Source organism: Rhodococcus sp. B50, from assembly GCF_013602415.1.
In the GTDB taxonomy this organism is placed as follows: Bacteria; Actinomycetota; Actinomycetes; order Mycobacteriales; family Mycobacteriaceae; genus Rhodococcus.
On record NZ_WPAG02000002.1, the window covers coordinates 5,053,256 to 5,109,039 of the forward strand.

Genomic DNA, 55,784 nt, shown 5'->3' on the forward strand with positions numbered 1-55,784 from the left:
TCGAGACGTTCGGCGAGGCGTTTCTTCTGTTCGTCCAGCGAGACGAACATCGCCACCTTCACGATGGTCGTGCCCTCGCGGACGATCTCGCGTTCGAACCGGTTGATCTCGTCGTAGCGTCCGCGCCAGACGCTCTCCGGCACCAGCGATCTCACCCGGGCGACGAGCACGTCCTCGTAGTGCGAGCGGTCGAAGACGCCGAGTTGCCCGTTGCGGGGGAGGGCCTTCGAGATCCGCCACAGGAAGTGGTGCCGCTTCTCCTCCGCGGTCGGGACACCGAAGGCCGTATGGTCGACGCCCTGCGGGTCGACGTGACCGACGACGTGACGCACCATGCCGCCCTTCCCGGCGGTGTCCATGCCCTGCAGTATCAGCAGGATCGAGCGGGTGCCGCCGGTCCGGCCCTCCGCGAACAGCATCTCCTGCAGTCCGGAGAGAGCCGCACCGCGTTCGGCGAGCAGACGCTCGCCGAGAGCCTTGTCGCCGTCGAATCCAGGCGTGGCGTTCGTGTCGATCTCGGCGACGCGCGTGTCGGGCCCTGCCCGCAGTGCTTCGATGATCGAGGCGGGTCGGAAGACGTCGTCCTTCGGCATGCCGGAAAGCGTGTCACACATGCGGCTCTCAGACGGGATCCACGCCGTTCGCGTCGGTGACGGAATGGACGCCGTTCGCGTCGGTGACGGAATGGACGCCGTTCGCGTCGGTGACGGAATGGACGCCGTTCGCGTCGGTCGGGAGCGGGTACGGCGGGCGTGAGATGCCGTCGACCATGTGGCTGCCCCACAGGTCGATCTCCGAGATGCGGGCTGTCGCCGTCTCCGATGCGCCCGGAACCGCGATGATCACGGTGGTTCCCGGCGCGGGGGAGACGTCTGCGCCGAGGGTGTCCGTGAGCTTGCGGAGCCGGCCCCGCCATACGTGCCGGCCGAGCAGCGGGTCGAACCGGCCGGAGATCTCGACGTCGACGGAGGCCGTGCGGTCTCCCACGGTGACCTCGGCGGGACCGCGATATCCGGGATCGTCCTCGTCGTGCAGATCGTCCGAGTGGTCGCTCATGCCCGCACTATACGTGCAACTTCGAGTTACAGTAAAGGAGTCGATCAGGACGTGGGTGACGACTCCGGCAGGAGCGGGTGCGACTGCGACTTGAAACGCACCGGGGATCCGGCGACGCCGGCGATGCCGGTCATGCCGCCCCAGACCATCATCGTCAGGTAATCGATGAGGTCTTCGGTGGTCATCGACTTGTTCGAGATCCACCAGTGCGTCGCGAGCTGGATGCCGCCGACGATTCCGTACGCCCACGGCACGGCACCGCCCGAATCCATCTCGAGCAGTCGCAGTCGCTCGCCCAGCACGGTCGCGACGAGTTCGGCGATCATCCGTTCGGAGTCCGCCACCACGTCGCGTCCCGCCGACGCGCTGTTGCTCATCACGTACAGGTAGACCTCGGGATCGTCGGCGACGGTCTCGACGTACGCCGTGATCGCCTCCCGGGTGAGTTCGTACTCGTCGAGATCCTCCGCCACCGCCGCGTAGATCCGGGGGGCGAGAACCGTCTCGACGTACCGCAACATCGTGGCGGTCGTCAGGTCGCTCTTGTCGGTGAAGTACCGGTAGAGCACCGTCTTCGACACGCCGATCTCGGCGGCGATCTCATCCATGCCGATCTCGTGTCCGCGGGCGCGGATCGCGTTGATGGTGCCGTCCACGAGTTCTTCCCGGCGAGCGATCTTGTGCTCGTGCCAGCGCCGTTTGCGGCCGTCCTGCTTGACGGGCGGGGCGGCCTCGGTCGAGGTCGGGTTCGAAGTCGTCTGCGGTCTGCTGGACACTGTGTGGCACATCCGTTCGGTGTCGATCGTCGGCTCAGTCTACGATCCGGCCTTCCGTCCTTCAGAACTCGAGGCCGATCCGTCCGCCGAGTGTCGACTTTCGGCACAATCGATCGGGTGCAGCTCCTGACGACCGACGACGAGATCAAACGCCGAGACCTCCGCCGTATGAAGGCGGTCGCGACCGGTTTCCTCGTCGTTGCCGCGATCATCTATCTCTTCTGCCGGTGGCAGGAAACCCGCGGCGCCGGTGCGTGGGTGGGTTACGTGCGGGCCGCGTCCGAGGCCGGCATGGTCGGCGCGCTCGCCGATTGGTTCGCCGTGACCGCCTTGTTCCGGCACCCCTTGCGGATTCCCATCCCGCACACGGCGATCATCAAGCGGAAGAAGGACCAGCTCGGAGCCAACCTGAGCTCGTTCGTCGGCAGTAACTTCCTCGCACCCGAGGTGGTGTCCGCCAAGGTCGAGTCGGCGCAGATCCCGCTGCGGGTCGGTACCTGGCTCGCCGAACCCGACAACGCCGCCCGGGTGGCCAAGGAGACCTCGACGGTCCTGCGGGGGGTGGTCGGGATCCTGCGCGAGGACGACATCCAGCAGATCATCGACCACACCATCGTCAAGCGCATCGCCGAGCCGGAATGGGGACCGCCGATCGGGCGCGTCCTCACCGAGCTCCTCGCCGAGAACCGGCACCTCCCGCTCGTCGACATGCTCGCGGAACGAGCGCACCAGTGGGCGCTCGGGAGCCAGGAGACCATCGATCGCGTGATCAGCCGCGACTCGCCGTCCTGGTCGCCGAAGTTCGTCGACCTGTTGCTCGGCGAGAAGATCCACCGTGAACTCGTGGAATTCACGTGGAAGGTCCGTTCGAATCCCGACCACGAGGTGCGTCTCGCGGTCAACAAGTTCCTGGCCGACTACGCCCGCGACCTGCAGAGCGATCCTGTGACCATCGCCAAGGCAGAAAAGGTCAAGGCCGAGATCATGGGTCGGGACGAGATCACCGGGCTCGCGGCGGCGACCTGGCGGACGGCGAAGCGGATGATCCTGGACTCGGTAGACGACCCGAACAGCACCTTGCGCACGAAGATCGCGGAGAACGTGATGGCGTTCGGCATCCGGGTCCGCGAGGACGCCGAACTGCGAACCAAGATCGACGGCTGGCTGCTCGACGCGGTTCGCTTCGTCGCGGCCAACTACGCCGACGAGATCACCTCCGTGATCCGCGAGACCGTCGAACGCTGGGACGCGGAGGAGGCCAGCCGCAAGATCGAGCTCGCAGTGGGGCGCGACCTGCAGTTCATCCGCATCAACGGTACGGTGGTCGGCTCGCTCGCCGGACTCACGATCTACACGGTGTCCGAACTGCTGTTCGCGTGACAACCATCGCGTGCTAGCAGAGTGCTTGCTGTAGCTAGCACCTGGCGGTAGAGTGGATCTCGTGTCCACGGAACCAGATCCGATCGAGGGCTCGGACACGCCGGACGACAGTGCCGGGCCGGGGGATATCGCCGCACGGGTGGTCAACCATGCCGCCCAGGACATCGGTGCATTCATCCGGTCCCAGCGCGAGGCTGCTCAGGTCTCACTCCGGCAGTTGTCGCAAGTGGCCGGTGTCAGCAATCCGTACCTGAGTCAGATCGAACGCGGCCTGCGCAAGCCGTCCGCGGAAGTGCTCGCCCAGATCGCCAAGGGGTTGCGGCTCTCGGCAGAGGTTCTCTACGTACGAGCCGGGATCCTCGAGCATCGAGCGGCAAGCGCCGTGCGCGACGCGGTGCTCGTCGACACCGTTCTCACCGAACGGCAGAAGCAGGTCCTGCTCGACATCTACGACTCGTTCTGCCGGGAGAACCAGCAGGACGCCGGCGATGCCCGGCCCGACCATCCGACAGACTTCGACGAGGAGAAATCTCCATGACCGATCCCACCAGCATCCGAACCTCCCTCTACGCCGCGGTCGGTGCCGGCGACGCCGTCGTCCAGGCCGTCGCCGACCTCGTGGCCCAGGCGCGCCGTCGCGCGGAGACCAACCGCAACGAGGTGGCCGAGCGGGTCGAGACCGCGCGCGACCGCTTCGCGACCCTGCCTGCCGATCTCACCGAGACCGTCGAGTCCCTCCGTGAGCGTCTCGCCGAACTTCCGGCAGAGCTGCCCGAGGAGATCGCGGAACTGCGCGAGCGTTTCAGCGCCGAGGAGCTGCGCAAGGTGGCCGAGGCGTACCTGAAGGTCGCATCCGACCTCTACACCGCCCTCGCCGAGCGCGGCGAGGAGACCATCGAGCGCCTGCGTACCCAGCCGGCCCTCGAGGACGGCATCGGTCGCGCCGAAGCGGTGCTCGGCGACGCCGCCGATCTCACCGAGGAAGCCCTCGGAACGGTGGCCCGCCGGACCCGTGAGGTCGGCGAGCAGGCCGCGAAGCTCGCAGGTCGTGCGGCCGGTCGCATCTCGGAGGCGAGCGACGAGGTCGGCGAGGCCGTGTCGAGCGCCGGTGACAAGGCCGCCGAGCGCGTCGTCGAACTCGGTGAACGTGCCGAGGAGACGGGCTCCGAGACCGCGGGACGTGTCGAGTCGGCACGTGGCGAGGTCCGCGAGGCGGCCGACAAGGCTGCCGAGAAGGTCGAGTCGGTGGCCACGCCGGTCGAGCCGGTCGCGGTCGCCCCCGCCAAGGCTCCGGCCAAGACCCCGGCCAAGGCTCCCGCCAAGACGCCCGCGGCGAAGGCTCCGGCCAAGACCGCCGCCAAGGCTCCTGCCAAGACGCCGGCGGCGAAGGCTCCTGCCAAGAAGACTCCTGCCAAGAAGGCGGCGCCGCGCAAGACCAGCGGCTCCTGACCTGGGGTGATCGATCGGCCCCTGCGCGAACTCGCGCAGGGGCCGATTCTCGTAGACTGGTGAGGTGACGAATGTCGATTCTCTTGCCGGTCTGATCATCCTCGCGCTGCAGATCATCGCCATTGCGGGGGCGGGATTTGCGTTGTTCCACGTGGTGCGTCAGCCCGCCGAGGCGTTTCCGGCCGTCGACAAGCTGAGCAAGCCCATCTGGCTCGGCATCCTCGTGGCCGCATTGCTCGTCCTCGTCGTCTTCGGTGCGGTCGGCCTGCTCGGCATCATCGCCGTCGTGGCGGTGTGCGTGTACCTCGTGGACGTCCGTCCGCGCGTCGAGGAGGTTCAGCGTCCTCGGTGGTGACCGAGGAGGTTCGGCGTCCTCGGTGGTAGAGCGCATGCGCGTGCGTCTCGCTTGACAAGTGTGATCCAGATAATGACACTTCGGGTAACGGATAATTTCCGAGACGAGGTGGTCGGCGATGACGCTCCTGCGAAAGCACGACAACCTGCCGGGTGAGCATTTCGCGCACAACCGGCAGGAGACCGCGCAACGCCTGCTCGATTCGTCGGCACGGCTGTCCTACGAACCCGGCCTCGAGATCGACTGGGACGCGCCGCTCGTGGACGGCAAGTACGGCATGACGCCGGAGTGGTGCAGCCTGTACGGCACCGATCTGTGGGAACGCATGTCGGAAGACCAGCGCATCACTCTCACCGAGCACGAGGCCGCGAGCATCGCCGGCACCGGCATCTGGTTCGAGATGATCCTCATGCAGATGCTCGTGCGCGACCTCTACCGGCATGATCCGGCGACACCCTACGTGCAGTTCGGTCTCACCGAGATCGCCGACGAATGCCGGCACTCGATCATGTTCGCCCGGTCGGCGCAGCGGTACGGGATCCCTTCCTACCGGCCCAAACGCTGGATCCGTGAGACCGGGCGACTGTTCAAGGCGGTCGCGCGCGGAGCCCTCGCCTACGGCGGCACCCTGTTCGCCGAGGAGATCCTCGACATGATGCAGCGCGACTTCCTGCGCGACGAACGGGTGCAGCCGATCACCCGGACCGTGAGTCACATCCACGTCGTGGAGGAGTCGAGGCACATCCGCTACGCCCGCGAGGAGACCCGCAGGCGGTCGGCACGGCTCAGCCGCCTCGAACGGGCCTGGATCCGGATCCATCTCGGCGTGAGTGCCTACTTCGTCGTCACCAGCCTCGTGAACGATCAGGTGTACGCCGCAGCCGGACTGGACGTCGACGAAGCGAAGAAGGCCGCGCGGGAGAACCGGCACTATCACGACAGGCTCCGTCAGGGCACCCGCCGCACGATCGAATTCCTCGACGAGGTGGGGCTGATCGGCGGCCCGTCCACCCTGCTGCTGCGTCGCGCGCACGTTCTGTGACACCGCGCCGCTCCACCGAACCGACAGGAGATCTGCACCCGTGAGAAAGCCGTCCCCGACCGCGTCGATCGTCGCGGGATCGATCGTCCTTGCCGCCGCGGCCTCCACCGCCGTCGTCGTTCGCCGACGGCGCCGGACGGTCGTCCGTGCCGAGGAACTCGCGCCGCACGCCCTGCTGCGGGAGCCGGACATCGAACCCGAGGCGGTCGACGTGCGTACCGACGACGGTGCCCGCCTCAACGTGCTCGCGTACGGCGCTGCGGACGCCCCCGTGCTGGTGTTCTGCCACGGCTGGACCTGCAATGCCGCCTACTGGACCCCGCAGATCAACGCGTTCGCGGAGAACTACCGCGTCGTGGTGTACGACCAGCGCGGACACGGCGACAGCGAGGCCGGCGCGCGACCCCTCGGAGCCGACGTGCTCGCCGACGATCTCCAGGCGGTCCTCGATGCCGTCGTCCGGCCCGGATCGAAAGCCGTCCTCACCGGCCACAGCATGGGCGGCATGAGCATCATCGCGTGGGCCGAGAAGTATCCCGAGAACGTCGATCGCACGGTCGCGGGTGTGCTGCTCGCGAGCACCGGCACCGACCGGCTGGTCGCGGACTCGGCGATCGTGCCGCTGCCGGAGCGGTTCCCGCGCGTGCCGGTGCCCGTCGCGAGCCGGCTCATGGGCGCGACGGTGCCGTTGGCGTCGTCCTCCGTGACGACCCGGGCACTGCGGTACGTCGCCTTGTCGCCCGGCGCGAGCACTGCTGAGGTCGCCTTCTGCGAGCGGATCGTGCTCGGTTGCCCGCCGCGCACGCGGGGCGGCTGGGGCAGGGCTTTGAGCGCCATCGACCTCCGGGAAGGTCTGCAGAATCTCACCGTGCCGACGACGGTGCTCGTCGGCACGGCGGATCGCCTGACCCCACCCGTGCATGCTCGGCGTCTCGCCGAGGAACTCGAGCGCGCGGGCAATCTGGAACGTCTCGTGGTGCTCGACGGCATCGGGCACATGAGCTCGGTCGAAGCGATCGACAGATTCGACGAGGAACTCGCGCACCTCGTCGAGCGAGCGGGCGTACCCGTCGGCTGAGCCGATTCCCCGTTCGCCCGCGGGCTACCGGAAGACGACCGTCTTGCTGTCGTGCACCAGCACGCGATCCTCGAGATGCCAGCGCAGGCCGCGCGACAGGACCAGCTTCTCGACGTCTCGGCCCTGACGCACCATGTCGCTCACGCTGTCGCTGTGACTGACCCGGACGACGTCCTGCTCGATGATCGGGCCGGCGTCGAGCTCGGCGGTGACGTAGTGGCAGGTCGCGCCGATGAGTTTCACACCACGTGTGAACGCCTGGTGGTAGGGACGCGCGCCGATGAACGAGGGCAGGAAGCTGTGATGGATGTTGATCGCCCGGCCGGCCCAGTGCTCGCACAGCGCCTCCGGTAGCACCTGCATGAACCGGGCGAGGACCACTGCGTGCGGGTCGTATGCGTCGACGAGCTTGCGCACCTGTTCGAAGGCCGGGCCGCGCTCGGCGGGATCCTTCGGGAACGACACGTAGTGGAACTCGATGCCGTGCCGCTGCGCGACCGGTTCGAGATCGCGATGGTTGCCGATGACGGCGCACACCTCGGCGTCGAGTTCGCCTGCTGCGACCCGCCCGAGAATGTCGTGCAGGCAATGCGCTTCCTTGCTGACGAGCAGCACGATGCGCTTGCGCTTGCCGGTGTCGGAGAGCGTCCATTCGGTCTGCGGACCGATGTCGGCTGCGACGCCCGCGAACTTCTCGCGCAGTTCGTCGAGACCGAACGGAATCGACGACGCCCGGACGGCCTGCCGGGTGAAGAACCAGCCCGTGTCCTGGTCGGCGTGGTAGGCCGCTTCGACGATCGAACCCCCGACCTCCGCGAGAAAAGTCGAGATGCGGGCGACGATCCCGGTGGTGTCCGGGCAGCCCAGTGTCAGAACGTAACGTCGATCGTCGGCGGAGGAGGCGAGCGTCATGCCTCAGATTGTCTCAGGTGTCGCCGAGGGCACGTCCGCCGGTCGTCAGCCCGACACCGGAGGGCGCCGCACGGTGGCCGTCGCCACGAGGGTGGTGGCGTCGATCGTGTGCAGGCCGCGTGCCGTGACCTCGTCGGCGATCTGGTGCCGTACCGCCGCCACCTGCTCGGAGTCGAGCCCGGTCAGCGCCGCACGCAGGCCGGTGCCCGTCACGAGCGACCAGCACAGCTCGTCCGTCGCGGGAAGCAGATTGGACAGCGTGCGGACCTCCACGGAATCCGTCCCCGCCTCCGCCAGCCACGCCTCGAGAGTCCCCGGAGTGTCGATCCGGTGCAGGGGCATGCGATCGCGCAGAGCGCCGCGATCCCGCGGCTCGGGGGAGTGGCGGGCCGCGACGTCGAACACGATCGACGAGAACTCCTCCATCGCACCGCGTCGCCACACCGTCACACCGGCGCGTCCGCCCTGCCGCACGAGCGAGACGAGGCGCCAGAAGGTGCGATCCATGTCCGGGAGGAAGAACACCCCGTAGGAGACCGCCAGCACGTCGTAGCCGGGAACGGGTACGTCCGAAGGCGGTTCCCACAGCGAGGCGTCCGCGCACACGAATTCGATGTTCTTCAGGCCCCGGCGTTCCGCGGTCAGACGGCCGCGTTCGAGCATCTCGTCGGCGATGTCGACGCCGTGGACGAGTCCGTCGGGTCCGACGGCCGCGGCGGCGGGAAGCGCGGACGATCCCGTTCCGCAACACGCGTCGAGCACCGCCTCGCCCGGCGAGACACCCAACTGGAAGACCAGTGCCTGCCCGGCCGGTCCCCACACCGTCGGGGTGAGGTCGTCGAAATCACCACTCGCCGCGTCGAAGGTGCGGGCGGTCTCGGTGGAGTCGGTCCAGGGATTCTCGGGCTCGTCCCGTCGTTCGTCGTTCATCCCTGCTCCTCGAGATCGTAGAACGGTTCGGCATACCGGAAGGTGCCCCGAAGCGCGGGGTCGTGTGCCGTGAGCGCCCGGGCCTGGAAGTGGGAGTCCCATTCTTCGACGTCCGGGGAGATCCCGAGTTCGGCGGCGGGCACGAAGCCGAAACGGGGGTAGTAGTCGGGATGTCCGAGCAGGAGCACGAGCGACTCGTCCAGCGCGTCCGCCGCACCGAGCACGGCGTGCATGAGTGCGCCGCCCACACCGGAACGCTGCAGGTCGGGCCGGACACCGAGCGGACCCAGACCCAATGCAGGTGTGGTGCCGACGTGTCCTCGGGTGGCGACGACGTGCCCGACGATCGCCCCCGTGCCGTCCTCGGCGACGAGCGACAAGGGTGGCAGCCACGCATCGCTCGCGCGCAGTGACACGACGAGACCGGGCTCGACCGGCTCGTGGCCGGGCGCGGCGAACGGAGCGAACGCGGCCCGGTGCACGTCTGCGATCGCACGGACGTCGGCAGGAAGCTCTCGACGGATCAGCACGCGATCATTGTGGGTGGCCGAAGGACTCCCGCGCGAGTGGATTACCGAAGCCGGGATGCGGTGCCGGACGACATGCGGGTGCCGGACGGTCGGGCCTGCCGTGTGGGAAGCTGCACTCATGTCCGGAACCCCGCTGACCCGCGCGCAGGTCGCGTCGATGATCGACCACACCCTCCTCAAGCCCGAAGCGTCCTCGCAGGACGTGCGGGCCCTCGTCGACGAAGCCGTCGAGCTCGGCGTGTACGCGGTGTGCGTGTCGCCGTCGATGCTGCCCCTGCGGGCCGAGGGGGTCACGATCGCGACGGTCGTCGGATTTCCGTCGGGCAAGCATCATTCGCTCATCAAGGGCGCCGAGGCGCGACTCGCCGTCGACGAGGGCGCACGCGAGATCGACATGGTGATCGACGTGGGAGCTGCGGTGAGCGGCGACTACAACGCCGTCCTCGCCGACATCCTCACGGTGCGCGAATCGATCGGATTCGACCCGGTCCTCAAGGTCATCATCGAGTCCGCGGTGCTCTCCGACGAGGCGATCGTGGAGGTGTGCCGCGCCGCGGAGAAGGCCGGGGCGAATTTCGTGAAGACCTCCACCGGCTTCCATCCTGCGGGCGGCGCCACCACCCACGCGGTCGCGCTCATGGCGGAGACGGTGGGTGGCCGGCTCGGCGTCAAGGCCAGCGGGGGAATCCGCACCGCCGAGGACGCGGTCGCGATGATCGAGGCCGGTGCCACACGCCTCGGGTTGTCCGGCAGCCGCGCCGTGCTGGACGGTCTGCAGGGCTGAGCAGTGCTGGACGGTCTGCAGGGCTGACCTTGTCGGTCACGACAGCAGGCCGCAGCTGCCCTGCTGTGGCGATTGTTCCTGTCCCTGCTGTCCCTGCGGGTTCTCCGGCAGCACGAAGCGTCCACCTTCGAGGCGGAGTTCGACGCCCGAGTCGGTGACGTCGACCTCGGTGGCCTGCATGCCCAGCGGATACTGCTGCAGACCCGACGTGAGGATCTGAACGACCCCGTCGACGAGTGCCGTCGGGAGGCCGATGCCGAGGATCGAGGCGTCGGTCGTCTCGACCGTCACGAGGCCGCCGTTCACCACCGGTCGTGCGGTGAACTCCGCGAGACCCTGCCCGCCGACCGTGAACGTCAGGGTGCCTGCGTTCTCGTCGGCCGTGACGTCGGTGACGAGCGCTCCCACCGACTGGCTCTGCACGGTGGCGAGGATCCCGGAGACGGGCCACGACACGTCGGCGCTCGAGCTGCCGATGGTGCCGGCTCCCTCTGCGGAATCGCGCAGGTCGACGTCGTTGACCTCGGCGTGCACCTGCATCTGCTGGGCGGGGCCGAAGGCGGTGTCGTCGCTGTCGAGGGCCACCGAAGGCACCTGGCGGTCGAGCAGTTGCAGCAGTACCGGCTTCCAGCTCAGGTCGACGTCGACTCCGGTGCCGAGCTCGCTCTCGAAGGACTGGGCGAGGCAGGTGGTCGCGCGGTTGCGGACGTAGACCTCCGCGCCCACCAGGACGGCGACCAGCGCCGCGACGAGAACGACGGCGATCGTGACGGTGCGGTTGCGCTTCCGTTGCGTCATGATCGTCGATTCTCCCGGACAACTCTGAGGATCGACTGAGCACACGGCCGCAGGATGAGGAAAATATGTGAGGTGTACCACATTCTTCGGCTACGCTGGGCGCCATGACAGGGTGGACGGATTCAGGTTACGACGCAACCGGGCGGGCCGATGCCGACGACTCGCTGCGGCGCCTCGCCGCCACGCAAGCCGGGTTCTTCACCGCACGCCAGGCCGTCGGCCACGGAATAGCAGCGCACGACTTCGCGGAACGCATCGAGGCGGGTCTGTGGATCCGCGTCGAGACCGAGTTGTATCGCCTCGGCGACAGCCCGCGGACCAAGTTCGACGAGTTCGCACAGTGGTGCACCTGGTACGAGGGCGAAGCCGTCGTCTCGCATCAGAGCGCCGCCGACCTGCACGGCATGGGCCACCTGCAGCCCCGCTTCCTCCACCTGTCCACTCCCGACCAGCGCACCGTGCCGAGCAACCGGCTCGCGCTCCATCACCGGACGCTGGCGGACGAGGACTGCGAGATCGTCGGGGCCTTCCGGATCACCACGCCGGCACGCACCGCGGTCGACCTCGCCGCGGGCGGCGTGTCGCAGGAAGTGCTCGACGAACTCGTCGGCGACGCACTCGCGCTCGGGCGCGTCGACTCCGACCAGCTGCATGCCGCGGTGGCGAATCAGCCGGCTGCGGTGGCCGACCGGATCGAGCTGGCACTCCTCGCCGCAGGCTGAACACCCGGACGGCGAGGTTCTCAGACCGCGACAAGTTCGCGTGCGACGGGTGCGTCGGCGGGTGCGACCGCGTCCCACGGCACCGTCAGAACACAGTCGCGGAGACGGCGACGGGGCGGACGCACCGGAAAGCCCTGGTCCCGCAGCAGTTCGAGCGTCGCCATCCAGCGGATCCGCGGTCCGAACGCCGCGTGCGGCGCGCTCGTCGCCCACGCCCGGTCGGCCGCACGGAGCAACGCGTGGATCGGCTCACCCGGAACATTCCGGTGGATCAATGCCTTGGGTAGCCGTTCGGCGACGTCGGACGGTCTGTCCACGTGGAACGGGCTCCACGCCAGCGTCAGCGATCGGGGCCCGTGCTCGTCGAGCAGCACCCAGGCGCAGCGCCGGCCCAGCTCGTCGCACGTGCCGTCGATGAGCAGCCCGCCGGGGGCGAGACCGGACCGCAAGTGCGCCCATGCCGGTTCGACGGCCTCCTCCGGATACTGCCGGAGCACGTTGAACGCCCGCACCAGGGTCGGGCGCAGGCCCGCGAGTTCGAAACCGCCTCGGGCGAACTCGACGCCGTCGCGGCCCGGCACCACCCGTTCCGGATCGATCTCGAGGCCGACGACGCGCAGATCGCTGCGCACCCGGCGCAGTCGCGCGGCGAGTTCGAGGGTCGTCACCGGCATGGCGCCGTAGCCCAGATCGACCACCAGCGGGTCGACGGCGTGCGTCAACGCCTTCGCGATGTGGGGGTCGTGCATCGCCCAGCGGTCGCTGCGGCGCAGCCGGTTGATGCCGGTGGTGCCGCGCGTGACGACACCGACGGGTCCTCGATTCCGCACGCGGTTACCGTCGCGCGAGCCAGTCGGCGGTGATGGCCGCTTCGGTGCGGAACACGTCGACGAGATTGGTGAGGATGAGTTCTTCGAGCTTGCCGCCGACGAAGGGGATGTGCACCGTGGCTTCGGAGGTGGTGCGGAGCGTGGCGCCGTGGTCGTCGGCGAAGAGTTCCATCGTGCCCGTCAGGCTGCCCGGGCCGCCGGGGATCGACGCCTGGTAGGTGCCGGTCGCGCGGTCGGTGAACGGCCCGTACGTCTCCGTGCGCGTGATGACCATGTCCTTCTTGATCACCGTGCGGGCGATCTCCGGCAGGTCGGAGCGGGGGAGGACGTGATGCAGCACCAGTGCGATGCCCGATTCGGAGGTCGTGAACTCGCGGACGTGGTTCTCCGAGTACTTGCGCATCTCGGCCATCCGCGCTTCCCAGTGCTCGGGGTCGGCGAGCGCCTCGTACACCCGCTCCGGTGAACAAGGGAAGCGGGCGGAGTAGTCGATACGCCGTGCCACGACCGGCCAGGTTACCGCGCCGGGTGGCCCGTCCGGAAATCGCGAGTCACCGTGGGGCGACTCGGCAGGGAGTGATCAGGCGGAATGATCGCCGTTCAGCCACTGCTCGGTGAAGGTGCGCTCTGCGTCGAACAGCTCGACCAGCTGGTCGACGATCATCCCCTCGATCTTGGAACCGAGGAACGGGATCTTCACCTCGACGGTGCCCTCGATGACGACGGACGAACCCGTGCCGTCGGCCAGCAGCGTCATCCCGCCGGTGACCTCACCGGGCATCCCGTCGACGTGTGCCGAGAACTTGCCTTCGGCGCGGTCGGCGGCGAATGCACCCCACGCCTCGTGGCGCCGGATGACCAGATCGCCCGGGCGGATGCTCGTGACCATGCTCGGGAGGTGCTCGGCCGGGATGGCCTGATGAAGATCGAGTTCGATCGTGCCGTCGCCGCTGTCGACCCGCTCGACCGCCGCGCCCGGACCGCCGACCTCACGCAGCCGGGTCTGCCAGTACTGCGGATCGACGAACGCCGCGTGGACCGCGGCAGGCGGGGACGAGTAGTTCGCAGTGTGGTCGATAGGGCTGCCCATACGGGGCACGCTACCGTTTGCTGGTGCTTGATCCACGTACCAGGGCCCGGCTCGCCGAAACGGGAGCCACCGTGTCCGAGCAGGTGCCGCTGTCGGATTTCACGACCCTCCGGCTCGGTGGCCCCGCCCGGTATCTCGTCGAATGCGCGTCCACCTCGTCGTTGATCGCGGTCGTGCGGCTGCTCGACGAGCAGCGTGTCCCGCTCCTGCTCCTCGCGGGCGGCTCCAACCTCGTCATCGGGGACGACGGCTTCGACGGGGTCGTGGTCCGCGTCGCGACCACCGGTGTCGACCTCCGTGACGATCACCTCCGGGTGGATGCGGGAGCCGAATGGGACGCGGTCGTCGCGACCACCGTGGACGCCGGACTCGGCGGGCTCGAATGCCTGTCGGGTATCCCGGGCTCCGCGGGCGCGACGCCGGTGCAGAACGTCGGGGCCTACGGCGTCGAGGTGGGCTCGATCCTGCGCCGCGTCCGTCTGCTCGACCGCACTACCGGACTGGATTCGTGGGTCGGGCCCGAGGCTCTCGGTCTCGGCTACCGGACCAGCGTCCTCAAGCACACCGACACGGCCGTGGTCCTCGAGGTGGAACTGGACGTGCGGAGCGACGGCTCCAGCGCACCGCTGGCGTACCGCGAGCTCGCGGTGGCGCTGGGCGCGGTGGAAGGCGAACGCAGGCCGACGGCCCAGGTGCGCGAACACGTCCTCGGGTTGCGCCGGAGCAAGGGCATGGTGCTCGACTCGCGCGATCCCGACACCTGGAGCGCCGGATCGTTCTTCACCAATCCCGTCGTGCCCGACGGTCGGTTGCCGGACGTGCTGGCGGCCATCGCGGCGAAGGTGGGCGACGGCGTGCGGATCCCGCAGTTCCCGGCGGACGGCGGAACCAAGTTGTCGGCGGGGTGGCTCATCGAGCGGGCGGGTTTCGCGAAGGGATTCCCCGCCGCCGACGCGCCCGCGCGGCTGTCGACGAAGCACACGCTGGCGCTCACCAACCGGGGAACGGCGTCGACGGCGGATCTCGTGGCCCTGGCGCGCAGAGTGCGCGACGGTGTCGAGGACGCCTTCGGGGTTCGCCTGCATCCCGAACCCGTCACCGTCAACTGCGCGATCTGACCGGCAGCACACACCGGACCGGCAGAGTTCCGGTCACCAGCGGTTGCGGACCTCCTCCGCGAAGCCGAGCAGGTTCTCGACCCCGAGCCGGGTGCCGTCGTCGAGCACGGCGGTGCCGGTGAACCGCCCGAAGACCTGATGCTGTGTGGACCGCACGAGCAGGGCGTTCACGTCGGCCGCGCGGTCGAGGATCGGCTCGAATTCCATCTCGAAGCGCTCGTCGTTGCTGGTGAACCGCCACGGCGCCCCGTCGTAGGTGTCGCGGGGCAGATGGAAGTGCACGCGGTCGAGTTTGTGCGCCACACCGTCGTGGAAGAGCATGTTCTCGCTCGCCGCGGTGGTGTCGCCGAATCCGTGGCCGATGTTGAATCCGAAGCGCATCCCGTCGTGGATTCCCGACGCGGAACCCCAGTACCAGGTGTTGTCGTAGGTCCACACGCCGCGACCCCAGTCGAACACGCCGAACGCGGTGGCGGGGTCGAAGACCAGCTCCCGCCCGCCGACGGTGAGCGTGCCCCGCGCGGGCAGGCAGTTGATCTTCTGGTTGTAGTAGAAAGCCTTCGGTGCCCGGGGGAAGGGGGTCGCGACGACCATCCGGTCGTCGGGCGGCTGCGCGAGCGCCAGTTCGCCGGACAGGCCGCGCCCACCTCCGAAGCGAGGATGGTCGACGACCAGCCGCCGGGCCTGCCCTTCGTGGTGGTACTCGATCCGGAGGCCGCGATTGTCCACGACGACGTCACCGCGGTCGGCCGTCCACGGCAGGCGCATCCGGCCGAGCGGGAACGGAACGAGCGCGTTCTCGGTGGTCTCGGAACGACCGGCGAGATCGAGCACGCTCACCCCGAGCAGACCCACGTAGCCGTTGTCGGCGACGGTCAGGGCGATCCCGAACGGTCCGTCCTCTCCGTCCGAGAGGACGCAGTAGTAATCCCATTCCTTGATGCGGAACCGCGACGCCGCGACCCGCTGCCGGTCGTAGGTGCGGGTCTCCGCGGTGCTCCAGCCGGCCTCGGCGAGTGTTCCGTCGTCGCCGAGCAGTGGGCCGGGCGCGAGGCGTCGTTGGCGCATATCCCGTGACAGTACCGACGGTGGTGGGCGTGACGGTCCCGCCTCGCCCACCACCGCGGCGGACTCAGTCGGCCGTGCGGTGGAAGCGGCCTGCGTTCGCCTGGTCGCGCGGCTTGACGATGATCTGGTCGAGGTTGACGTGCGACGGGCGGGACGCGACGAATCCGATGATGTCGGCGATGTCCTGGGCGACGAGCGGGGTGATGCCCTCGTACACCTTGTCGGCGCGTTCCTTGTCGCCTTCGAACCGCACGAGCGAGAACTCGGTCTCGACCGCGCCCGGAGCGATCTCGGTGAGCCGGACGGGTTGTCCGAGCAGCTCGCCACGCAGCGTGCGGTGCAGTACGGCCTGCGCGTGCTTGGCGGAGGTGTAACCGGCGCCGTTGTCGTAGGCCTCGAAGGCCGCGACCGAGGTGATGGTGACGATCAGGCCGTCGCCCGACGCGATGAGCTTGGGGATCAGCGCCTTGGTGATGCGCATGGTGCCGACGACGTTGGTCTCCCACATCCACCGCCAGTCGTCCTCGACGGCCTCGGCGACCGGCGCGAGTCCCTTGGCGCCTCCGGCGTTGTTGACCAGCACGTCCACACGCGGCAGCACGGTGGTGAAGGCCTCCACCGAATCGTCGTCGGTGACGTCGAGCTCGAGCGCGGTGCCGCCGATCTCGTCGGCGAGTTTCTGCAGGCGGTCGAGACGCCGTGCGCCCACCACGACGTGGAAGCCCTGCGCGGCGAGCGTACGGGCGGTCGCCTCGCCGATGCCGGAGGACGCTCCGGTGACGACGGCGACGCGGGAATCGGGAGAGATGCTCATGGGGCAATCGTAGTGTCGGGCACCGGATGCCGCCGTACGTCCCGGCCTGCGAAGTCCCTTCCGTGCGGCTACCCTGCGGCATATGACCACCACCCGCGGTCGATACAGCTCGGGAGAGCAAACCCGGATTCGGCTCGTCGAAGCCGCCGAGCGGCTCTTCGCCCGCGGTGGTTACGACGGAGTCACCCTCGCCGACATCCGCAAGGCCGCCGGACAGCACAACTCGTCGGTGATCGGCTACTACTTCGGGACCAAGGAGGGACTGCTCGAGGCGGTCTTCTCCCATCGGTTGCCCGCCCTGAACGCCCAGCGTGAAGCGTTCGTCGCCGAGATGCTTCGGACGCGGGACACGCTGTCGGTCCGCGACCTGCTGTGGGCGATCATCCGTCCCCTGGCGGGCACGCTCGGCCGCAACAACCACTACGTCGCCTTCCTCGACCGGCTCTCGAACCACGAGCGGTTCGCCGAATGCTTCCGGGTCACCGGGCCGACGGGAACCGAGAGCGGCCGCCGGTCCGACACCGCGCTGCGGGCCCTGCTCGGGCAGTTGCCCGACGACATCGCCGGGCAGCGTCTGCGGCTGGTGTATTCCGGAACGGTCGGTGCCCTCGCGCGATGTCACCGCGCAGGCACATCACCCACCACCGCCGAGTTGGCGGCGCTCGTCGACGCGTGGGAAGGGTTGCTGCTCGCGCCGGTGTCGGGGGAGACCGCCCGGGCCCGCGGGGATGTGCGGGGGAATTTCCCACCGGATCGGTGAGGATTGGACACGAGGTGGTTCGGACGATACTTTGATCGACATGTCAGTCGGCCACACCTCCGCATCGCGGGTCACCTATGTGACCGCCGCGCTGGGATCACGGCTGCCTCTGGCGCGCGAACTCTGTTGTCGCTGCTGCGGAAAGTAACTCCGCACCGATCCCGCCCCTTCCTCGTGCGGGTCCGTCCTCCGATCGTGCTTCCACGCCGGGGATTCGGTGCGTCGATCGTCTCCCGCCCCTTCTCCGGTCATCACGTCCGGATCAGCAGCCAAGGATCAGCGCCGTGTCGGTTCCCACTCTTTCGCCGTCCGTTTCCCTTCCCTCCCGGCCGTCAGCGGCCCCTCGCGCCACCGCCTCCGGTGTCCGCGGATCCGCGCGTGCGACGGTGGTCCGCCCTCGGGCCTCTCGCGTATCGAGCCAGGTCAGGATCGTTCCGCCCGACCTGCGTATCGCCGACGGCACCGGGGCGTCGGTCTTCCGTGTCGCCGCCAATCGTGGTCCGGTCTCGCGTGACGTAATCGCGAAGGTCACCGGGGCGAGCATCGCCACCGTCAATCGTCAGGTCTCGGCCCTGCTCTCGGCGGGTCTGCTGCGTGAGCGCGCCGACCTGACCGAGCCGGGTGCCGTCGGCCGGCCGCGCGTACCCGTCGAGGTCGACCACGAGCGTTACCTGACGGTCGGCATCCACATCGGTGCCGTCACCACCGGCATCGTCGCGAGCGACCTGCGTGGTCGTATCATCGGCGCCGTCGAGGTTCCCACCCCGAGCGGCGACCAGGACACCGCGCTCGCGTCGATCACCGCGAGCGCCAAGGCTTTCGCGGGACGTTGGCACCGTCGCACCCCGTTGTGGGTCGGCGTCGCACTCGGCGGTCGGGTGGACTCGAACTCCGCCGTCGTGACGCATCCGCGACTGGGCTGGGTCGACGCCCGCGTCGGTGCGATCGTCGGTGGCGGAATGGGCCTGCCGGTCTCGGTGGCCGCGCACGTCGAGGCGATGGCCGCCTCCGAGCTGCTCCTGACCCCCGACCGCGACGCTCCCGAGGTCAAGGGCACCGGGCTCTACTTCTACGTTCGCGAAACCGCGGGTGTGGCAATAACTTTCGACGGTAAGGTGCACACCCCGGCCGGAGGTCCGGGCTCGGTGACGCATTTCCCCACCGGGTCGTCGGCGCGGTGCTCGTGCGGCGGTACGGGCTGCCTCGAAGCGACCGTGAGCGATCGGGCGGTCGTGCAGCGCGCGGTGTCCGAAGGCGTCCTCGCCGACGGCGACGGCACCATCGGGTCGCTCTACCGCCTCGCGCGGGACGGATCCGAGGCTGCCCACGGTCTGCTCGTCCAGCGCGCCACGGTGCTCGGCCGCACCGTCGGAATGCTCCGCGACCTGTTCAACCCCGACCGGGTCATCCTCGGCGGCCAGGCCTTCACCGAGTACCCGGCCGCGGTTCCGCACGTCGCCCGTGCATTCGCCGCCTCGACCACCCTGCCGCGCAAGGACATCCGGATCACCGGATTCGGTAATCGGGTGCAGGCCCATGCGGCGGGTGTCGTCTCGCTCAGCTCGCTGTTCTCGGATCCGATCGCGGCGATGAAACGCACCGAACTCTGACGGATTCCCGTCGTGGTCACACGATCGGTGGGGCGTCGGTCGCGTCCGCGGCGGCGCCCCGCCGGTCGAGTTCGGCCCGGGCCCGGTCGAGACCGCCGTGTTCGAGTGCGGCCGAATGTGATTCGTCGGCCCACACGAGTTTTCCCCGCTCACGGACCGTCACGGTCATGCGGCCGCCCAGATGTTCGATCGAGCCGGCCACGTTCCGTCGTTCCGCGGGCAGCGGGACCGGCAGGACGTGTGCGGCTCCGATCGGCGAACTTCCCGAGATCTCCACACTCCATCGGGCGCTGCGGCCCCGCAGGAGCCAGCTCTCGTCGGTGACCGTGGCCTGCACCGGCGAGGTGACGGGATTGCCCAGGCGTACGACGCGCCCGTCCGGAAGCGCGACGACCACCGCGGTCACCTCGGTGCGCAGGGGACCCGAGTGCACCTGCCCGCCGGCGAAGGCCACGCATGCCTGCGGATCGGCGAATCCCTGTGCCTGTCCCCACCACCACGAATCCGGGAAACCACCCTTGCCCCAGTTCTTCTCACCGTAGACCAGGGATCCGGTCAGCTCCCACTTCTCGTCCCCGAGGATCGCGTAGCCCTCCGCCCGGCCGCCGAGCAACCAGGAATGCCAGTACTGGTTCAGGGCCGGGACGGAGTGGAAGACGCTCGACGCGCCGAACCGGCGTCGCGGCCAGGGCCGCAGGTCGAACAGCCGGACGTCGAGCCGGGCGTCGTCGCCGAGATCCATCCACACGCGTTCGCTGTCGCCCCGGAAGACGTCACCGGCCGACGCGCCGAGCCGATCGGGATCGGCGGCGGCCACCGGATGAGCGGCTGTGCGGAGGAAACCTCCCGGATGGGCGGCCAGGCCGAGTGTCGCCCAGTGCGAGCCGGACCCGACCGATTCATTCGCGCGGTTGACCCCGCACAGGGCGATGACCACGCGGCCGGTTCCGGGCTGGGTGAAGCGCCAGAAGTAGCCCTCCATCGCAACGCCGTGGGCGGCGAGGGGATCCCCGAAGGGCAGATCGGCACCCGACGCGCGATAGCGGGTCCACAGATTCCTCGGTGAGAATTCGTTCGGAGAGAATCGTCTCAGCCGTTCGTGCACCGCCATGCCCGCTCCGTTCCGTCGATCCGTCCTGTCCGTTGTCCGGATGTACCCAGAATGGCCGCTCCCGTCACGGAGCGTGCGGATTCGGGCATCGACGACCGGAGGAGGGGAGGTACCTGCGCCCGGCGCGGTCGGTCGGCCATAACGTTGACCGGACCGGATCGGATCGAAGAGAACGCGAGAAGCACGTGACAGGAGAGAAGAGCGGCTCGTACCGCGAGTTGTTCGCAGCGCCGGGCGCAGCCGCGTTCTGCCTGGCGGGATTCGTGGCGCGTCTGCCGATCGCGATGGTCGGGATCGGCATCGTCACGATGTTCTCGCAACTCGAGGGCAACTACGCGGTAGGTGGCGCATTGTCCGCGGTGTTCGCCCTGTCGTACGCCGTACTCACCCCGCTCGTCTCCCGCGCGGTCGATCGGTACGGCCAGCGCCGAATCCTGCCCGCGGCCGCCGTCGTCAGTGCGGTCTCCACCCTCGCGATGCTTGCGGGCGTCCGTCTCGACGTGCCCACGATGTGGTTGTTCGTCTGCGGTATCCCGGCAGGACTCATGCCCACGATCGGTGCGATGGTGCGGGCCCGGTGGACACAGCTCTACGGCGGTACCCCGCGGCTCCGCACCGCCTTCGCGCTCGAAGCAGTGGTCGACGAGGTGTGCTTCATCGTCGGCCCGGTGCTGTCGGTGGGTCTGAGCGTGGCGGTCTTCCCCGAGGCCGGCCCCCTGCTCGGCGCGGTACTGCTGCTCGTCGGCACCGTGGCCCTCGCGGCCCAGCGCGGCACCGAGCCACCCGTGCAACCGCACGCCGAGGGTCGTGCGAGAACGAACATCCTGCGCATGCCCGTCCTCCTGTCGATCGTCGTCGTGATGGTCGCGATGGGTGTGATCTTCGGGGTGATCGATGTCGCGGCCGTCGCGTTCACCGCGGAACAGGGCGCCCCGGGATCAGCCACCCTGACGCTCGCGTTGTTCGCGACGGGTTCGGCGGTGAGCGGCCTGATCTTCGGTACTCGGGCGGGCTCGAGTACCCCGACCCTCCAGTTGTTCGTCGCCACCGGCATTCTCGCGGTCCTGCTGTGCCCGCTGCTGCTCGCCGGCTCGGTGTCGGTGCTGACCGTGCTGTACCTCGTTGCCGGATGCGCGATCTCGCCCATCATGATCGTCGCGACGTCGCTGACCCAGCAGATCGTGCCGCCCGAACGACTCACCGAGAGCATCACGTGGACGGTCGCGGGGCTCGGCGTCGGTGTCGCCGCGGGTTCTGCGCTGGTGGGTCAGGTCATCGACCGGACCGACGCCGGCACCGGATATCTCGTGGCGGTCGCCGCGGGCATCCTCGCGGTCACGTGCGCGGGCGGGATCCACATCCGGGCACGGTTAGAGTGACGCGCATGGCAGTTCGTGAAGTGGCCGGCATCGACGGCACCTCCCTCGTGTATCGCGTATTCGGCTCCGACACGGCACCGGTCCTCGTGCTCATCCACGGCTGGGCGCAGTCGTCACGCTGCTGGGGCGACGGAGTCCTGGACGCGCTCGCCCGGGACTTCCGGGTGGTCGCCGTCGACCTGCGCGGACACGGCTACTCGCAGGCTTCCGAGACCGGATATGCGGATCGCGCCCTCTGGGCCGGTGATCTCGCCGCCGTCCTCGCCGCCGAGAACGTCTCCGAGGCGAACCCGGCGGTGCTGCTCGGCTGGTCGTACGGCGGCCTGGTGATCTGCGACTATCTCGCCGAGCACGGCGAGGCAGCCGTCGCAGGGCTGGTTCTCGTGGGTGCCATCACGAGCATCGGCCGAGGCGAGAAGGGCGGACGCGTCGGTGCCTCGATGCGTGCCGCGATCCCGGCTGCGATGTCGGAGGACCCCAAGGAGGCGGTGCGCGCACTCGGCTCGTTCGGCAACGCGCTCACCGGCCCCGTCGAGGGCAATGGTCTCCTCGAGGGCAAGGGCGCGGTGTCGCAGGCGCTGTTCGGTGCGAGCCTGGCCACCCCGCCGCGGGTGCGTGCGGCGCTGTTCGACCGCGCGGTGGGCAACGACGACCTGCTCGCAGGCCTGGACGTCCCGGTTCTCGTGCTGCACGGCGACGCCGACTCGGTCGTCGACGTCTCCGCCGCGCACCATGCGGTGTCGCTGTTGCGGCACGCCACGACGTCGATCTGGGCGGGCGTCGACCACGGTCCGTTCGTCGAGGATCCCGACCGGTTCGTGGCCGAGGTCGGCGAGTTCGCTCGCGCGGCGAGCGCGGAGGCGGCGACACGGGAAGATCGGCAGCAGGGCAGTATGGAGGGGTGACGTCCCAGCCCAGCCGCCCGCACCGCGTGGCCGTGATCTCGGTCCACACCTCGCCGTTGGCGCAGCCCGGAACCGGGGACGCAGGCGGGATGAACGTGTACGTCCTGCAGACCGCCGTCGAGCTCGCGCGTCGCGGGGTGGAAGTCGAGATATTCACCCGCGCGACCTCGTCGGCAGACCCTGCCGTGCAACAGGCCGCGCCCGGGGTGCTCGTCCGCAACATCGAGGCCGGCCCGTTCGAAGGGCTCGACAAACACGACCTGCCGACGCAGCTGTGTGCCTTCGCTGCCGGCGTGCTGCGTGAGGAAGCGCGGCACCCGCAGGGCTACTACGACCTCGTGCACTCGCACTACTGGTTGTCCGGGCAGGTCGGCTGGCTCGCGCGCGACCGCTGGGGTGTGCCGCTCGTGCACACCGCCCACACCCTCGCTGCGGTGAAGAACGCGTCGCTCGCCGCGGGCGACACCCCCGAACCCCCAGCCCGGCAGATCGGGGAGCAACAGGTCGTCGCGGAATCCGATCGTCTGGTGGCCAACACCGCAGACGAGGCGGGCCAGCTCGAACGCATCTACGGGGCCGATCCCGCGAAGATCGACGTCGTCGCTCCGGGCGCCGACCTCAATCGCTACCGGCCCGGCGACCGCATGGCCGCTCGCGCCGAACTCGGACTCGACCCACGCGAGACCGTCGTGGCGTTCGTGGGCCGGATCCAGCCGCTCAAGGCTCCCGACGTGTTGCTCGAGGCCGCCGCGCGAGCACTCGCCGACGACCCCGGCATGCCGCTGCGGGTGCTGGTCGTGGGAGGCCCGTCCGGCACCGGCCTCGAACGACCCGACGCGCTCATCGAACTCGCATCCGCGCTGGGCATCGCGTCGCGGGTCACCTTCCTCCCGCCGCAACCGCCGGACCGTCTCGTCCAGGTGTACCGGGTCGCCGATCTCGTTGCGGTGCCGAGCTATTCGGAGTCCTTCGGTCTCGTCGCGATCGAAGCGCAGGCATGCGGCACGCCGGTGCTGGCCGCGAACGTCGGTGGTCTCGGCGTCGCGGTGCGCGACGGGGAGACCGGCATGCTCGTCGACGGGCACCGCATCGACGACTGGGCGAGCGCGCTGCGTTCGCTGGTGGGCGATCCCGATCGTCTCGCACGATTCGCGGCGACCGCGCCCGTGCATGCGGAGTCCTTCTCGTGGGAACACACCGCAGAAGGACTGCTCGACAGCTATCGACGGGCCGGGATGCGACGCAACCGGGCCTTCGGTACCGGCGAGCATTCGCTGCGGCGGCAGCGCGGAGTGTGGAAGTTGCGACGGACGAGGGGAGTCACCGCATGACCGACCGGCTCATCGAACTGATCGAATCGACGCTGCGTGATCGCGAACTCGAGTTCTCCGTCAAGGAGGGTGGGCACTTCGTCGTCGAGCTTCCGGGCGAGAAGAAGCTCGCGACGACCACTTTGCTCAGCGTCGGACAACACGGTGTGCGGGTCGAGGCATTCGTGTGCCGCAAGCCGGACGAGAACTTCGACTCGGTGTACCGCTATCTGCTGCGCCGCAACCGGCGCCTCTACGGCGTGGCCTACACGCTCGACAAGGTCGGCGACATCTATCTGGTGGGACGCATCGCCGCACACGCCGTGACCCCCGAGGAGATCGACGCGGTCCTCGGGCAGGTCCTCGAGGCGGCCGACCACGACTTCAACATCATTCTCGGTATCGGGTTCATCACGTCGATCAAGCGTGAATGGGAATGGCGAGTCTCGCGCGGCGAGCCGCTGCGCAATCTCGAGCCGTTCCGTCACCTCATCGAGGAGGAGACCGGTACGCCGTTCGACCCCGATGTGGACGACGACGAATCCGAGGATCGGCGCGAAGCGAACGGGTGACATCCATCCCGGGCGTCGTTATCGCGCCGTGAACATGCCCGGTTCGAGAGGTCTGCACGGGCGCATCATGTGACCATCACCACAATCCATGTGGTGTGGGAATGCCCGGGAAACGGTGCGTTCCCGTGAAGCGACCTGCGGTTTTTCCGAACGCGACTCGGGATTCTCGGACGGCCGTACCGGAAAATCGACCCGTGACCCAGCCGTGATGAACCCGTACGTTCGATGTAGGCCCGATACCGACGGGCGTTACACACCGGCCCCGCAGCCGCTCGTTCCACCCCCGCGGGATTGTCGGATCCACAACCTGCCGAGGGGTGGAGCGAGAGAGCAACCGGGCGTGCGTCAGCACCGCACCGTGTTGCCGGCACCGACCGTCCAGCCTCCTGTGGCGGACCCATGCGTCGGGGGCCTCGCAAGCAGCCGGAAAGGATTCATCCACATGGCAAAGTTCACGATCAAGCGCGCCCTGGGCACCCTCGCTGCCTCCACTGCACTCGTCGCGACCCCGTTCGCCCTGGGTGCGGGTACCGCCAACGCCGCATCCGGTAACTGGGATGCCGTCGCACAGTGCGAGAGCGGCGGAAACTGGGCGATCAACACCGGCAACGGCTATTACGGTGGGCTGCAGTTCTCGCAGAGCACCTGGGAGGGCTACGGCGGCTCCGGCTACGCTCACAACGCCTCGCGCGAGGAGCAGATCCGCGTCGCCGAGAACGTGCTCGCCGGACAGGGTGCCGGTGCATGGCCGGTGTGCGGTCAGTACCTCTGAGCGCAGCGCCCTCGGGCGTGACGAGCGCAGCTCACGCAGAATCGTGAGCGCAGCTCGAGCAGCTTCCGAACCCCGCGTGCGATCCGTCGCACGCGGGGTTCGTGCTCTCCGGCAGGCGAATCGCGCCGGGAACTGTATCCTCCGATCCTCACACAGCGTGTGTGACGGGCTTCACAACCGCTGCGGTAGTGTGGACTCGACCGAAAGTCGGCACGGCGTGCCAGCAGAATGCTCGGAGGATGAGTAATGAGTTTCCGCAGTCCCTTTCCCGACGTCGACATCCCGGCATCGAGTGTCTACGACTTCCTGTTCGGTTCGCTCGACGAGTCCGACCTCGCGCGACCCGCGTTGATCGACGGTGCGTCCGGCGCCGTGACGGACTACCGCACGCTCGTGGCCCACATCGACGCCGTGGCCGGAGCGCTGGCCGCCAGGGGCATCGGGGTGGGGAAGGTGGTCGGACTGCTCGCGCCGAACGTGCCGGCCTTCGCCTCGGTCTTCCACGGCATCCTGCGGTCCGGCGCCACCGCGACCACGATCAATGCCCTCTACACGGCCGGTGAGATCTCGAAGCAGCTCGACGACTCGGGGGCGGCCGCGCTGTTCACGGTCTCCCCGTTCCTGCCGCAGGCGAAGGAGGCCGCCGCGGCTGCCGGCATCCCCGACGAGTTGCTCTTCGTGCTCGACGGCGCCGAGGGTCATCCCTCCCTGCGCGACCTGCTCACCGAGGGTGCACCGGCTCCCACCGTCGAGTTCGATCCGGCGACCCATCTCGCCGTGTTGCCGTACTCCTCGGGCACGACCGGCCGGCCCAAGGGCGTGATGCTCACGCACCGCAACCTCGTGGCCAACGTCTCCCAGATCAACCCGCGCATGGGGATCGGTGTCGACGATCGCGTGCTCGCACTGCTGCCGTTCTTCCACATCTACGGGATGACGGTGCTGCTGAACGCCGCCCTCCGTAACCGTGCTGCGCTGGTGACGATGCCGAAGTTCGATCTCGTCGACTTCCTCACCTACATCTCGGAACACAAGTGCACGTACGTGTTCATCGCGCCGCCCGTCGCGGTCGCGCTCGCCAAGCACCCTCTCGTCGACCAGTACGACCTGTCGAGTGTGCACACGGTGTTCTCCGGTGCCGCACCGCTCGACAAGGAACTCGCCGGGGCCGTCGCCGAGCGCCTCGGCTGCAACGTCCGGCAGGGATACGGCATGTCCGAGATGTCGCCCGTGTCGCACGCAATCCCCTTCGACGACAACGAAACCGAACTCGATTCGGTCGGCCCGACGATCGCGAACATGGAATGCAAGATCGTCGATCCTGCGACGGGCGAGGAGGTCGAGTACCCCACCGGTGAAGGTGTCTCGGCGCCCGGCGAATTGTGGTGCAAGGGGCCGAACGTCATGGTCGGCTATCTCGGCAACCCCGAGGCCACGTCCGACACCCTCGACGAGGACGGCTTCCTCCATACCGGAGACATCGCCACCGTCGACTCGAAGGGTGCCGTCCGGATCGTCGACAGGCTCAAGGAACTCATCAAGTACAAGGGTTACCAGGTTCCGCCTGCCGAACTCGAAGCCCTGTTGCTCACGCATCCGCAGATCGCGGATGCCGCGGTGATCGGGGTCCGCGACGACGAGGGCGAGGAGGTCCCGAAGGCCTTCGTCGTCCGGCAGCAGGATTCGACGATCACCGAGGACGAGGTCATCGACTTCGTGGCCGGGCGGGTCGCGCCGCACAAGAAGGTCCGGCAGGTGGAGTTCATCGACGTGGTACCGAAATCCTCTGCGGGCAAGATCCTTCGCAAGGATCTGCGTGCCCTGAACGCCTGACACCCGCGGGGCGTGGTTCCGGGTGCCGCGGCATCGGAACCACGCCCCTGTCCGTGTCGTCAGGCCAGCATGTGCGGCAGGCCTGCCCGATAGCGGTCGGCGTCGATGCGCCGCAACGGTTCCAGTTCGGGTGGCTCGTGCAGCGTGTACAGCGCCGGAGGTTCGGCGGGGGATCCGGCTGTCTGCAGCAGTGCACCCACCGCCGCCCGTGCCGATTCGTTCGCGCCCTCCATCGTGGCGAGGTCGATGTCGTTGCGCACGTAGTCGCCCGCGAGGAACAGGTTCGGGATCGCGGTGTGCGGCTCGGGCCGGTTCGCGAGCGACCCCGCGGTGTTGATGAGCAGCGGGGTGTCGTTGGTGGCGCCACCCGGTCCCCACTCGACGCCGGGGTCGAGGAACCACGAGACGATGTCGTTCTCGTCGATCGCACCCGTGCCGTCCTCGAGGCAGGCCGCCATCTGCGCCCACACCTCGCGGGCGATCTCCTCCGGTGTGCACTGCTTGGCGGTCTTGCCGTAGAGGATGCCGGGGGTGTCCCAGTCGGAGATGTCCACCGACAGGCAGTCGTGCGCCGAGCCGTCGCCGTACCGTTGCGCGAAGTCGCCGCGCCAGAACTGTGCCTGACTGATCGACGTGAGTGCCCACGGCGAACCGAGATAGGCGACGTGACCCGGCGTGATCGGGGTGGGCCGGCGCAGGAAGTACTGGATGCCCACCATCCAATCGGTGACCAGGGCGTTCATCCCCTCGAGGCGGGGATCGGCCGAGAGGATCTCGGGTGACCACAACGACACGGCGCGTTCGACCGGCATCGCCGTGACGAACCAATCTGCCTCGGCCCGCGCCCGGTTGCCGGCTCCGTCGACCACCCGGGCTCCGGTGATCCGTCCGCCGGAGAACTCCAGAGCCTCTGCGGCCCAGCCCATCTCGAACTTCACTCCGAGGCCGCGCAGGAGTTGCGCCCACGGATCGATCCACGCCTCGTTCGTCGGTGCCGACAGCAGGCGGTCGAGGTGGCCGTACTGCGGCACGGTGCCCATGGCGTTCCACACGAACGCCTGACCCATGACGCCGATGGTGCGGGTCGAGACCGTCTGCGGCCGTGCCGCGACGAGTTGCCGCGTCAGTGCGGAGACGAGGATGTCGCGGTAGCCCTGCGACTTGCCGTCGGCCTCGAGGGTCTGCGCCCAGGTCTCGTACTCCCACTGGCCGGTGCGGCGTTCCATGCTGCTGGTGAGGAACATGACGAGCTTGCGCATGAAGACGGCGAGCTCCTGCGGAGGTATCGCACCGCCGAGTGAGAACGCGGCGGTCAGGCTCTCCTGCAGGCTCAGCGGATCGTAGATGTCGAATCGCAGCGGCGCGATGGAAGCCGGGGCGGTGAGATCGGGGGCGCCCGGAATCGCCATCCGGAAGCCGTGTCCCGCAACGAGATTGTCGAACACGCCGTTCGGGTTTCCGGGGAAGGGGATTCGGCGCATCGTGTCGGGGATGTGTTGGTAGAAGCCCGGGAAGAACCGGAAGCCGTGCTCCCCGGGCAGGTCGAGGCGGCCACCCGCCGCGGTGCCGGGGGAGGGAATGCTGCGCGCCTTGCCGCCGAGCGCCGTGGGCTCGAAGACGGTGACGTCGAAGCCGCGCTCGATCAGCTCGTGTGCGGCGGCCAGTCCGGCCATCCCGCCGCCGAGGATCGCGACCCGCCGCCCGCCGGAGTGCACCGCCGGTGCGCGGCGGGCCGGTTGCGCGGCGACCGTGGATGGAAGGGCGGCGGCAGCACCGAGCGCCCCGAGGGCAGTGAGTACGGTGCGGCGGGACATGCGTGCGTCGGACATTGGACCCCCGTGTTTTTCGATGACCGTGGACCGCGGCGCGCGCTGCGAACCCTGCCTTCCTGGCAACGCGCGTTGTCAGATATAGCCGACGATCGGGGGCGCCCGTGGCGAAATCGCCATCCGCGCGTGTCAGGATTGGGCCATGAGTATCGGAACACTTGTTCTGCTCCGCCACGGCGAGAGCGAATGGAATGCGATGAACCTGTTCACCGGCTGGGTGGACGTGCATCTGACCGACAAGGGGATCGCCGAGGGCAAGCGGGCCGGTGCCCTCCTCGCCGAGCACAACGTGCTTCCCGACGTCTCCTACACCTCCTTGCTGCGCCGCGCGATCAGCACCGCCAACTTCGCGCTCGACGCCGCCGACCGGCACTGGATCCCCGTCATCCGCGATTGGCGTCTCAACGAGCGCCACTACGGTGCGCTCCAGGGCAAGAACAAGTCCGAGATCAAGGACGAGTTCGGCGAGGAGCAGTTCATGCTGTGGCGTCGCAGCTACGACACCCCGCCGCCGCCGATCGAGCCGGGTTCGAAGTACAGCCAGGACGCCGACCCGCGCTACGCCGACGTCGACGAGGTTCCCCTCACGGAGTGCCTGAAGGACGTCGTCACCCGTTTGATCCCGTACTGGGAGTCGACGATCTCCCAGGACCTGCTCGCGGGCAAGACCGTGCTCGTCACCGCGCACGGCAACTCGTTGCGCGCACTCGTCAAGCACCTCGACGGGATCTCCGACGACGACATCGCGGGCCTGAACATTCCGACGGGCATCCCGCTGCGCTACGACCTCGACGAGAACCTGCGCCCGCTGAACCCGGGCGGAACGTACCTCGATCCCGAGGCCGCGGCGGCCGGAGCGGCAGCGGTCGCGAACCAGGGCGCCAAGTAACGGTTCCGGCAGGAGTGACACCCGACCCCGTCGCCGACAGGCGGCGGGGTCGGTTTTCGTCCGTGCTGGGCGAACAATCGGTGAACAACGCTCGAACAACCGAAAAATGCGGTGTGACGTGCGGGAAATGCCGACGACCCGGTATCCGGTGAGGTACCGGTGTCATTACGATTCGAAGTGTGAGTGTTACGCAGGCCGTCTTGCTGGCCGTGGTCGCGGCGGTCCTCGGCGGGATCGTCACCGTCGCTGTCGGGAGGCTGGCGCAGCGCCGGGCGCACGAGAGCGACGAAGCCGACCTCACGATGTTCGACGTGCTCGACGCGGTCGTCCACGGGTCGTCGACCGGGATCGCCGTGGTCGACAAGTTCCACGACGTCGTCCTGTTCAATCCGAGGGCCGAAGAGCTCGGACTCGTGCGTAACCGTCTCATCGACGATCGTGCCTGGATCGCGGCCACCCAGGTTCTGGAGAGCCGCAAGCCTCTCGAGCTCGACCTCGGCACGAAATCGTCGCTCGGACGGGACCGCCTCGCCGTGCGGTGCACGGTGCGGCCGCTTCTCGACCGCGACCCGCGCTTCGTCGTGCTCTACGCCTTCGACGACTCCGAGCAGGTCCGGATGGAGGCCACTCGCCGCGATTTCGTCGCCAACATCAGCCACGAACTCAAGACGCCGGTCGGGGCGATGGCGCTGCTCGCGGAGGCGCTGCTCGAATCGGTCGACGATCCCGACACCGTCCGGCACTTCGGCGAGCGGGTGCAACGCGAGGCGACCCGCCTCGGCAACATGGTGACCGAGCTGATCGCCCTGTCCAGGCTCCAGGGCGCCGAGAAACTGCCCGACCTCGAAGTCGTCGACGTCGACACCGTGGTCGAGGAAGCCCTCGAACGGACACACCTGACCGCCGAGAACGCCTCCATCACCGTCAGCACCGACCGGCCGAGCGGGTACGAGGTGCTCGGCGACCGGGCGCTGCTCGTCAGCGCCCTCACCAATCTCATCGAGAACGCCATCGCCTACTCGCCGGCGGGTTCACCGGTGTCGATCAGCAGGTCGCTGCGCGACGGCAAGGTCGCGATGGCCGTCACCGACCGGGGGATCGGTATCGCGAAGGAAGACCAGGAACGGGTCTTCGAGCGTTTCTTCCGCGTCGACAAGGCCCGGTCGCGGGCCACCGGGGGCACCGGCCTCGGGCTGGCCATCGTCAAGCACGTGGCCGCGAACCACCACGGCGAGATCACCCTGTGGAGCAAGCCGGGCACCGGCTCCACCTTCACCCTGCTCGTTCCGGCCCATGTCGAGGACAGCGACGACGAGACCGTCGCATGCACCGAGAAGGCGGTCGGATCGTGACACAGACCCCACCCGGGTTCCCGGGCGGACGGATATCGAGAAACAAACGGAGGACCAGCTCGTGACGCGTGTGCTGATCGTCGAGGACGAGGAATCGTTGGCGGATCCGCTCGCCTTCCTGCTGCGGAAGGAAGGGTTCGAGACGACGATCGCCGGCGACGGTCCGTCGGCCCTCGCCGAGTTCGACCGACAGGGCGCCGACATCGTCCTGCTCGATCTGATGCTCCCCGGAATGAGCGGCACCGACGTGTGCAAGCAACTGCGGACCCGCTCGGGTGTCCCGGTCATCATGGTCACGGCCCGCGACAGCGAGATCGACAAGGTCGTCGGGCTCGAACTCGGTGCCGACGACTACGTCACCAAGCCGTACTCGGCCCGCGAACTCATCGCACGGATCCGGGCGGTCCTGCGACGCGGGGCGGACACCGAGAGCGAGACCACGCCGGCCGACGGACTGCTCGAGGCCGGCCCGGTGCGGATGGACGTCGACCGTCACGTAGTACACGTCAACGGCGAACCGATCGCCCTGCCGCTCAAGGAATTCGACCTGCTCGAATATCTCCTGCGGAATTCGGGACGGGTGCTCACCCGAGGTCAGCTCATCGACCGGGTCTGGGGTGCCGACTACGTCGGCGACACCAAGACCCTCGACGTCCACGTCAAGCGACTGCGCTCGAAGATCGAGCAGGACCCGGCCAAGCCGCGCCACCTCGTGACGGTGCGCGGCCTCGGTTACAAGTTCGAGGCCTGAGCGTCCGTTGCCTGTGCTGCCGACGTCGCGGGATGGATCGCGATGAGACCGAGTCCCTGACGTCGCCGGCACAGGCGCGCGAGCTCGTCGTAGGCCGCCGCACCGAGGAGTTCGGTGAGTTCGGGGGCGTACGACTGCCAGACCGGGCGCTCGCCGACGTGTGCGTCGGGTGAGCCGGAGCAGTACCAGTCGAGGTCGTGACCGCCCTCGCCCCAGCCGCGCCGGTCGTACTCGGTGATGACGGTGCGCAGCACCTCGGTGCCGTCGGGCCGTTCGATCCAGTCCTGGGTGCGCCGGATCGGGAGCTGCCAGCACACGTCGGGCTTCATCTCGAGCGGTTCGATGCCGCGTCGCAACGCCATGGTGTGGAGGGCGCATCCCTGCCCGCCCTCGAATCCGGGACGGTTGAGGAAGATGCACGCGCCCTTGTAGCGGCGGGTGCGCAGGGCGGGCTCGTCGTCGATCTCGTCCTCTTCGAGATAACCCTTCTTGCCGAGCCCCTTGTCCATGAACTGCCAATCGGCCGGCGTGAGGTGTTTCACTGCCTTCGCCAGCTTCGTGCGGTCGTCGTCGTCGGACAGGAATGCGCCGTGCGAGCAGCACCCGTCGTCGGGCCGGTCGGCGATGATGCCTTGGCACGCCGGAGTGCCGAACACGCAGGTCCACCGCGAGAGCAGCCATGTCATGTCTGCGGCGATGACGTGTTCGTCGTTGTCGGGGTCGATGAACTCCACCCATTCCCGAGGGAAGTCGAGAGGGACTTCGGGGGCCGGGTCGAGTTTGTGTGGGGCATGGGACATACCTGCTGTCACAGTTCCCGACGGTAGACCCAGTACCGTATTGATGTGCGCTTAGGGGTACTCGACGTCGGAAGCAACACCGTTCACCTGTTGGTGGTGGACGCCCATCGTGGTGGGCACCCCACGCCGATGAGTTCGACGAAGGCCACCCTGCGGCTGTCCGAGAACATGGACGACAACGGAGACATCACACCGCGTGGTGCCGACCGGCTCGTCGAGACCACCGCCGAGTTCGCCAGCATCGCCCGCACGTCGGGATGCGGAGAACTCATGGCGTTCGCGACGTCCGCGGTGCGCGATGCCGGGAACTCCGACGAGGTCCTCGCCCGAGTGCGCCGGGAGGCCGGGGTGTCCTTGGACGTGCTGTCCGGTGAGGACGAAGCGCGGCTGACCTTCCTGGCGGTGCGCCGTTGGTACGGCTGGAGCGCCGGGAAGATCCTCGATCTCGACATCGGCGGGGGTTCTCTCGAACTCACCTTCGGGGGTGACGAGGATCCCGAGATCGCGTACTCCCTCCAGTTGGGTGCGGGCCGGCTCACCCGCGACTGGTTCCTCGAGGACCCACCCGGAAAGCGCCGCATCGCAGCGCTGCGCGACTGGCTCGATGCGGAACTCGCCGAACCGGCAAAGATTCTCAGCGGCGCGGGCGAGCCGGATCTGTGCGTGGGCACCTCCAAGACCTTCCGGACCCTGGCCCGACTGACGGGCGCCGCGCCCTCGTCGGCGGGCATGCGGGTACAACGGACCCTGACGGCGAGCGGACTGCGTCAGCTCATCGCCTTCATCTCGCGGATGACCACGGCCGACCGCGCAGAACTCGAAGGGGTCAGTTCCGACCGATCCGAGCAGCTCGTCGCCGGCGCCCTCGTCGCCGAGGCGAGTATGCGTGCCCTCGGAGTCGAGACGCTGCAGATCTGCCCGTGGGCGTTGCGCGAAGGCCTGATTCTTCGGAAGCTCGATACAGATATGGGTGGCGAACTGGTGGTGGCAACCGGATGAGCGAGAATCGCAGCAACGACACGGGGCAGATCTCCGTGGCCGAGCTGTTGGCGCGTAACGGCCAGAAGGTGGGAACGCGGGCGGGGGGGCGACGCCGACGAGGCGCGAGCGGCGGCATCTCGGTCGCCGAACTGACGGGCGAGATCCCGATCACCCGTGCAGCCGACGACAAGACTGCGCAGCGCGCCTCGGCGGACGCCGAAAATGCTGCCGAGCAGACGGATTCGGTTGCTCCCACCGCGGCTGCCGAGACGGAGTCCCGCGAACCGGCGACACCGGCGGCCCGGACGGCCACCCCGGCGCCCCGCAAGGACGAGACGCCGAAGCCTGCGACACCGAAGACGGCGACCTTCGCGCTGTCCGATGTCGAGAAGACCACCGTGACGCCGCGGGGCGCTGTCGAATCGAAGACGGCTCCCGCGAAGACCGGTTCGACGACGCCTCCGGTGAAGGCTGCTGCGAAGACGCTTCCGGCCGAGACGCCGGCTTCCCCCGAGTCGAATGCGCCCGCATCGAAGGCGTCCGTGTCGGCTCCGCCGAAGATCGAGTCGCCGACCGAGGTCATCCGTCCCGAGGCGCTTCCGCGCCGCGCGCGGGCACATCTCGGCGCGGTTGCCGTAACGGGTTCGCCGCCCGGTGAGGGAGCGGCGGTCACCGACAAGAAGTCCGAAAAGGCGAGCGCGCCGGCGGTGTCGGCGCGCAGGGTCGATGTCGCCGAACCGCGACTGTTGTCCGGTCCTGCGAGCGACCTGCAGGGCACCGGTTCCGACCCCGACGACTCGACCGACACCATCGGTGCTGCGGCCGAGACCTCCGATGCGCCTGCGGAGAAAGCACCGTCGGCGACGCGTTCGCGGAAGTCCCGAGGAAAGGGATCGTCGGCCGCCGCGACCGACGACTCGGCACGGAAGAGTTCCGGCGACGCGGAACAGGGCAGCAGCCTCAAGCAGTGGGCGTTGCTGATCGGCGAGAGTGTCGCGGCGATCGTCGCGGGTGGGTTGCTGTTCAAGGGTTTCGAGCGGTTGTGGGATCTCATGCCCTGGGTCGCCTTCGCGCTCGCCCTGCTGGTGATCGTCGGCCTGGTCGCGCTCGTGCGCGTCCTGCGGCGCACCGACGACATCACGAGCCAGCTCATCGCACTCGCTGTGGGAGCCTTCGTGTCCTTCGGGCCGCTCCTGTTCCTGCTTCCCGACGGGTGATTCGATGCCGACCGCGCAAGGAATCCGAGTAGGGCTGTCCACCGCTTCGGTCTACCCGGAGAACACCGAAGCGGCATTCCGGTTCGCGGCCGACCTCGGCTTCGACGGGGTCGAGTTGATGGTGTGGGCGGAACCGGTGAGTCAGGACCCCACCTCCGTGGAGCGTCTGGTCCGCGAGTACGGGGTGCCGGTGCTCGCTGTGCACGTGCCGTGCCTGTTGATCTCACAGCGCGTGTGGGGAGCAGATCCCGCCGCCAAGCTCGACCGTTCGGTGCGTGTCGCCGAGATCCTCGGTGCGGAGACCGTGGTGGTCCATCCGCCCTTCCGGTGGCAGCGCCGCTATGCGGAGGGCTTCTCCGATCAGGTCGCGGCGCTCGAGGCCGACAGTCACGTGGTGGTCGCGGTCGAGAACATGTACCCGATGAGGGCCGACGTCGTCTTCGGGGGTCGCGATCGCGGCGCCGAACGTCTGCGCAGGCGGGGTCCCGGCCGCGCGGTCTCGGCCTACAGCCCGTCGCTCGACCCCACCGACATCGGCTTCGAGCACTACACGCTCGACCTGTCGCACACCGCGACGGCGGGTGCGGACGCTCTCGCGCTGGCGGATCGGATGGGGGAGGGGCTGGCCCACCTCCACCTCGCCGACGGCAGGGGGTCCTCGCTCGACGAGCATCTCGTCCCGGGAACGGGCACGCAGCCGTGTGCGGAGGTCTGCCGCCGACTTGCGGCGAGCGACTTCGGCGGTCACGCCGTGCTCGAGATCAGCACCCAGAGTGCGCGCACACGCGTGGAGCGTGCCGGGATGCTTGCACGGTCGCTGGCCTTCGCGCGCACGCATCTGGATCGTTCGGCGACGCACGCGATCACGGCCGGACCCGAGAGTCCCCGGCACACGGACATCGCGCGCATCCCCGTCACGGAGGGCAGCGATTCCGGCGGCGAGCACGGCGACGCCTGAGATCAGCACACCCTCCTCGCCAGAAGTCACCTGACTGGATAGTTGTAGTATCCGGTGTCGAGGGCAGGAGGTGATCTGTGCGTATCTCGGAACTCGCCGAGCACTGCGGCGTGCCGCTGCCGACGGTGAAGTACTACCTGCGGGAAGGGCTGCTCATGCCCGGAGTGGCGACGAGCGCCACCTCGGCGACCTACGACGACCGACACGTCCGCCGCCTCGGTCTCGTCCGGGCCCTCGCCGCCCAGGGCCTGCCCCTCGAGAAGATCAAGACCGTCGTGGATCTCGTCGACAACCCCCGCGACGACCTGTTCGTCGAACTCGGCCACGCCATCGCCGCTCTGCCGCCCTACGTCGAGGACTCGGCCGGTCCCGACTATCCACGGGCGCGCCGGCTGCTCGAACACCTCGGCCAGATCTACGACCCGCGGTTCGCGGCCGTGGCGCAACTCGAACATGCGCTCGCAGCCCTCGAGGCTGCCGGTCTGCGGATGGGACATCGCCGGATCGACGCCTACGGCCGTCACGTCCGCGCCATCGCCGAGCTCGATCTCGAGCTGCTGCCGACGGACTCCCGGGAGGCCACCGTGGAGGCGGCCGTGCTCGGGACCGCCCTGTACGAGCCGGTGCTCACCGCCATGCGCCGACTGGCCCACCAGCATCTCGCCGCCCGCAAGTTCGGGTCCGGCGATCTCCCCACGACCGGCGACGACCAGGCCCCGCACGAAGACCAGGAGCAGTAGTGACCATCCCCGACCAGCCTTTCCGAGATCTGACTTCCGTCACCCGGGTGCCGGGCGACCACCCCGACGGCACCGCAGCGTGGCGGGCGCACATCGCTCCGGTGTGGACCATCGGACCCAAGGTGCACGGCGGATGCCTGCTCGCGGTCTGCGCGTCCGCGGCCCGCAGGTCGGTGCTCGACGCCGGCGTCGACCCGCTCACCCAACCCCTCGCCGTCAGCGCCTCGTTCGTCTCCGCGCCCGATCCCGGCGACGTCGACCTCACCACCATCCTGCGTAAGCAGGGAAAGCAGATCGGTGTCGTGGACGTCGAACTGTCCCAGGCCGGCCGCGTGGCGGTGCGGGCGAGCGTCACCCTCGGCGCCCCGGACACCGAGGAGCCGTTCCACACCGTGCCGCACCGCGCGACCACCATGCCCGCCGGCCCGCCGGCCGAATCGGTGCTCGTCACCCCCGAGCACCCCATGGGGCAGATCGTGAAGTTCGCCTCCACCTCCCGGCTCCGGATCGACGCCTCCACCGCGCGCTTCCTCGACGGGCAGCAGGGCGAACCGCTCGTGTCGATGTGGACGCGGCCGACGCCGGGCGACGAGGCCGACGTCGACACCTCGGTGCTGTTCGCGCTCATGTGCGGCGACGTGTCGGCTCCCGTCGCGATGAACCTCGGCCGATTCGGGTGGGCGCCGACGGTGCAGCTCACCGCGTATCTGCGGCGGGTGCCGGTTCCGGGATGGCTGCGTGTCATCGCCGAGAGCAGCGTCCTCGGCAACACCTGGTTCGAGGAGGACCACACCGTCGTCGACTCGACCGGCCAGGTCGTCGTGCAGTCGCGTCAGCTGGCCATGATGCCGCGCTGACACACTCCGCAGAGATCGGTCCCGGTAGGCGGATGACCGTGGTGTGGGCCGCGCGAGCCGTCGTGGCAGGCTGTCCCCATGACGAGAATTGCAGTGATCGGTGGCGGCAGGATCGGAGAGGCGCTGGTCTCGGGTCTGCTGAAGAACGGCTTCGCGACCAAGGATCTCGTGGTCGCCGAGAAGTTCGAAGAACGACGTGACGAACTGTCACGGACCTACTCGATCCGGGTCACCGACAGTACCTCCGACGCAGCGGAAGGCGCCGACGTGGTGGTCGTCGCCGTCAAGCCCAACGATGTGGACGCCGTCGTCAGCGCCCTCGCAGCGGTCGACGCCGGGAACGACGACGAGCAGATCCTGGTGTCGCTCGCGGCCGGCATCCCGACGGTCCGCTACGAAAACAAGCTTCCGGCCGGCTTCCCCGTCGTGCGCGTGATGCCGAACACCCCGATGCTGGTCGGGGAGGGCGCGAGCGTGCTGTCTGCGGGCCGGTACGTCAAGCAGCAGCACCTCGACACGGTCCGCGAGATCCTCGCGAGTGTCGGAACCGTCTCGGTGGTCCCGGAACCGCAGATCGACGCCGTCACCGCGGTGTCCGGCTCCGGTCCCGCCTACTTCTTCCTCGTCGCGGAGGCGATGATCGATGCCGGTGTCGCGCTCGGGCTGACGCGGGCCGTCGCTACCGATCTGGTGGTGCAGACGATGACCGGTTCGGCCGCGATGCTCGCACGCTCCGGCGACAACGCGCCCGATCTGCGCGCGGCGGTCACCTCGCCGGGAGGGACCACGGCAGCGGCGATCCGCGAACTCGAGCGTGGAGGGCTGCGTACGGCCTTCTACGAGGCGCTCGACGCCGCGAAGCGTCGTTCTGCGCAACTCGGGGCGGCATCCGATCAGACGTCGCCCGCGGCCCGGGAAGGCCTCTCCGGCACCTCCTGACAGATGCCCACGCGGGGCGTAGCGTGACGACGAACGGCCCGCTCGCCGGAAATTCCCCAGCTGCATCGTCGCACACGAACCATTTGTCACGCTAAGCTCGAATCAGCACGTGCGTGTCTGTTCCGCCGGAGGGGAAGCCGGCGGCGCGGGCGTGCCGGAGGTGTGTAATGGTTTCAGGAAACACGCCGTCGAAGGGTCAACCTCAAGACGGACAGTCGGTTCTCGCCGGTACCCAGTTCCTGACGGTTGCCGAAGTGGCAGCTCTCATGAGGGTGTCGAAGATGACCGTGTACAGGCTGGTGCACAGTGGCGAACTACCCGCAGTGCGGGTGGGACGGTCGTTCCGCGTGCACGCGAAGGCCGTCCACGACTATCTGGAGACGTCGTACTTCGACGTCGGATAGGGACGGTCGGCGCGTCCCCGGGGGACGGCGGTTCGACGAACGGATCCGGTGCGCGAGGGAAGTCGCGTCCCGGGGCGGACCTCGGTTTCACGCCGGTGTGCCGCCCCGGTAGGATTGCTTGTCGTCGTACCGGCCAGCCGGTGTCGTGAGGCGCTGTTACTCGTCGCCACGAGGCCCAGCGTCGACATACATCAGGCGTACGTCACCGGCGTGCGCAGGAACGCAACAAGGAACGTGAGGGATGCCCACATGGGATCTGTGATCAAGAAGCGCCGTAAGCGCATGTCGAAGAAGAAGCACCGCAAGCTGCTCCGCCGCACCCGCGTGCAGCGTCGTAAACTCGGCAAGTAAGCACTGCGCCTGTCCGATGCCCGTCACCATCCATGGTGGCGGGCATCGTTCGTCTCCGCATCCCGGCACCGGAAAGTTCACCGACCTGTCGTGCGACGGCAGCGAAGTGGCCGTATTGTGGGACGGCATACCGCGTCGGGGCGAATGTGACCGATGACGCGTGTGGTGCAGCAGGGGGTTCACGAGTGGTTTCGCAGGGGCACGAGGTGGCACGTCCACGAGTCGTGCTGGTCACCGGAGCAAGTCGGTTCCTGGGTGGTTTCCTCGTCACCAGGCTTGCCCAGAATCCCGACATCGAGCGGGTGATCGGCGTCGACACGCAGTCGCCGTCGAAGGACATGCTCCGACGCATGGGCCGGGCCGAGTTCGTGCTCGCCGACATCCGCAATCCACTCATCGGCAAGATCATCCGCAACATGGACGTCGACACCGTCGTCCACGCGTCCGCCGTCACGAAGGCCCCGAAGTCGGGCAGCCGCACGGCGATGAAGGACATGAACGTCCTCGGCGCGATGCAGCTGTTCGCGGTGTGCCAGAAGGCGCCGTCGGTGCGCAGGATCGTGCTGCGGTCCTCGTCCGTCGTCTACGGCTCGAGCGCCAAGGATCCCGCGAAGTTCACCGAGGAGATGAGTGCCCGCCGCCGGCCCACCGGTGCCTTCGCCCGCGACATGCTGGAGGTCGAAGGGTATCTGCGCGGAGTCGCGAGGCGGCGCAGCGACCTCGCGACCACCATCCTCAGGCTCGCACCCACCGTCGGGAACCGGTTGCCCGGCTCGGTGTCGAGCTATCTCACCTCACCGCTCGTTCCGAACGTGCTCGGCCGCGACGCGCGTCTGCAGTTGCTGCACGAGGAGGACGCGCTCGGCGCACTCGAACATGCGGTCGTCGCCGGACCGCCCGGGACGTACAACATCGCCGGTGAGGGCATCGTCATGATGACCCAGGCGGTGCGCCGGGCCGGGGGTGTCACCGTGCCGATGCCCTACGCGCTGTTCCGCACCGTCGGGCACGCCCTCATGGGTTCCGTGATGAACTCCTTCACCAAGGAAGAACTCGACTATTTCCATTTCGGATGCGGACTCGACACCACGCGCATGCGCAACGAGTTCGGATTCGAGCCACGCTGGACCACGAGAGAAGCGCTTGACGATTTCGCCCGGGGCCTCGCCCTCACCCGCATCGTGAAGACCGAATGGGTGGACAAGGCCGAGTCGATGGCGCTTTCCGTGCTCGGAGAGACGAGGGAGACGCGATGACGCAGGTCGCGAAGGTCATCCCGTTGCACGCCGGCAACCGCCGCCCCGGCGAACGGGGCACACGCACACCCCATCCGTCGATGGGACCACCGCTCACCCCCGAACAGACGAGCCGCACCGACCGGTTCCTCGACGACCTGCGGGGCACCCTCGCACAGCAGGTCACCGCCACCGCCGAGTTCGTCCGCCGCCGGATGACCGGTGACTACGAGGTCGACGACTTCGGCTTCGACCCGCACTTCACCGACAACATCGTCCTGCCGGTGCTGCGTCCCCTGTTCGACAAGTGGTTCCGCGTCGAGGTCCGTGGCATCGAGAACATCCCCGCAGAAGGTCGTGCGCTCGTCGTCGCCAACCACGCCGGCACGCTTCCCGTGGACGCGCTGATGACATCCGTCGCCGTGCACGATCACGCGAACCGGCCGCTGCGCATGCTCGCCGCCGACCTCGCCTTCGGCATGCCCGTGGTCGGAACGGTGACGCGCAAGGCCGGCCACACCCTCGCGTGCCACCCGGACGCCGAACGCCTGCTCGCCCAGGACCAGGTGGTCGCGGTCTTCCCCGAGGGCTACAAGGGCCTCGGCAAACCGTTCAAGGAACGCTACAAACTGCAGCGGTTCGGACGCGGCGGATTCGTGTCGGCGGCGCTGCGGACCCAGGCGCCCATCGTGCCGTGCTCGATCGTCGGGTCCGAGGAGATCTACCCGAACCTCGCCGACCTCACCTCGCTCGCACGCCTGCTCGGCCTGCCCTACTTCCCGATCACCCCACTGTTCCCGGCGCTCGGGCCGCTCGGGATGGTGCCGCTGCCGTCCAAGTGGTACATCGAGTTCGGCACACCGATCGTCACCGACGTGTACGACGACGCGGCGGCGGAAGACCCGATGGTGTTGTTCGAGGTCACCGATCACGTGCGCGAGACGATCCAGCAGACCCTCTACAAGCTGCTCACGCGCCGCCGCAACGTCTTCCTCGGCTAGAGCCCCTTCTGCCTGCCGCCTCCGGCCTACGCCGCGCGATCGCGGCGGCGACCGACGAGAACCGCGACCGCACCACCTGCGGCGCCCAGGCCGAGCGCCGTCGGCACCCCGACCTTCGCGGCCTTGCGCGCCGTCCGGAAATCGCGGATCTCCCACCCCCGCGTCCGCGCGACCTGCCGTAGATCCGGATCGGGGTTGATCGCGACGGCCGTGCCCGCCACCGAGAGCATCGGCACGTCGTTGTGGCTGTCGGAGTAGGCCGTGCACCGCTTGAGATTGAGACCCTCACGGATCGCGAGCGCCCGTACCGCGTGCGCCTTGCCGAGACCGTGCAGGATGTCACCGACCAGACGGCCCGTGAACACCCCGTTCTCCGACTCGGCGACGGTCCCCAACGCACCGGTGAGTCCGAGACGCTCGGCGATGACATCGGCCAGTTCGACGGGCGTCGCGGTCACCAGCCACACCTGCTGCCCGGCGTCGAGGTGCATCTGCGCGAGAGCGCGGGTGCCCGGCCAGATCTTGTCGGCGATGATCTCGTCGTAGATCTCCTCGCCGAGCCGACGCAGTTCCTCGGTGGAGCGGCCCTGCACGAACGACAGGGCCTTGTCGCGACCGGACGCGACGTCGGTCATGTTCTCCTTGCCGGTCAGGCGGAACTTGACCTGTTGCCAGGCGAACTCGAACAAGTCGGACTTGTCGAAATAATTCCGCGCGACGAGGCCACGGGCGAAGTGGATGATCGAGGCGCCCTGCACCATCGTGTTGTCGACGTCGAAGAAAGCTGCCGCGGTCAGATCGCGGGGAACGGGAGTGGTGTCGGGCGAGGGCTCGACGCGGGATTCCTGCAGAGCCAGGGCAGCGTCGGCGCTCGCCTCACCTGCGAGATTGGCGCGGACCTCTTCCTCGCTGGGCCCGAACTTGCGGGAGAAGAGCCGGCGTCCGGGACGGATGATGCGTGCCCACGTCTCACCCATGCCCCATCCGTAGGGAAACGAACGTCCTGGCACTCGCACCTCCGGTGTCGTGACGGGCGGGGCTGTCGAAACGGGCGGGGTCGTGCCCGGCGCGTACGCGAGCGACCCGCGCCAAGCCTAGCCCGCGATGCCATTCGTCACGGGGAGGCCCTCGCCCCTATGACCGGGTGTGACGTTCATCTCGACAGGCCGTACCGCACAGTGGAGGCATGAGTGAGCATTCGTCTTCGGCAACGGGCGGCTCCGGGAGCCGTCATCACCTGACACTTCTCGTCCGTGCCGGGTGCAGTGCGTGTGGGCCGGTACGCGAACAGCTGGAGGCGCTCGCCGAGGAACTCGGCGTCGGGGTCACCTGCATCGATGTGGATAGCGCTGCCGCAACCGATCCCGATCTGCGGGCCGAATTCGGGGACCGTCTGCCCGTCGTCCTCCTCGACGGACGCGAGCACAGTTACTGGGAGGTCGACGAGCCACGCTTGCGCGCCGATCTCGCTCGCTGACCCGACAGGTCCCCGTCGTACAGCAGGTGGGAAGCACATTCGGGGTGCTTCGAGCAACTTTGTGCATGGCTTCACAAGCGGTTACCGTGGTGTGAACGAATTCCCGGATCACCGTGAGGCCAGGCGTGTATCCACCGGCCGGACGAGGAGCCACGTACCGTGACGCAGTTGCACCCACCGCAGGGCGAGGACGCTCGCGGCACCGCCGGGTCCGGCGAGGGTGCCACTCCCACCCCTCCGGTCCGCGATATCCCACAGGCTACTGTGACGCGTCTCGCGACCTACCTCCGGGTCCTCGGTGCGTTCGCGGAAGCGGGCACGCTCATCGTCTCCAGTGAGGAACTCGCGGCCGCGGCCGGGGTCGGTTCCGCCAAGCTGCGCAAGGATCTGTCCTTCCTCGGACCCAACGGTGTGCGCGGCGTCGGCTACGACGTCCTGCGCCTGCAGTCCCGCATCGAGGCCGCCCTCGGACTGGACCGGGGTCACCGTGTCGTACTTGTCGGAGTGGGGAGTCTCGGACGGGCGCTCGCCCGGTATCCCGGTTTCGATCGCCGCGGTTTCACCATGGCCGGACTGTTCGATTCCGATTCCGCCGTGGTGGGCACCCGGGTGGGCGACCTCGTCGTCCGGCACGTCGACGATCTCGAGAACGGCGCGCGCGAGCTCGGCGCGACCATCGGTGTCGTCGCCACCCCCGACGACGCTGCGCAACAGGTGTGCGACCGGCTCGTGCTCGCCGGGGTGCGCAGCATCCTCAGCTTCGCCCCCGTCGAACTCGACGTGCCCGACCACGTCGAAATCCGCCGCGTCGACCTCTCGGTCGAGATGCAGGTCCTGTCCTTCAACAGCACGCGCAACGAGGAAACCGCCCGTTCCGCGGCCGCAGATGTTCGTCCCGCAGCCGGCGACGTACGACCCGCCGGCATCCCGCGGGTGTCCACCCGAAGCTCTGCTCGGCGTACCACAACAGGAAAGGCGGGTCCTATGGGCTCGGCCGCGACCAGAAACGGATCGGTGATCGCACCGTGAGTGTTCTCCTCGTCGGGATATCGCATAGGAGCGCACCGGTCCCGGTGCTCGAGAAGGTGGCGGTCACGGACACCGACCGCCCCAAGCTGACCGACAAGATGCTGGCGTCGGACAAGATCTCCGAAGCGATGATCGTCTCCACCTGCAACCGGGTGGAGATCTACGCGGTGGTCGACGCCTTCCACGGCGCGCTGGCCGCGGTCAGCGAACTGCTCGCCGAGCACTCGGGTCTTCCCGTCACCGAACTGCACAAGCACGCCTACGTCCGGTACAGCGAGGCGGCCGCCGAACACCTCTTCTCCGTCGCGAGCGGTCTCGACTCGATGGTCGTGGGGGAGCAACAGATCCTCGGGCAGATCCGCACGGCCTACGCCGCTGCCGACGCCCAGCAGGCCGCGGGCCGCACACTGCACGAACTCGCCCAGCAGGCGCTGCGCGTCGGCAAGCGGGTGCACTCGGAGACCGGCATCGACGCCGCCGGTGCCTCCGTCGTGTCCGTCGCGCTCGACAAGGCCGCGAATTTCCTCGGTGGCGACCTCCGGGGCCGCACCGCCGCGGTGATCGGGGCCGGTGCCATGGGAGGTCTCGCCGTCGCGCACCTCGTCCGGGCGGAGGTCGGCTCGATCGTCGTCGCCAACCGCACCCGCGACCGCGCCGAGCGACTCGCCGAGACCGCGCGGGCCGCCGGTGTCGATGCCGAGGTCGTCGCGTTCGACGAGCTCGCGGCCGCACTGAGTCGCGCCGACGTCGCCGTCACCTGCACCGGGGCCGTGGGCGCCGTCGTCACCCTCGCCGACGCGCACCGCGCGCTCGCACAGCCCGGGCGCGGCGAACGTCCCCTCGCGATCTGCGATCTCGGTCTGCCGCGCGACGTCGATCCCGCCGTGGCGGGTCTTCCCGGCGTGCAGGTCTTCGACATGGAATCGCTGCAGCGCGACCCGTCGGCCGGCGCCGCGGCGAACGACGCGGAGGCCGCACGCACGATCGTCGCCGCCGAGTTGTCGCAGTACCTCACGGCACAGCGCCTCGCGGAGGTCACCCCGACTGTGACGGCACTGCGTCAGCGCGCCGCCGAGGTGGTCGAGGCCGAGCTGATGCGCCTCGAATCGCGGTTGCCCGACCTCGACGACGGCCAGCGCGGCGAGGTCGCCCGTACGGTGCGCCGTGTCGTCGACAAGCTCCTCCACGCTCCGACCGTGCGCGTCAAGCAGCTCGCGTCGACGCCGGGCGGCGACCAGTACGCCGAGGCCCTGCGGGAGCTGTTCGAGCTGAGCCCGGGTTCGGCCGAGGCGGTCGTGACTCCCACCAAGGACTTGAGCTCGCTGACCGACCCCACTCTCGCGGTGGATCTGTCCGCCGCGCTGGATCCCGCTGTCACCACCGAACTCCAAGCCTCACGAAAGGACGGCACCGCATGAGCACCGAAGCCGCATCGGTTTCCCGCGACGACGTGGCTCGGCAGGATCGTCCTCTACGGATCGGTACCCGCGGCAGCGTTCTCGCCACGACCCAGGCCGGCACCGTGCGCGACGCGCTCATCGCCGCCGGTCGCCCGGCAGAGCTCGTCATCATCACCACCAAGGGCGATGTCACCCCCGGCCCGGTGCAGCGCATCGGCGTCGGCGTGTTCACCGCCGAGCTGCGCGAGGCGCTGCTCGCCGGTGAGGTCGACGTCGCCGTGCACTCCTACAAGGACCTGCCCACCTTCCAGGACCCGCGCCTCGTCGTCGCGGCCGTCCCCGAGCGGGAGGACCCGCGCGACGCGCTCGTCGCCCGCGACGGACTCGTCCTCGGTGAGCTGCCTCCCGGCTCGAAGATCGGCACCTCGGCACCGCGCCGGCGGGCACAGCTCGCGGCCCTCGGCCTCGGACTGCAGATCGAGCCCCTGCGCGGCAATATCGACACGCGCATCGGCAAGGTCGACTCCGGCGAGCTCGATGCGATCGTCATCGCTCGCGCCGGCCTGTCGCGCATCGGACGCCTCGACCGCGTCACCGAGTCCCTCGAACCGGTGCAGATGCTCCCGGCGCCGTCGCAGGGCGCGCTCGCCGTCGAGTGCCGCTCGGATGATCCCGAGATGATCGAGCTGCTCGCGGGACTCGACCATGCGCCGAGCCACGCCGCCGTGATCGCCGAGCGCTCGCTGCTCGCCGAGCTCGAAGCCGGATGCACCGCACCGGTCGGTGCGCTCGCCGAGATCGTCGAATCCCTCGACGACGACGGCCGCGTGATCGAGGAGTTGTCGGTGCGCGGTTGCGCTGCCGCCCTGGACGGATCGGATGTGCTGCGAGCGAGCGCGGTGGGGGCACCGGAGAAGGCCGAGGAACTCGGCCGCCGTATCGCCCGCGAACTGCTCGATCTCGGTGCGCGCGAGCTCATGGTCGAGCACGGGGTCGTTCCCGAGACGAGACCTGCCGATGATTGACCCCGCCGTGACCGTCACCCGATTTGCCCTTACCGCTGATTTGACCGCACTGGAGAATGACCGATGAGCCGAGTCCGTAAGCACACCCCCGGGCGCATCCTGTTCGTGGGATCGGGGCCGGGCGATCCTGCGCTGCTCACCGTGCGCGCGCGTGACGTGCTGGCGGGCGCCACGATCGCCTTCACCGACCCCGATGTCGACAAGGGGGTCGTGGCCCTCGTGGGATCCGATCTCGGCGCCGACCCGGAGACCGGTGAGCCCGTCGCCGAGGTTCGTCCCGCCCTCGGTGAGCCCGCCGAGGTCGCCAAGACGCTCCTCGCGGAGGCGAAGGCCGGACACGACGTGGTGCGCCTCGTCGCCGGCGACCCCCTCACGACCGACTCGGTGATCGCCGAGGTCAACGCCGTCGCCCGCACCCAGGTGGTCTTCGAGGTCCTCCCGGGGCTGCCCGCCGGATCGTCGGTGCCGAGCTACGCCGGCATGGCGCTCGGTTCGTGCCACACCGAGGTCGACGTGCGCGGAGAGGTCGACTGGGCCGCGCTCGCCGCAGCCCCCGGCCCGCTCGTCCTCCACGCGACCTCCGGTCACCTCGCCGAGACCGCCAGCGCGCTGGTCGAACACGGTCTCGCGCCGCAGACCCCCGCAGCGATCACCGTGCGCGGCACCACCCGTCAGCAGCGCACCGTCGAGGCCACGCTCGCGACCCTGAACGACGCGGGTTCCGAGCTCGTCGGGCCGCTCGTCGTCACCGTGGGCAAGGTCGTCTCGCACCGCAACAAGATGTCGTGGTGGGAGTCGCGCGCCCTGTACGGCTGGACCGTGCTCGTGCCCCGCACCAAGGATCAGGCCGGCGAGATGAGCGAACGGCTCGTCACGCACGGCGCGATCCCCATCGAGGTGCCGACGATCGCGGTCGAGCCGCCGCGCAGCCCCGCCCAGATGGAACGCGCGGTCAAGGGCCTGGTCGACGGCCGCTACCAGTGGGTGGTCTTCACTTCCACCAACGCCGTGCGTGCGGTGTGGGAGAAGTTCGAGGCGTTCGGTCTCGACGCGCGGGCGTTCTCCGGCGTCAAGATCGCGTGCGTCGGTGAGGCCACGGCTGCGAAGGTGCGCTCGTTCGGCATCATCCCCGAGCTCGTGCCCAGCGGCGAACAGTCCAGCCTCGGCCTGCTCGCCGAGTTCGCCCCGTACGACGACGTCTTCGACCCGGTCAACCGGGTGCTGCTGCCGCGCGCCGACATCGCCACCGAGACCCTCGCCGAGGGTCTGCGCGAACGCGGCTGGGAGATCGACGACGTCACCGCCTACCGCACCGTGCGTGCTGCTCCGCCGCCGGCCGCGACCCGCGAGATGATCAAGACCGGCGGTTTCGACGCGGTGTGCTTCACGTCGTCGTCGACGGTCCGCAATCTCGTGGGTATCGCAGGCAAGCCGCACGCCCGCACGATCGTCGCGTGCATCGGCCCGAAGACGGCCGAGACCGCGATCGAGTTCGGCCTGCGGGTGGACGTGCAGCCCGAGACCGCGCAGATCGGTCCGCTGGTCGACGCGCTCGCCGAGCACGCGGCCCGGCTCCGTGCCGAGGGTGCGCTGCCCCCGCCGCGGAAGAAGTCCCGCGCCCGCCGCTGATGTTCCGATGACTCGTGCGCGGTTCCGGTAGTCACCGCTACCGGAACCGCGCACGACCCGTATGGAAGGTGTTCTCCCATGTTCCCCGACGTCCGTCCCCGCCGGCTGCGCAGCACACCCGCCATCCGACGACTCGTGGCAGAGACCTCCCTCGAGCCCCGCCATCTCGTGCTCCCGATGTTCGTGGCCGACGGCCTCACCGAACCGCGCGAGATCGCGTCGATGCCCGGCGTGTACCAGCACACCGCCGATTCGCTGCGCGAGGCTGCGACCGAGGCCGTGGCCGCCGGTGTCGGCGGACTGATGCTCTTCGGCGTGCCCCGCCCCGACGACAAGGACGCCCGCGGTTCCGCGGCGAGCGATCCCGACGGTGTGCTCAACCGGGCACTGCGTTCGCTGCGCAGCGAACTCGGCGACTCCACGGTGATCATGGCCGACACCTGCCTCGACGAGTTCACCGACCACGGTCACTGCGGCGTGCTCACCGGTTCCGGGGTCGTCGACAACGACGCGACGCTCGAGCGCTACGCCGAGATGGCCGTCGCGCAGGCCGAGGCCGGAGCCCACCTGCTGGGTCCGAGCGGGATGATGGACGGGCAGATCGGCTTCATCCGGTCCGCTCTCGACGAGGCCGGACACACCGAAGTCGGCCAGCTCGCCTACTCCGCGAAGTACGCCTCGGCGTTCTACGGTCCCTTCCGCGACGCCGTCGGCTCGTCCCTCGAGGGCGACCGCCGCACCTATCAGCAGGATCCCGCGAACCGCCGGGAGTCGATGCACGAGGTGGATCTCGATCTCGCCGAAGGTGCCGACATGGTGATGGTCAAGCCGGCGATGTCGTATCTCGACGTGCTGCGCGAGGTCGCCGACCGCTCGCCCGTTCCGGTGGCCGCCTACCAGATCTCCGGGGAGTACTCGATGATCACCGCGGCCGCGCAGAAGGGCTGGATCGACCGCGACGCCGCGATCCTCGAATCGCTGGTGGGGATCCGGCGTGCAGGCGCCGACATCGTCCTCACCTACTGGGCCGCCGAGGTCGCGGGTCGCCTGTCATGAGTTTTCCCGCTCCGCCCGTCGGGCCCGGTCCCGCGGCCAACCGTCCCGTTCCCGGAGACGTCACGACGGCCTACCAATTGTGGTGTGGGGTACTCGCTCTCGCCGTCGTGAGTTTGGCGGCAAGTCTCGCCGATCTGCTGAGCCGACGCGACGAACTACTCGATCTCATGTCCACGATGGCCGCCGATGAGGCCGTCGAAGGCATCACCACGGAGCAGCTCGAGTCGGCGGTCCCGGTGCTGGTCGCGCTGACCGCAGGCATCGGGCTGGTGATCGTCGGACTGCTGTATCTGGTGGTCAGGCAGCTGCTGAAGGCCAAGAACTGGGCCCGGATGCTGCTGACTCTGCTGGGTGTGTTCATGTCGCTGTCGACCCTGCCCACCGTCTTCGGTGTGGGGGTCGGGGAGGGCGGCGCGGGCTGGGTACTCGGTGTGGTGGGCATTCTGCAAGCCGTCGCGACGGTCGGAGCGATCGTGCTGATGCACCGGCGCGACGCAAATCGTTTCTTCCTGCGGCTGCCGGAAGAATAGACGTACCACTCGGTTTCGTTGCGCGCGGTGGAAGAGTACGGTGGGCTCACCATCAGGGGCCCGAAGGCCCTTTCCGTCGAGCGAAAAGGACGTCATGCAGGTGGAACCGCGGCCCTATGGGCGCCGTCGCGAATTGGTGTTGATCGCTCTCATCGCCCTCCTCGGCCTGGTGACCACGGTGCTGCTGGTGATCCCCGGCGCGTTCGCCGCTTGACCGGTCCGTCCCCGTCCGAGGCAGCCGAGCCGCTGTTCCGCGAACCCGGCGCGCGATGGCGCACGGTCGCCATCGGGCCGGTCTTCTGCGCGGTGGCCCTCGTCGTCGAACTGCTCACCGGTCCGGTCGTGCACTGGGCCGCGCTGCCGATCCTCGCGATCGTGCTCGCGGGCTTCTCGTACGTCATGGTCGTGGCGGCCCGCCGGCACGTCAGCGTCGAACTCACGCCCACGACCCTGCGTCAGGGCACCGAGGAACTGCCGGTCGCCGAGATCGAAGCGGTGCTGCCGCCGCCGGCCGACCGCGGGGAACCGAAACGATGGGAAACCGCCCGTAGCCTCGGCGAATTGTCCGACGTGCCGCGCGGACGGAAGGCCGTCGGACTGCGCCTGACCGGGGGGACGTTCGTGCGGGCGTGGGCGAAGGACGCCGACGAGCTGCGAGCTCGGCTCGGCGAGCTCGTCGGCGACCCCGGTCAGACTGCGACGTCCTGAGGCGGAACGACCGCTCCCTCACGTTCGAGCATGGCCGACCCGAGCAGGTACTCGGGCACACCCAGGCCCTCCACGAGCGTCAGCGCGTGCGGGCGCAGGCTGCGGCACCGTTCGTTGATCCCGCGAGTGACCGCCTTGGCCCGTTCGACCGACAGCAGGCGGTGTTCCATGAACCACGCCTTGTCCTCGTCGATGATCGTCAGTGCGTAGAGATCGCACAGCTCCGAGAGCAGGTCGCGGGCGGTCTCGTCCGTGCAGTCCTCGATCGCGGCGACGAACGCCTCGAGCACGACCCGGTCGATGTGCGCGCGAGCGGCATGCAGCACGTGGTCCTGCACGAAGTTGAAGGCGTCGAACGGATTGTCCTCACGCTTCATCGCGCCCTGCAGGCGCCGGGCCGCGGTGGACAGCAGGTACTGCTCGCGGTCCTCGAACATCGTCACCTGCGTACCGCGGTTGAAGAGGCTGCCGTCCTCCTCGTTGTCCTGGCGGGTGTCGACGATCGTCTGGATGATCTGCTGCGCCGCGGTGCGCTTCTTGACGATGTCGGAGATCGTGGTGGCGGCGAACCGCATCCACTCCACCGGGCTCATGCCCTGCACCTCGTCGGCGTAGGCCGTGAGCAGTTCCTTCGCGACCAGCTGGGTCAGGACGTGGTTGTCGCCCTCGAAGGTGGTGAACACGTCCACATCCGCGCGCAGCGCCGTCAGCCGGTTCTCGGCCATGTACCCGGCACCACCGCAGGCCTCGCGGCACTCCTGGATCGCCCGCGACGCGTGCCAGGTGTTGGCGACCTTCAGACCGGCCGCGCGACCCTCGAGCTCGCGCTGTTCCTGCGCGTCGAGTTCCTGCAAGGACGTCGATTGCAGCCGGTGCATCGTCGTGAGCAGCTCGTTCTGCGCGAAACCGAGCGCGTACGAGCGGGCGATCAGCGGGAGCAGGCGCCGCTGATGGACGAGATAGTCCATGATCGGCACCTCGTCCTCGCGCCCCGGGGCGTCGAACTGGCGACGCTGCTCGGCGTAGCGGGTGGCGATGGTCAGCGCGACCCGCGCGGCAGCCCCCGCCGACCCGCCGACGGTGATGCGGCCGCGGACGAGGGTGCCGAGCATGGTGAAGAACCGCCGGCTCGGGTTGTCGATATCGGAGACATACGTCCCGTCCGGGTCGACGTCCGCGTACTTGTTGAGCAGGTTCTCCCGCGGGACCCGCACCCGGTCGAAGACGAGGCGGCCGTTGTCGACACCGGGCAGGCCGCCTTTGTAGCCGCAGTCGGAGGTCGTCACGCCCGGCAGGTCGTTGCCGTCCTCGTCGCGGATCGGGACGACGAAGCAGTGCACACCGTGGGTCTCGCCCTGCGTGACGAGCTGGGCGAAGACCGCCGCGAACCGGGCGTGCTGCGCGGCGCCGCCGATGTAGTCCTTGCGGGACGACGGGGTGGGGGAGTGGATCACGAACTCCTGGGTGTCCGGATCGTAGGTCGCCGTGGTCTCGAGCGACTGCACGTCGCTGCCGTGCCCCGTCTCGGTCATCGCGAAGCAGCCGAGCACGTCGAGATCGATGAGCCGCCCGACGTACTTCTCGTGGTGCCGTTCGGTGCCGAGGTTCTCGATGGCGCCGCCGAACAGGCCCCACTGCACCCCGGCCTTGACCATCAGCGACAGATCCGACATCGCGAGCATCTCGATCGAGGCGACCGCACCGCCTGCGTCGCCCGTGCCGCCGGACTCGACGGAGAAGCCTGCCGCAGCGTAGCCGTGGCCGGCGAGGAGGCGCATCTGCTCGAGGGCGATGGCGCGGGCCTTGTCGGTCTCGGGCGTGTAGTGCGGCGCGAACTTCTCGTGCGCGAGGTCCGTGCGTGCTCGTTCGCGGGCTTCGTGCCACGCACCGTCGAGAGCGATGCGCAGATGTTCAGCTGTGGTCGGCATGTCTCAGACGATAGGTGCGGGACATCACTCACGGTGTCCCTTTTTCCTGGTACGGGAGAAAAAACACATCAGGTTTGATCACCCGTGTTTTTGGCAAATCTCGCGAAACTACGGACACTGGAAGTCGTGACTGCGACCCCCGATGCTTCGTCCACCCACGACACCCGATCCGCCGCACTCTTCCACCGGGCATCGAAGGTGACACCGGGGGGCGTCAACTCTCCGGTCCGCGCGTTCGGGTCGGTCGGCGGCAACCCGCCTTTCTTCGCTTCGGGATCGGGTCCTCTGCTCACCGACGTCGACGGCAATACCTACGTCGACCTGGTGTGTTCCTGGGGTCCGATGATTCTCGGGCACGCACATCCCGCCGTCGTCGAGGCCGTCCGGTCCACCGCCGTCGCCGGTCTGTCGTTCGGTGCCCCCACCGAGGGCGAGGTCGAACTCGCCGAGGAGATCGTCGCTCGCATCGCGCCCGTCGAGCAGGTCCGGCTCGTCAACTCCGGCACCGAGGCGACCATGAGTGCCGTCCGTCTCGCGCGTGGGTTCACCGGACGGGCGAAGATCGTGAAGTTCGCCGGCTGTTATCACGGTCACGTCGACGCACTGCTCGCCGACGCCGGTTCCGGCCTGGCCACCTTCGGTCTGCCCACCTCGCCCGGTGTCACCGGCGCCCAGGCCGGCGACACCATCGTCGTCCCCTACAACGACCTCGACGCCGTACGCGCCGCCTTCGAAGCGAACCCCGGCGAAATCGCGGCGGTCATCACCGAGGCTGCCGCCGGCAACATGGGAACGGTTCCGCCGGTGCCCGGCTTCAACGAGGGGCTCCGCGAGCTCACCCGCGAGCACGGCGCGCTGCTGATCATGGACGAGGTGATGACCGGCTTCCGTGCGAGCCCGACCGGCTGGCACGGCATCGACGGCGTCTCCGGCGACCTCATGACCTTCGGCAAGGTCATGAGCGGTGGTCTTCCCGCTGCGGCCTTCGGCGGTCGCGCCGACGTGATGGCCCATCTCGCCCCGAGCGGCCCCGTCTACCAGGCCGGCACCCTCTCCGGTAATCCCGTCGCCGTCGCCGCCGGCCTCGCGAGCCTGCGGGCCGCCGACGCCGATGTCTATGCCTCACTGGACCGCAACGCCGAGACCCTCGGCCGCTTGCTCGGCGAGGCCCTGGCCGCCGAAGGCGTGCCGCACCGCGTCCAGAACGCCGGCACCCTGCTGAGCGTCTTCTTCACCGGTGAGCCGGTGACGAACTACGAACAGGCCAAGGCTGCGCAGACCTGGCGGTTCCCGGCCTTCTTCCACGCTCTGCTCGAGCGTGGCGTCTACGCGCCCCCGAGCGCCTTCGAGACGTGGTTCGTCTCGTCCGCGCTCGACGACGACGCGTTCTCGCGGATCGCCGACGCCCTGCCACACGCCGCCCGCGCGGCTGCCGCGGCGACCGCGCCGTAGCCCGTTCCTGCCAGGACGACCCTGCCAAGACGAACCCTGCCCTGACGAACTCCCGCCCCTTCCACACCCCTCGAGGAACATCGACGTGACCGACGCCGCCCCGTCCGAGACCCGCACGATCGTGCACGTGCTCCGCCACGGAGAGGTGCACAACCCCTCCGGCATCCTCTACGGTCGCCTGCCCGGATTCCGGTTGTCGGTGACCGGTGAGGCACAGGCACGGGCGGTCGCGGCGTCGCTGGCCGACCACGACATCGCGCACGTGGTCGCATCGCCGCTCGAACGGGCGCAGCAGACTGCCGCTCCGATCGCGGAGAAGCACGGACTGCAGATCCGCACCGACGAGAACCTCATCGAGGCTGCCAACGACTTCGAGGGATTGAAGGTCTCGGTCGGCGACGGCGCGCTCAGCCGGCCGCGGCACTGGTGGAAGCTGCGTGATCCGTTCACGCCGTCGTGGGGCGAGCCCTACCTGCAGATCGCCCACCGCATGCTCGCCGCCGTCAACGCCGCCCGCGTGGCCGCGGCGGGACGGGAAGCGGTGTGCGTGAGCCACCAGCTTCCGGTGTGGACGCTGCGCCGATTCCTCGAGGGCGAGCGCCTGTGGCACGATCCGCGCCGCCGCCAGTGCAGCCTTGCGTCGCTGACCTCCCTGGTCTACGAGGGCGACACCCTCGTCGACCTGGTGTACTCCGAGCCGGCCGGCGCTTCCGACCCGAACGTCCACGGCGCATGAGAAGGGCGTTCCGGGCGGCCGTCGCTGCGATCTGCGGCGCCGTCCTTCTCACCTCCTGTGCCACCGGTGACGACGCCGTCGCCACCGGCGGAACGTTCGACTTCGTCTCGCCCGGCGGGCAGACCCGCATCTTCTACGACCCCCCGGCCGAGCGCGGCACCCTCGGTGAGCTCACCGGCGAGGACCTCATGAACGAGGGTGAGACGATCTCCCTCGACGATTACGAAGGCCAGGTGGTCGTGCTCAACGTGTGGGGCCAGTGGTGCGCCCCCTGCCGCAGCGAGGCCGACGATCTCGAGCAGGTCTACGAGGACACCAAGGATCTCGGTGTGCAGTTCCTGGGCATCAACGTCCGCGACAACCAGCGCGACAAGGCCCAGGACTTCGTGACCGACCAGCAGATCGGTTACCCGTCGATCTACGACCCGCCGATGCGGTCGCTGCTCGCCCTCGGACGCAACTACCCGACCTCGGTCGTGCCGACCACGGTCGTCCTCGACCGGGAGCACCGCGTCGCCGCGGTGTACCTGACCGAACTGCTCGCCGAGGACCTGCAACCGGTGGTCGAGCGGATCGCGGCGGAATCGGATTCGGAGCAGTAACGGTGATCCTTGCGTCGGGTGTCGGGGAGACTTTCCAGAACGCGGCCCTGTCGGGGCCGTTGCTGCTGGCGATGGGCGCGTGCCTGCTCGCCGGTCTCGTCTCCTTCGCGTCGCCGTGTGTCGTGCCGCTCGTTCCCGGATATCTGTCCTATCTCGCCGGGGTGGTCGGGGCCGAAGCTCCTGCCGTCACCGCCGAGCAGGCCGGTGCCCGCACCACGACGATCCGCCGCGACGGGCGGCTCCGGGTGGCGGGTGCCGCCGGGCTCTTCGTCCTGGGCTTCACCGTGGTGTTCGTCCTCGCGACGGCTTCGGTGTTCGGAGCGATCTCCGCGCTCGCCGTCAATCGCGAGCTGCTCATGCGGATCGGTGGTGTCGTCACCATCGTGATGGGCCTGGTCTTCATCGGCCTCATCCCTGCCCTGCAGCGCGACACGCGGCCGGCGCCCCGGCGCATCTCGAACCTCGCTGGTGCCCCGCTGCTCGGTGCGGTCTTCGCACTCGGATGGACTCCCTGCCTCGGCCCCACCCTGGCCGGGGTGATCTCGCTGGCGGCAGGCACCGAGGGCACCACCGCGGCACGCGGGGTGACGCTGATCGTCGCCTACTGTCTCGGACTCGGGCTGCCGTTCGTCGTGCTCGCGCTCGGTTCGGCGCGGGCGTTGCGTGGGGTGGGCTGGCTGCGCACCCATGCGCGGACCGTGCAAATCGTCGGTGGCCTGATGCTCATGGCCGTCGGCATCGCTCTCGTCACCGGTGCGTGGGACCTGTTCGTGTCCTGGGTCCGTGACTCGTTCATCTCGGAAGTGACTCTGCCCGTATGACCGCGACACATACCCCGACCCCCGCACCGCAACCGTCGCCTCCGCCGCGGCAGAGCGCGGCCGGACGTGCCGCTGCTCTCGTGCGGAACACATGGCGCGGCCT

Annotated in this window: 60 protein-coding genes (2 of these 60 running past the window's edge); 43 read left to right on the plus strand and 17 right to left on the minus strand. The window is 68.9% G+C overall.

From position 1 onward, the window contains the following. The 3 genes in view from GON09_RS23515 to GON09_RS23525 are tightly spaced (at most 44 nt apart) and all read right to left on the minus strand, a layout consistent with a single transcriptional unit that may run on beyond the window. On the minus strand, window positions 1-593 hold the 5' portion of the coding sequence (locus GON09_RS23515) for a polyphosphate kinase 2 family protein (protein ID WP_213934008.1). Its footprint begins 265 nt before the window's first position; the window shows 593 of its 858 coding nt (coding positions 1-593); its start codon is at window positions 591-593; its stop codon lies beyond the left edge, outside the window. 28 nt (window positions 594-621) lie between these two features. Continuing rightward, window positions 622-1,056: a DUF4873 domain-containing protein gene (locus GON09_RS23520; protein ID WP_213934009.1), complete on the minus strand. Its 435-nt coding sequence runs from the start codon at window positions 1,054-1,056 to the stop codon at window positions 622-624. Window positions 1,057-1,100: 44 nt separating this feature from the next. Further along, window positions 1,101-1,844, minus strand: coding sequence for a TetR/AcrR family transcriptional regulator (locus GON09_RS23525; protein ID WP_213934010.1), 744 nt, complete (start codon window positions 1,842-1,844; stop codon window positions 1,101-1,103). Between the two features lie 156 nt (window positions 1,845-2,000). On the opposite strand from GON09_RS23525, the gene GON09_RS23530 reads away from it, so the two are divergent. The 6 genes from GON09_RS23530 (at window position 2,001) to GON09_RS23555 (ending at window position 7,136) form a co-directional block, all read left to right on the plus strand. Further along, a complete protein-coding gene (locus tag GON09_RS23530) occupies window positions 2,001-3,212 on the plus strand; it encodes a DUF445 domain-containing protein (protein WP_244866949.1) in 1,212 nt (403 codons plus the stop codon). A gap of 61 nt (window positions 3,213-3,273) precedes the next feature. Further along, the gene (locus tag GON09_RS23535) at window positions 3,274-3,750 is read left to right on the plus strand and encodes a helix-turn-helix domain-containing protein (RefSeq protein WP_307854480.1); all 477 of its coding nucleotides are present in this window, start codon (window positions 3,274-3,276) and stop codon (window positions 3,748-3,750) included. After that, window positions 3,747-4,661 (plus strand): heparin-binding hemagglutinin, encoded by a 915-nt coding sequence (locus GON09_RS23540; protein ID WP_213934012.1) that lies wholly within the window; start codon window positions 3,747-3,749, stop codon window positions 4,659-4,661. Before GON09_RS23535 ends, GON09_RS23540 begins: the two co-directional genes overlap by 4 nt. A gap of 64 nt (window positions 4,662-4,725) precedes the next feature. Further along, a complete protein-coding gene (locus GON09_RS23545; protein WP_016934518.1) occupies window positions 4,726-5,016 on the plus strand; it encodes a DUF2516 family protein in 291 nt (96 codons plus the stop codon). 118 nt (window positions 5,017-5,134) lie between these two features. Beyond that, complete coding sequence (locus GON09_RS23550) at window positions 5,135-6,058, plus strand: AurF N-oxygenase family protein (RefSeq protein WP_213934013.1); 924 nt, start codon at window positions 5,135-5,137, stop codon at window positions 6,056-6,058. A 40-nt stretch (window positions 6,059-6,098) separates the two neighbouring features. Further along, a complete protein-coding gene (locus GON09_RS23555; RefSeq protein ID WP_213934014.1) occupies window positions 6,099-7,136 on the plus strand; it encodes an alpha/beta fold hydrolase in 1,038 nt (345 codons plus the stop codon). 24 nt (window positions 7,137-7,160) lie between these two features. On the opposite strand, the gene purU is transcribed toward GON09_RS23555, so the two are convergent. From purU to GON09_RS23570, 3 genes are read right to left on the minus strand one after another with little or no spacing between them, the layout of a single operon-like run. Beyond that, window positions 7,161-8,048, minus strand: a complete 888-nt coding sequence (gene purU / locus GON09_RS23560) for a formyltetrahydrofolate deformylase (RefSeq protein WP_213934015.1) — start codon at window positions 8,046-8,048, stop codon at window positions 7,161-7,163. Window positions 8,049-8,093: 45 nt separating this feature from the next. Next, complete coding sequence (locus GON09_RS23565) at window positions 8,094-8,978, minus strand: class I SAM-dependent methyltransferase (RefSeq protein WP_213934016.1); 885 nt, start codon at window positions 8,976-8,978, stop codon at window positions 8,094-8,096. Next, window positions 8,975-9,508: a GNAT family N-acetyltransferase gene (locus GON09_RS23570; RefSeq protein ID WP_213934017.1), complete on the minus strand. Its 534-nt coding sequence runs from the start codon at window positions 9,506-9,508 to the stop codon at window positions 8,975-8,977. Before GON09_RS23570 ends, GON09_RS23565 begins: the two co-directional genes overlap by 4 nt. A 118-nt stretch (window positions 9,509-9,626) precedes the next feature. On the opposite strand from GON09_RS23570, the gene deoC reads away from it, so the two are divergent. Continuing rightward, a complete protein-coding gene (gene deoC, locus GON09_RS23575; RefSeq protein WP_213934018.1) occupies window positions 9,627-10,292 on the plus strand; it encodes a deoxyribose-phosphate aldolase in 666 nt (221 codons plus the stop codon). A 36-nt stretch (window positions 10,293-10,328) separates the two neighbouring features. Here the strand turns inward: deoC and GON09_RS23580 are convergent, their stop codons facing one another. Then, entirely contained in the window at window positions 10,329-11,090 is a 762-nt protein-coding gene (locus GON09_RS23580; protein ID WP_213934019.1) for an LmeA family phospholipid-binding protein, read from the minus strand. 104 nt (window positions 11,091-11,194) lie between these two features. Between GON09_RS23580 and GON09_RS23585 the strand changes: the two genes are divergently transcribed. After that, window positions 11,195-11,812, plus strand: a complete 618-nt coding sequence (locus tag GON09_RS23585; RefSeq protein ID WP_213934020.1) for a type IV toxin-antitoxin system AbiEi family antitoxin domain-containing protein — start codon at window positions 11,195-11,197, stop codon at window positions 11,810-11,812. Between the two features lie 20 nt (window positions 11,813-11,832). Here the strand turns inward: GON09_RS23585 and GON09_RS23590 are convergent, their stop codons facing one another. The 3 genes from GON09_RS23590 to GON09_RS23600 all read right to left on the minus strand — a co-directional run bounded on the left by GON09_RS23590 (window position 11,833) and on the right by GON09_RS23600 (window position 13,732). Further along, window positions 11,833-12,642 (minus strand): class I SAM-dependent methyltransferase, encoded by an 810-nt coding sequence (locus GON09_RS23590; protein WP_213934021.1) that lies wholly within the window; start codon window positions 12,640-12,642, stop codon window positions 11,833-11,835. A gap of 4 nt (window positions 12,643-12,646) precedes the next feature. Beyond that, window positions 12,647-13,147, minus strand: coding sequence for a DUF2505 domain-containing protein (locus GON09_RS23595; protein ID WP_213934022.1), 501 nt, complete (start codon window positions 13,145-13,147; stop codon window positions 12,647-12,649). A 75-nt stretch (window positions 13,148-13,222) separates the two neighbouring features. Beyond that, on the minus strand, window positions 13,223-13,732 hold the full coding sequence (locus GON09_RS23600) for a DUF2505 domain-containing protein (RefSeq protein WP_213934023.1): 510 nt from the start codon (window positions 13,730-13,732) through the stop codon (window positions 13,223-13,225). A gap of 23 nt (window positions 13,733-13,755) precedes the next feature. On the opposite strand from GON09_RS23600, the gene GON09_RS23605 reads away from it, so the two are divergent. Continuing rightward, window positions 13,756-14,850, plus strand: a complete 1,095-nt coding sequence (locus GON09_RS23605) for a UDP-N-acetylmuramate dehydrogenase (protein WP_213934024.1) — start codon at window positions 13,756-13,758, stop codon at window positions 14,848-14,850. 33 nt (window positions 14,851-14,883) lie between these two features. Here GON09_RS23605 and GON09_RS23610 read toward each other — a convergent pair whose 3' ends face one another. Next, entirely contained in the window at window positions 14,884-15,918 is a 1,035-nt protein-coding gene (locus GON09_RS23610; RefSeq protein WP_213934026.1) for a DUF2804 domain-containing protein, read from the minus strand. 64 nt (window positions 15,919-15,982) lie between these two features. Next, window positions 15,983-16,732, minus strand: a complete 750-nt coding sequence (locus GON09_RS23615; protein WP_213934027.1) for an SDR family NAD(P)-dependent oxidoreductase — start codon at window positions 16,730-16,732, stop codon at window positions 15,983-15,985. Between the two features lie 82 nt (window positions 16,733-16,814). On the opposite strand from GON09_RS23615, the gene GON09_RS23620 reads away from it, so the two are divergent. Further along, window positions 16,815-17,492, plus strand: coding sequence for a TetR/AcrR family transcriptional regulator (locus GON09_RS23620; protein WP_213934028.1), 678 nt, complete (start codon window positions 16,815-16,817; stop codon window positions 17,490-17,492). Between the two features lie 284 nt (window positions 17,493-17,776). Continuing rightward, window positions 17,777-19,102, plus strand: coding sequence for an ROK family transcriptional regulator (locus GON09_RS23625; protein ID WP_213934029.1), 1,326 nt, complete (start codon window positions 17,777-17,779; stop codon window positions 19,100-19,102). Between the two features lie 16 nt (window positions 19,103-19,118). Here GON09_RS23625 and GON09_RS23630 read toward each other — a convergent pair whose 3' ends face one another. Further along, window positions 19,119-20,213 (minus strand): tocopherol cyclase family protein, encoded by a 1,095-nt coding sequence (locus GON09_RS23630; RefSeq protein WP_213934030.1) that lies wholly within the window; start codon window positions 20,211-20,213, stop codon window positions 19,119-19,121. A 185-nt stretch (window positions 20,214-20,398) separates the two neighbouring features. Between GON09_RS23630 and GON09_RS23635 the strand changes: the two genes are divergently transcribed. The 6 genes from GON09_RS23635 (at window position 20,399) to GON09_RS23660 (ending at window position 26,984) form a co-directional block, all read left to right on the plus strand. Further along, on the plus strand, window positions 20,399-21,592 hold the full coding sequence (locus GON09_RS23635; RefSeq protein ID WP_213934031.1) for an MFS transporter: 1,194 nt from the start codon (window positions 20,399-20,401) through the stop codon (window positions 21,590-21,592). A gap of 5 nt (window positions 21,593-21,597) precedes the next feature. Continuing rightward, window positions 21,598-22,497: an alpha/beta fold hydrolase gene (locus GON09_RS23640; protein WP_244865623.1), complete on the plus strand. Its 900-nt coding sequence runs from the start codon at window positions 21,598-21,600 to the stop codon at window positions 22,495-22,497. Next, window positions 22,494-23,828, plus strand: coding sequence for a D-inositol-3-phosphate glycosyltransferase (gene mshA, locus GON09_RS23645; RefSeq protein ID WP_213934034.1), 1,335 nt, complete (start codon window positions 22,494-22,496; stop codon window positions 23,826-23,828). Before GON09_RS23640 ends, mshA begins: the two co-directional genes overlap by 4 nt. Beyond that, on the plus strand, window positions 23,825-24,379 hold the full coding sequence (locus tag GON09_RS23650; RefSeq protein WP_213934035.1) for a YbjN domain-containing protein: 555 nt from the start codon (window positions 23,825-23,827) through the stop codon (window positions 24,377-24,379). The genes mshA and GON09_RS23650 overlap by 4 nt, the downstream gene beginning before the upstream one ends. Before the next feature lie 442 nt (window positions 24,380-24,821). After that, a complete protein-coding gene (locus GON09_RS23655; RefSeq protein ID WP_213934037.1) occupies window positions 24,822-25,151 on the plus strand; it encodes a transglycosylase family protein in 330 nt (109 codons plus the stop codon). 246 nt (window positions 25,152-25,397) lie between these two features. Then, the gene (locus tag GON09_RS23660) at window positions 25,398-26,984 is read left to right on the plus strand and encodes a 4-coumarate--CoA ligase family protein (protein ID WP_213934038.1); all 1,587 of its coding nucleotides are present in this window, start codon (window positions 25,398-25,400) and stop codon (window positions 26,982-26,984) included. A 59-nt stretch (window positions 26,985-27,043) separates the two neighbouring features. Here GON09_RS23660 and GON09_RS23665 read toward each other — a convergent pair whose 3' ends face one another. Then, window positions 27,044-28,813: a hydroxysqualene dehydroxylase gene (locus GON09_RS23665; protein ID WP_213934039.1), complete on the minus strand. Its 1,770-nt coding sequence runs from the start codon at window positions 28,811-28,813 to the stop codon at window positions 27,044-27,046. Between the two features lie 142 nt (window positions 28,814-28,955). Between GON09_RS23665 and GON09_RS23670 the strand changes: the two genes are divergently transcribed. The 3 genes from GON09_RS23670 to GON09_RS23680 all read left to right on the plus strand — a co-directional run bounded on the left by GON09_RS23670 (window position 28,956) and on the right by GON09_RS23680 (window position 31,805). After that, window positions 28,956-29,702, plus strand: a complete 747-nt coding sequence (locus GON09_RS23670) for a phosphoglyceromutase (RefSeq protein WP_016933293.1) — start codon at window positions 28,956-28,958, stop codon at window positions 29,700-29,702. A 179-nt stretch (window positions 29,703-29,881) separates the two neighbouring features. Further along, window positions 29,882-31,054 (plus strand): sensor histidine kinase, encoded by a 1,173-nt coding sequence (locus tag GON09_RS23675; protein WP_213934040.1) that lies wholly within the window; start codon window positions 29,882-29,884, stop codon window positions 31,052-31,054. A 61-nt stretch (window positions 31,055-31,115) separates the two neighbouring features. Further along, the gene (locus GON09_RS23680) at window positions 31,116-31,805 is read left to right on the plus strand and encodes a response regulator transcription factor (RefSeq protein WP_213934041.1); all 690 of its coding nucleotides are present in this window, start codon (window positions 31,116-31,118) and stop codon (window positions 31,803-31,805) included. Here GON09_RS23680 and GON09_RS23685 read toward each other — a convergent pair. Further along, window positions 31,787-32,605 (minus strand): hypothetical protein, encoded by an 819-nt coding sequence (locus GON09_RS23685; protein ID WP_213934617.1) that lies wholly within the window; start codon window positions 32,603-32,605, stop codon window positions 31,787-31,789. The two genes, GON09_RS23680 and GON09_RS23685, sit on opposite strands and share 19 nt — an antisense overlap. Window positions 32,606-32,650: 45 nt before the next feature. Between GON09_RS23685 and GON09_RS23690 the strand changes: the two genes are divergently transcribed. The 10 genes from GON09_RS23690 (at window position 32,651) to GON09_RS23735 (ending at window position 41,288) form a co-directional block, all read left to right on the plus strand. After that, on the plus strand, window positions 32,651-33,604 hold the full coding sequence (locus GON09_RS23690; protein ID WP_213934042.1) for a Ppx/GppA phosphatase family protein: 954 nt from the start codon (window positions 32,651-32,653) through the stop codon (window positions 33,602-33,604). Further along, window positions 33,601-34,803, plus strand: coding sequence for a hypothetical protein (locus GON09_RS23695; protein ID WP_213934043.1), 1,203 nt, complete (start codon window positions 33,601-33,603; stop codon window positions 34,801-34,803). Before GON09_RS23690 ends, GON09_RS23695 begins: the two co-directional genes overlap by 4 nt. Window positions 34,804-34,807: 4 nt before the next feature. Continuing rightward, a complete protein-coding gene (locus GON09_RS23700; protein ID WP_213934044.1) occupies window positions 34,808-35,761 on the plus strand; it encodes a sugar phosphate isomerase/epimerase family protein in 954 nt (317 codons plus the stop codon). 77 nt (window positions 35,762-35,838) lie between these two features. Then, window positions 35,839-36,501 (plus strand): MerR family transcriptional regulator, encoded by a 663-nt coding sequence (locus tag GON09_RS23705; protein ID WP_213934045.1) that lies wholly within the window; start codon window positions 35,839-35,841, stop codon window positions 36,499-36,501. A 5-nt stretch (window positions 36,502-36,506) separates the two neighbouring features. Beyond that, complete coding sequence (locus GON09_RS23710; RefSeq protein WP_374195406.1) at window positions 36,507-37,358, plus strand: thioesterase family protein; 852 nt, start codon at window positions 36,507-36,509, stop codon at window positions 37,356-37,358. Between the two features lie 78 nt (window positions 37,359-37,436). Continuing rightward, entirely contained in the window at window positions 37,437-38,297 is an 861-nt protein-coding gene (proC, locus tag GON09_RS23715; protein WP_213934047.1) for a pyrroline-5-carboxylate reductase, read from the plus strand. A gap of 167 nt (window positions 38,298-38,464) precedes the next feature. Beyond that, entirely contained in the window at window positions 38,465-38,701 is a 237-nt protein-coding gene (locus GON09_RS23720) for a helix-turn-helix domain-containing protein (RefSeq protein WP_006552345.1), read from the plus strand. Window positions 38,702-38,950: 249 nt separating this feature from the next. After that, the gene (locus GON09_RS23725) at window positions 38,951-39,052 is read left to right on the plus strand and encodes a 30S ribosomal protein bS22 (protein WP_003402602.1); all 102 of its coding nucleotides are present in this window, start codon (window positions 38,951-38,953) and stop codon (window positions 39,050-39,052) included. 224 nt (window positions 39,053-39,276) lie between these two features. Then, window positions 39,277-40,308 (plus strand): NAD-dependent epimerase/dehydratase family protein, encoded by a 1,032-nt coding sequence (locus tag GON09_RS23730; protein ID WP_213934618.1) that lies wholly within the window; start codon window positions 39,277-39,279, stop codon window positions 40,306-40,308. Continuing rightward, window positions 40,305-41,288 (plus strand): lysophospholipid acyltransferase family protein, encoded by a 984-nt coding sequence (locus tag GON09_RS23735; protein WP_213934048.1) that lies wholly within the window; start codon window positions 40,305-40,307, stop codon window positions 41,286-41,288. The genes GON09_RS23730 and GON09_RS23735 overlap by 4 nt, the downstream gene beginning before the upstream one ends. Window positions 41,289-41,314: 26 nt before the next feature. Here the strand turns inward: GON09_RS23735 and GON09_RS23740 are convergent, their stop codons facing one another. Next, window positions 41,315-42,265, minus strand: coding sequence for an HAD family hydrolase (locus GON09_RS23740; RefSeq protein ID WP_213934049.1), 951 nt, complete (start codon window positions 42,263-42,265; stop codon window positions 41,315-41,317). A 209-nt stretch (window positions 42,266-42,474) separates the two neighbouring features. Between GON09_RS23740 and GON09_RS23745 the strand changes: the two genes are divergently transcribed. The 8 genes from GON09_RS23745 (at window position 42,475) to GON09_RS23780 (ending at window position 50,142) form a co-directional block, all read left to right on the plus strand. Then, window positions 42,475-42,765: a glutaredoxin family protein gene (locus GON09_RS23745; protein WP_213934050.1), complete on the plus strand. Its 291-nt coding sequence runs from the start codon at window positions 42,475-42,477 to the stop codon at window positions 42,763-42,765. 159 nt (window positions 42,766-42,924) lie between these two features. After that, window positions 42,925-43,794, plus strand: coding sequence for a redox-sensing transcriptional repressor Rex (locus GON09_RS23750; RefSeq protein ID WP_213934051.1), 870 nt, complete (start codon window positions 42,925-42,927; stop codon window positions 43,792-43,794). After that, window positions 43,791-45,212: a glutamyl-tRNA reductase gene (locus tag GON09_RS23755; RefSeq protein WP_213934053.1), complete on the plus strand. Its 1,422-nt coding sequence runs from the start codon at window positions 43,791-43,793 to the stop codon at window positions 45,210-45,212. The genes GON09_RS23750 and GON09_RS23755 overlap by 4 nt, the downstream gene beginning before the upstream one ends. Continuing rightward, on the plus strand, window positions 45,209-46,219 hold the full coding sequence (gene hemC / locus GON09_RS23760) for a hydroxymethylbilane synthase (RefSeq protein WP_213934054.1): 1,011 nt from the start codon (window positions 45,209-45,211) through the stop codon (window positions 46,217-46,219). The genes GON09_RS23755 and hemC overlap by 4 nt, the downstream gene beginning before the upstream one ends. A gap of 63 nt (window positions 46,220-46,282) precedes the next feature. Beyond that, on the plus strand, window positions 46,283-47,848 hold the full coding sequence (locus GON09_RS23765) for a uroporphyrinogen-III synthase (protein ID WP_213934055.1): 1,566 nt from the start codon (window positions 46,283-46,285) through the stop codon (window positions 47,846-47,848). A gap of 78 nt (window positions 47,849-47,926) precedes the next feature. After that, window positions 47,927-48,904 (plus strand): porphobilinogen synthase, encoded by a 978-nt coding sequence (gene hemB / locus GON09_RS23770; protein ID WP_213934056.1) that lies wholly within the window; start codon window positions 47,927-47,929, stop codon window positions 48,902-48,904. Then, the gene (locus GON09_RS23775; protein ID WP_244865624.1) at window positions 48,901-49,434 is read left to right on the plus strand and encodes a hypothetical protein; all 534 of its coding nucleotides are present in this window, start codon (window positions 48,901-48,903) and stop codon (window positions 49,432-49,434) included. Before hemB ends, GON09_RS23775 begins: the two co-directional genes overlap by 4 nt. A gap of 210 nt (window positions 49,435-49,644) precedes the next feature. Next, a complete protein-coding gene (locus GON09_RS23780) occupies window positions 49,645-50,142 on the plus strand; it encodes a hypothetical protein (protein WP_213934057.1) in 498 nt (165 codons plus the stop codon). On the opposite strand, the gene GON09_RS23785 is transcribed toward GON09_RS23780, so the two are convergent. Further along, entirely contained in the window at window positions 50,124-52,070 is a 1,947-nt protein-coding gene (locus GON09_RS23785; protein ID WP_213934058.1) for an acyl-CoA dehydrogenase family protein, read from the minus strand. The two genes, GON09_RS23780 and GON09_RS23785, sit on opposite strands and share 19 nt — an antisense overlap. Window positions 52,071-52,196: 126 nt before the next feature. Here GON09_RS23785 and hemL point away from each other — a divergent pair, with 126 nt between their 5' ends. The 5 genes from hemL to resB form a co-directional block, all read left to right on the plus strand. Further along, on the plus strand, window positions 52,197-53,522 hold the full coding sequence (hemL, locus tag GON09_RS23790) for a glutamate-1-semialdehyde 2,1-aminomutase (RefSeq protein ID WP_213934059.1): 1,326 nt from the start codon (window positions 52,197-52,199) through the stop codon (window positions 53,520-53,522). A gap of 85 nt (window positions 53,523-53,607) precedes the next feature. Then, a complete protein-coding gene (locus GON09_RS23795; RefSeq protein ID WP_213934060.1) occupies window positions 53,608-54,258 on the plus strand; it encodes a histidine phosphatase family protein in 651 nt (216 codons plus the stop codon). Beyond that, window positions 54,255-54,860, plus strand: a complete 606-nt coding sequence (locus GON09_RS23800) for a TlpA disulfide reductase family protein (protein ID WP_213934062.1) — start codon at window positions 54,255-54,257, stop codon at window positions 54,858-54,860. The genes GON09_RS23795 and GON09_RS23800 overlap by 4 nt, the downstream gene beginning before the upstream one ends. Before the next feature lie 2 nt (window positions 54,861-54,862). Continuing rightward, window positions 54,863-55,681 carry a cytochrome c biogenesis CcdA family protein gene (locus GON09_RS23805; RefSeq protein WP_213934063.1) on the plus strand — a complete coding sequence of 273 codons (819 nt, stop codon included), beginning with the start codon at window positions 54,863-54,865 and terminating at the stop codon, window positions 55,679-55,681. Then, window positions 55,678-55,784 carry the beginning of a cytochrome c biogenesis protein ResB gene (gene resB, locus GON09_RS23810; RefSeq protein ID WP_213934064.1) on the plus strand. 1,561 nt of this gene lie beyond the right edge of the window, so 107 of the gene's 1,668 nt are visible here — the first part of the coding sequence; its start codon is at window positions 55,678-55,680; its stop codon lies off the right edge, out of view. Before GON09_RS23805 ends, resB begins: the two co-directional genes overlap by 4 nt.

What these genes read in the sequence shown, in the direction of transcription:
- GON09_RS23520 (WP_213934009.1), bottom strand. Translation starts at nt 1,056, where the DNA reads ATGAGCGACCACTCGGACGATCTGCACGACGAGGACGATCCCGGATAT.
- GON09_RS23525 (WP_213934010.1), bottom strand. Translation starts at nt 1,844, where the DNA reads ATGTGCCACACAGTGTCCAGCAGACCGCAGACGACTTCGAACCCGACC.
- GON09_RS23530 (WP_244866949.1), top strand. Translation starts at nt 2,001, where the DNA reads ATGAAGGCGGTCGCGACCGGTTTCCTCGTCGTTGCCGCGATCATCTAT.
- GON09_RS23540 (WP_213934012.1), top strand. Translation starts at nt 3,747, where the DNA reads ATGACCGATCCCACCAGCATCCGAACCTCCCTCTACGCCGCGGTCGGT.
- GON09_RS23550 (WP_213934013.1), top strand. Translation starts at nt 5,135, where the DNA reads ATGACGCTCCTGCGAAAGCACGACAACCTGCCGGGTGAGCATTTCGCG.
- purU (WP_213934015.1), bottom strand. Translation starts at nt 8,048, where the DNA reads ATGACGCTCGCCTCCTCCGCCGACGATCGACGTTACGTTCTGACACTG.
- GON09_RS23565 (WP_213934016.1), bottom strand. Translation starts at nt 8,978, where the DNA reads ATGAACGACGAACGACGGGACGAGCCCGAGAATCCCTGGACCGACTCC.
- deoC (WP_213934018.1), top strand. Translation starts at nt 9,627, where the DNA reads ATGTCCGGAACCCCGCTGACCCGCGCGCAGGTCGCGTCGATGATCGAC.
- GON09_RS23580 (WP_213934019.1), bottom strand. Translation starts at nt 11,090, where the DNA reads ATGACGCAACGGAAGCGCAACCGCACCGTCACGATCGCCGTCGTTCTC.
- GON09_RS23585 (WP_213934020.1), top strand. Translation starts at nt 11,195, where the DNA reads ATGACAGGGTGGACGGATTCAGGTTACGACGCAACCGGGCGGGCCGAT.
- GON09_RS23600 (WP_213934023.1), bottom strand. Translation starts at nt 13,732, where the DNA reads ATGGGCAGCCCTATCGACCACACTGCGAACTACTCGTCCCCGCCTGCC.
- GON09_RS23610 (WP_213934026.1), bottom strand. Translation starts at nt 15,918, where the DNA reads ATGCGCCAACGACGCCTCGCGCCCGGCCCACTGCTCGGCGACGACGGA.
- GON09_RS23615 (WP_213934027.1), bottom strand. Translation starts at nt 16,732, where the DNA reads ATGAGCATCTCTCCCGATTCCCGCGTCGCCGTCGTCACCGGAGCGTCC.
- GON09_RS23620 (WP_213934028.1), top strand. Translation starts at nt 16,815, where the DNA reads ATGACCACCACCCGCGGTCGATACAGCTCGGGAGAGCAAACCCGGATT.
- GON09_RS23630 (WP_213934030.1), bottom strand. Translation starts at nt 20,213, where the DNA reads ATGGCGGTGCACGAACGGCTGAGACGATTCTCTCCGAACGAATTCTCA.
- GON09_RS23640 (WP_244865623.1), top strand. Translation starts at nt 21,598, where the DNA reads ATGGCAGTTCGTGAAGTGGCCGGCATCGACGGCACCTCCCTCGTGTAT.
- GON09_RS23650 (WP_213934035.1), top strand. Translation starts at nt 23,825, where the DNA reads ATGACCGACCGGCTCATCGAACTGATCGAATCGACGCTGCGTGATCGC.
- GON09_RS23655 (WP_213934037.1), top strand. Translation starts at nt 24,822, where the DNA reads ATGGCAAAGTTCACGATCAAGCGCGCCCTGGGCACCCTCGCTGCCTCC.
- GON09_RS23660 (WP_213934038.1), top strand. Translation starts at nt 25,398, where the DNA reads ATGAGTTTCCGCAGTCCCTTTCCCGACGTCGACATCCCGGCATCGAGT.
- GON09_RS23665 (WP_213934039.1), bottom strand. Translation starts at nt 28,813, where the DNA reads ATGTCCGACGCACGCATGTCCCGCCGCACCGTACTCACTGCCCTCGGG.
- GON09_RS23670 (WP_016933293.1), top strand. Translation starts at nt 28,956, where the DNA reads ATGAGTATCGGAACACTTGTTCTGCTCCGCCACGGCGAGAGCGAATGG.
- GON09_RS23685 (WP_213934617.1), bottom strand. Translation starts at nt 32,605, where the DNA reads ATGTCCCATGCCCCACACAAACTCGACCCGGCCCCCGAAGTCCCTCTC.
- GON09_RS23695 (WP_213934043.1), top strand. Translation starts at nt 33,601, where the DNA reads ATGAGCGAGAATCGCAGCAACGACACGGGGCAGATCTCCGTGGCCGAG.
- GON09_RS23700 (WP_213934044.1), top strand. Translation starts at nt 34,808, where the DNA reads ATGCCGACCGCGCAAGGAATCCGAGTAGGGCTGTCCACCGCTTCGGTC.
- proC (WP_213934047.1), top strand. Translation starts at nt 37,437, where the DNA reads ATGACGAGAATTGCAGTGATCGGTGGCGGCAGGATCGGAGAGGCGCTG.
- GON09_RS23720 (WP_006552345.1), top strand. Translation starts at nt 38,465, where the DNA reads ATGGTTTCAGGAAACACGCCGTCGAAGGGTCAACCTCAAGACGGACAG.
- GON09_RS23725 (WP_003402602.1), top strand. Translation starts at nt 38,951, where the DNA reads ATGGGATCTGTGATCAAGAAGCGCCGTAAGCGCATGTCGAAGAAGAAG.
- GON09_RS23735 (WP_213934048.1), top strand. Translation starts at nt 40,305, where the DNA reads ATGACGCAGGTCGCGAAGGTCATCCCGTTGCACGCCGGCAACCGCCGC.
- GON09_RS23740 (WP_213934049.1), bottom strand. Translation starts at nt 42,265, where the DNA reads ATGGGTGAGACGTGGGCACGCATCATCCGTCCCGGACGCCGGCTCTTC.
- GON09_RS23745 (WP_213934050.1), top strand. Translation starts at nt 42,475, where the DNA reads ATGAGTGAGCATTCGTCTTCGGCAACGGGCGGCTCCGGGAGCCGTCAT.
- hemC (WP_213934054.1), top strand. Translation starts at nt 45,209, where the DNA reads ATGAGCACCGAAGCCGCATCGGTTTCCCGCGACGACGTGGCTCGGCAG.
- GON09_RS23765 (WP_213934055.1), top strand. Translation starts at nt 46,283, where the DNA reads ATGAGCCGAGTCCGTAAGCACACCCCCGGGCGCATCCTGTTCGTGGGA.
- hemB (WP_213934056.1), top strand. Translation starts at nt 47,927, where the DNA reads ATGTTCCCCGACGTCCGTCCCCGCCGGCTGCGCAGCACACCCGCCATC.
- GON09_RS23775 (WP_244865624.1), top strand. Translation starts at nt 48,901, where the DNA reads ATGAGTTTTCCCGCTCCGCCCGTCGGGCCCGGTCCCGCGGCCAACCGT.
- GON09_RS23785 (WP_213934058.1), bottom strand. Translation starts at nt 52,070, where the DNA reads ATGCCGACCACAGCTGAACATCTGCGCATCGCTCTCGACGGTGCGTGG.
- GON09_RS23800 (WP_213934062.1), top strand. Translation starts at nt 54,255, where the DNA reads ATGAGAAGGGCGTTCCGGGCGGCCGTCGCTGCGATCTGCGGCGCCGTC.